General features: G+C 51.6%; 50 protein-coding genes, 1 tRNA gene and 2 pseudogenes (1 of these 53 cut by a window edge). 13 read left to right on the top strand and 40 right to left on the bottom strand.

What is annotated here, in order from left to right:
* From EDM54_RS19540 to EDM54_RS19525, 4 genes are all read right to left on the bottom strand, one after another.
* On the bottom strand, positions 1–1351 hold the 5' portion of the coding sequence (locus EDM54_RS19540) for a HelD family protein (protein WP_122958662.1). It extends 719 nt beyond the left edge of the window; the window shows 1351 of its 2070 coding nt (coding positions 1–1351); its start codon is at positions 1349–1351; its stop codon lies off the left edge, out of view.
* Positions 1352–1550: 199 nt separating this feature from the next.
* On the bottom strand, positions 1551–2135 hold the full coding sequence (locus EDM54_RS19535) for a TetR/AcrR family transcriptional regulator (RefSeq protein WP_003387927.1): 585 nt from the start codon (positions 2133–2135) through the stop codon (positions 1551–1553).
* Between the two features lie 7 nt (positions 2136–2142).
* Positions 2143–2901 (bottom strand): alpha/beta fold hydrolase, encoded by a 759-nt coding sequence (locus EDM54_RS19530; protein WP_003387929.1) that lies wholly within the window; start codon positions 2899–2901, stop codon positions 2143–2145.
* 396 nt (positions 2902–3297) lie between these two features.
* The gene (locus EDM54_RS19525) at positions 3298–3873 is read right to left on the bottom strand and encodes a LysE family transporter (RefSeq protein ID WP_122958661.1); all 576 of its coding nucleotides are present in this window, start codon (positions 3871–3873) and stop codon (positions 3298–3300) included.
* Positions 3874–4010: 137 nt separating this feature from the next.
* Here EDM54_RS19525 and EDM54_RS19520 point away from each other — a divergent pair.
* Positions 4011–4876 (top strand): annotated as a pseudogene (locus tag EDM54_RS19520) (LysR family transcriptional regulator).
* A 142-nt stretch (positions 4877–5018) separates the two neighbouring features.
* A complete protein-coding gene (locus tag EDM54_RS26785; protein WP_221175481.1) occupies positions 5019–5159 on the top strand; it encodes a putative holin-like toxin in 141 nt (46 codons plus the stop codon).
* A gap of 176 nt (positions 5160–5335) precedes the next feature.
* Here the strand turns inward: EDM54_RS26785 and EDM54_RS19515 are convergent.
* From EDM54_RS19515 to EDM54_RS19495, 5 genes and pseudogenes are all read right to left on the bottom strand, one after another.
* Positions 5336–7613 (bottom strand): annotated as a pseudogene (locus tag EDM54_RS19515) (ATP-binding cassette domain-containing protein).
* 155 nt (positions 7614–7768) lie between these two features.
* Complete coding sequence (locus tag EDM54_RS19510) at positions 7769–8110, bottom strand: ArsR/SmtB family transcription factor (RefSeq protein WP_122958667.1); 342 nt, start codon at positions 8108–8110, stop codon at positions 7769–7771.
* A gap of 263 nt (positions 8111–8373) precedes the next feature.
* The gene (locus tag EDM54_RS19505) at positions 8374–8928 is read right to left on the bottom strand and encodes a DUF1062 domain-containing protein (protein WP_003387934.1); all 555 of its coding nucleotides are present in this window, start codon (positions 8926–8928) and stop codon (positions 8374–8376) included.
* Between the two features lie 202 nt (positions 8929–9130).
* Positions 9131–9292 (bottom strand): Mor transcription activator family protein, encoded by a 162-nt coding sequence (locus tag EDM54_RS27070; RefSeq protein WP_228006877.1) that lies wholly within the window; start codon positions 9290–9292, stop codon positions 9131–9133.
* A 466-nt stretch (positions 9293–9758) separates the two neighbouring features.
* Complete coding sequence (locus tag EDM54_RS19495) at positions 9759–10712, bottom strand: helix-turn-helix transcriptional regulator (RefSeq protein WP_122958660.1); 954 nt, start codon at positions 10710–10712, stop codon at positions 9759–9761.
* A 93-nt stretch (positions 10713–10805) separates the two neighbouring features.
* Between EDM54_RS19495 and EDM54_RS19490 the strand changes: the two genes are divergently transcribed.
* Positions 10806–11783, top strand: coding sequence for a quinone oxidoreductase family protein (locus tag EDM54_RS19490; RefSeq protein ID WP_122958659.1), 978 nt, complete (start codon positions 10806–10808; stop codon positions 11781–11783).
* Positions 11784–11838: 55 nt separating this feature from the next.
* Here EDM54_RS19490 and EDM54_RS19485 read toward each other — a convergent pair.
* A tRNA-Ala gene (locus EDM54_RS19485) sits at positions 11839–11914 on the bottom strand.
* 400 nt (positions 11915–12314) lie between these two features.
* Here EDM54_RS19485 and efeO point away from each other — a divergent pair.
* Genes efeO through EDM54_RS19470 form a run of 3 tightly spaced genes read left to right on the top strand, consistent with a single transcriptional unit; the run spans position 12315 to position 16354 of the window.
* The gene (gene efeO / locus EDM54_RS19480; RefSeq protein ID WP_122958665.1) at positions 12315–13175 is read left to right on the top strand and encodes an iron uptake system protein EfeO; all 861 of its coding nucleotides are present in this window, start codon (positions 12315–12317) and stop codon (positions 13173–13175) included.
* 3 nt (positions 13176–13178) lie between these two features.
* Complete coding sequence (efeB, locus tag EDM54_RS19475; RefSeq protein ID WP_122958658.1) at positions 13179–14450, top strand: iron uptake transporter deferrochelatase/peroxidase subunit; 1272 nt, start codon at positions 13179–13181, stop codon at positions 14448–14450.
* An 8-nt stretch (positions 14451–14458) separates the two neighbouring features.
* Positions 14459–16354: an FTR1 family iron permease gene (locus EDM54_RS19470; RefSeq protein WP_371862586.1), complete on the top strand. Its 1896-nt coding sequence runs from the start codon at positions 14459–14461 to the stop codon at positions 16352–16354.
* Positions 16355–16560: 206 nt separating this feature from the next.
* Here the strand turns inward: EDM54_RS19470 and EDM54_RS19465 are convergent, their stop codons facing one another.
* Positions 16561–18399 (bottom strand): copper amine oxidase N-terminal domain-containing protein, encoded by a 1839-nt coding sequence (locus EDM54_RS19465; protein ID WP_122958657.1) that lies wholly within the window; start codon positions 18397–18399, stop codon positions 16561–16563.
* A 226-nt stretch (positions 18400–18625) separates the two neighbouring features.
* Positions 18626–21211, bottom strand: a complete 2586-nt coding sequence (locus tag EDM54_RS19460; protein WP_122958656.1) for an Ig-like domain-containing protein — start codon at positions 21209–21211, stop codon at positions 18626–18628.
* Between the two features lie 458 nt (positions 21212–21669).
* On the opposite strand from EDM54_RS19460, the gene EDM54_RS19455 reads away from it, so the two are divergent.
* On the top strand, positions 21670–22281 hold the full coding sequence (locus EDM54_RS19455; protein ID WP_051925436.1) for a YdcF family protein: 612 nt from the start codon (positions 21670–21672) through the stop codon (positions 22279–22281).
* Here the strand turns inward: EDM54_RS19455 and dnaI are convergent, their stop codons facing one another.
* The 3 genes from dnaI to nrdR all read right to left on the bottom strand — a co-directional run bounded on the left by dnaI (position 22282) and on the right by nrdR (position 25412).
* The gene (gene dnaI, locus EDM54_RS19450; RefSeq protein WP_003387953.1) at positions 22282–23223 is read right to left on the bottom strand and encodes a primosomal protein DnaI; all 942 of its coding nucleotides are present in this window, start codon (positions 23221–23223) and stop codon (positions 22282–22284) included. It lies immediately after the preceding gene.
* 8 nt (positions 23224–23231) lie between these two features.
* Entirely contained in the window at positions 23232–24710 is a 1479-nt protein-coding gene (locus EDM54_RS19445; protein ID WP_003387954.1) for a replication initiation and membrane attachment family protein, read from the bottom strand.
* A gap of 228 nt (positions 24711–24938) precedes the next feature.
* Positions 24939–25412 (bottom strand): transcriptional regulator NrdR, encoded by a 474-nt coding sequence (gene nrdR, locus EDM54_RS19440; RefSeq protein WP_024983186.1) that lies wholly within the window; start codon positions 25410–25412, stop codon positions 24939–24941.
* Positions 25413–25548: 136 nt separating this feature from the next.
* On the opposite strand from nrdR, the gene EDM54_RS19435 reads away from it, so the two are divergent.
* Positions 25549–26679, top strand: coding sequence for an HD-GYP domain-containing protein (locus EDM54_RS19435; protein WP_003387956.1), 1131 nt, complete (start codon positions 25549–25551; stop codon positions 26677–26679).
* Between the two features lie 206 nt (positions 26680–26885).
* Here EDM54_RS19435 and EDM54_RS19430 read toward each other — a convergent pair whose 3' ends face one another.
* The gene (locus EDM54_RS19430) at positions 26886–27932 is read right to left on the bottom strand and encodes a glyceraldehyde-3-phosphate dehydrogenase (protein WP_003387957.1); all 1047 of its coding nucleotides are present in this window, start codon (positions 27930–27932) and stop codon (positions 26886–26888) included.
* 354 nt (positions 27933–28286) lie between these two features.
* Between EDM54_RS19430 and EDM54_RS26560 the strand changes: the two genes are divergently transcribed.
* Both EDM54_RS26560 and EDM54_RS19425 read left to right on the top strand, forming a co-directional pair.
* Entirely contained in the window at positions 28287–28460 is a 174-nt protein-coding gene (locus tag EDM54_RS26560) for a hypothetical protein (RefSeq protein ID WP_170208340.1), read from the top strand.
* A gap of 221 nt (positions 28461–28681) precedes the next feature.
* Positions 28682–29122, top strand: coding sequence for a VOC family protein (locus EDM54_RS19425; protein WP_122958654.1), 441 nt, complete (start codon positions 28682–28684; stop codon positions 29120–29122).
* Positions 29123–29396: 274 nt separating this feature from the next.
* On the opposite strand, the gene argH is transcribed toward EDM54_RS19425, so the two are convergent.
* The 9 genes from argH to polA all read right to left on the bottom strand — a co-directional run bounded on the left by argH (position 29397) and on the right by polA (position 39684).
* A complete protein-coding gene (argH, locus tag EDM54_RS19420) occupies positions 29397–30815 on the bottom strand; it encodes an argininosuccinate lyase (protein ID WP_122958653.1) in 1419 nt (472 codons plus the stop codon).
* Between the two features lie 28 nt (positions 30816–30843).
* Positions 30844–31572 (bottom strand): amino acid ABC transporter ATP-binding protein, encoded by a 729-nt coding sequence (locus tag EDM54_RS19415; RefSeq protein ID WP_122958651.1) that lies wholly within the window; start codon positions 31570–31572, stop codon positions 30844–30846.
* A 29-nt stretch (positions 31573–31601) separates the two neighbouring features.
* Positions 31602–32261 carry an amino acid ABC transporter permease gene (locus EDM54_RS19410; protein WP_003387961.1) on the bottom strand — a complete coding sequence of 220 codons (660 nt, stop codon included), beginning with the start codon at positions 32259–32261 and terminating at the stop codon, positions 31602–31604.
* 96 nt (positions 32262–32357) lie between these two features.
* Complete coding sequence (locus EDM54_RS19405; protein ID WP_003387962.1) at positions 32358–33185, bottom strand: transporter substrate-binding domain-containing protein; 828 nt, start codon at positions 33183–33185, stop codon at positions 32358–32360.
* Positions 33186–33415: 230 nt separating this feature from the next.
* The gene (locus tag EDM54_RS19400; protein WP_003387963.1) at positions 33416–34711 is read right to left on the bottom strand and encodes a hypothetical protein; all 1296 of its coding nucleotides are present in this window, start codon (positions 34709–34711) and stop codon (positions 33416–33418) included.
* Positions 34712–34833: 122 nt separating this feature from the next.
* Positions 34834–35397, bottom strand: coding sequence for a lytic transglycosylase domain-containing protein (locus tag EDM54_RS19395; protein WP_039071172.1), 564 nt, complete (start codon positions 35395–35397; stop codon positions 34834–34836).
* Positions 35394–35996 carry a dephospho-CoA kinase gene (coaE, locus tag EDM54_RS19390; RefSeq protein WP_003387965.1) on the bottom strand — a complete coding sequence of 201 codons (603 nt, stop codon included), beginning with the start codon at positions 35994–35996 and terminating at the stop codon, positions 35394–35396. Before coaE ends, EDM54_RS19395 begins: the two co-directional genes overlap by 4 nt.
* A 4-nt stretch (positions 35997–36000) precedes the next feature.
* On the bottom strand, positions 36001–36870 hold the full coding sequence (mutM, locus tag EDM54_RS19385; RefSeq protein ID WP_003387967.1) for a DNA-formamidopyrimidine glycosylase: 870 nt from the start codon (positions 36868–36870) through the stop codon (positions 36001–36003).
* Between the two features lie 165 nt (positions 36871–37035).
* Positions 37036–39684 carry a DNA polymerase I gene (polA, locus tag EDM54_RS19380; RefSeq protein ID WP_003387968.1) on the bottom strand — a complete coding sequence of 883 codons (2649 nt, stop codon included), beginning with the start codon at positions 39682–39684 and terminating at the stop codon, positions 37036–37038.
* 141 nt (positions 39685–39825) lie between these two features.
* On the opposite strand from polA, the gene EDM54_RS19375 reads away from it, so the two are divergent.
* Positions 39826–40665 (top strand): divergent polysaccharide deacetylase family protein, encoded by an 840-nt coding sequence (locus EDM54_RS19375; RefSeq protein ID WP_039071174.1) that lies wholly within the window; start codon positions 39826–39828, stop codon positions 40663–40665.
* On the opposite strand, the gene EDM54_RS19370 is transcribed toward EDM54_RS19375, so the two are convergent.
* On the bottom strand, positions 40642–41388 hold the full coding sequence (locus EDM54_RS19370; RefSeq protein ID WP_122958650.1) for an N-acetylmuramoyl-L-alanine amidase family protein: 747 nt from the start codon (positions 41386–41388) through the stop codon (positions 40642–40644). The genes EDM54_RS19375 and EDM54_RS19370 overlap by 24 nt on opposite strands.
* A gap of 125 nt (positions 41389–41513) precedes the next feature.
* On the opposite strand from EDM54_RS19370, the gene EDM54_RS19365 reads away from it, so the two are divergent.
* Complete coding sequence (locus tag EDM54_RS19365) at positions 41514–42455, top strand: DMT family transporter (RefSeq protein WP_122958649.1); 942 nt, start codon at positions 41514–41516, stop codon at positions 42453–42455.
* Positions 42421–42558: a hypothetical protein gene (locus EDM54_RS26555; RefSeq protein ID WP_170208339.1), complete on the top strand. Its 138-nt coding sequence runs from the start codon at positions 42421–42423 to the stop codon at positions 42556–42558. Before EDM54_RS19365 ends, EDM54_RS26555 begins: the two co-directional genes overlap by 35 nt.
* Before the next feature lie 15 nt (positions 42559–42573).
* On the opposite strand, the gene EDM54_RS19360 is transcribed toward EDM54_RS26555, so the two are convergent.
* From EDM54_RS19360 to mdh, 14 genes are all read right to left on the bottom strand, one after another.
* On the bottom strand, positions 42574–43068 hold the full coding sequence (locus tag EDM54_RS19360; protein WP_122958647.1) for a metallophosphoesterase family protein: 495 nt from the start codon (positions 43066–43068) through the stop codon (positions 42574–42576).
* Between the two features lie 176 nt (positions 43069–43244).
* On the bottom strand, positions 43245–44315 hold the full coding sequence (locus EDM54_RS19355) for a branched-chain amino acid aminotransferase (RefSeq protein ID WP_122958646.1): 1071 nt from the start codon (positions 44313–44315) through the stop codon (positions 43245–43247).
* A gap of 194 nt (positions 44316–44509) precedes the next feature.
* Positions 44510–45712: a macrolide family glycosyltransferase gene (locus EDM54_RS19350; RefSeq protein ID WP_122958645.1), complete on the bottom strand. Its 1203-nt coding sequence runs from the start codon at positions 45710–45712 to the stop codon at positions 44510–44512.
* 75 nt (positions 45713–45787) lie between these two features.
* Positions 45788–46354, bottom strand: coding sequence for a PadR family transcriptional regulator (locus tag EDM54_RS19345; protein ID WP_003387975.1), 567 nt, complete (start codon positions 46352–46354; stop codon positions 45788–45790).
* A gap of 178 nt (positions 46355–46532) precedes the next feature.
* Positions 46533–48110, bottom strand: coding sequence for a DHA2 family efflux MFS transporter permease subunit (locus EDM54_RS19340; protein WP_003387976.1), 1578 nt, complete (start codon positions 48108–48110; stop codon positions 46533–46535).
* 14 nt (positions 48111–48124) lie between these two features.
* Positions 48125–49357 carry an efflux RND transporter periplasmic adaptor subunit gene (locus EDM54_RS19335; RefSeq protein WP_024983179.1) on the bottom strand — a complete coding sequence of 411 codons (1233 nt, stop codon included), beginning with the start codon at positions 49355–49357 and terminating at the stop codon, positions 48125–48127.
* A 4-nt stretch (positions 49358–49361) separates the two neighbouring features.
* Complete coding sequence (locus tag EDM54_RS19330; protein ID WP_024983178.1) at positions 49362–50021, bottom strand: efflux RND transporter periplasmic adaptor subunit; 660 nt, start codon at positions 50019–50021, stop codon at positions 49362–49364.
* 9 nt (positions 50022–50030) lie between these two features.
* A complete protein-coding gene (locus tag EDM54_RS19325; protein ID WP_003387981.1) occupies positions 50031–50456 on the bottom strand; it encodes a MarR family winged helix-turn-helix transcriptional regulator in 426 nt (141 codons plus the stop codon).
* Positions 50457–50633: 177 nt separating this feature from the next.
* Positions 50634–51590, bottom strand: coding sequence for a VanW family protein (locus EDM54_RS19320; protein ID WP_003387983.1), 957 nt, complete (start codon positions 51588–51590; stop codon positions 50634–50636).
* Between the two features lie 108 nt (positions 51591–51698).
* Complete coding sequence (locus EDM54_RS19315) at positions 51699–52787, bottom strand: hypothetical protein (RefSeq protein WP_122958643.1); 1089 nt, start codon at positions 52785–52787, stop codon at positions 51699–51701.
* A 173-nt stretch (positions 52788–52960) separates the two neighbouring features.
* Positions 52961–53617, bottom strand: a complete 657-nt coding sequence (gene phoU / locus EDM54_RS19310; protein WP_003387985.1) for a phosphate signaling complex protein PhoU — start codon at positions 53615–53617, stop codon at positions 52961–52963.
* A 102-nt stretch (positions 53618–53719) separates the two neighbouring features.
* Positions 53720–55483 carry a two-component system histidine kinase PnpS gene (pnpS, locus tag EDM54_RS19305; protein ID WP_024983175.1) on the bottom strand — a complete coding sequence of 588 codons (1764 nt, stop codon included), beginning with the start codon at positions 55481–55483 and terminating at the stop codon, positions 53720–53722.
* Between the two features lie 16 nt (positions 55484–55499).
* A complete protein-coding gene (locus EDM54_RS19300; RefSeq protein WP_003387987.1) occupies positions 55500–56195 on the bottom strand; it encodes a response regulator transcription factor in 696 nt (231 codons plus the stop codon).
* 504 nt (positions 56196–56699) lie between these two features.
* A complete protein-coding gene (mdh, locus tag EDM54_RS19295) occupies positions 56700–57638 on the bottom strand; it encodes a malate dehydrogenase (protein WP_003387988.1) in 939 nt (312 codons plus the stop codon).
* Positions 57639–57671 lie beyond the last annotated feature (33 nt).

The raw sequence follows: 57671 nt of genomic DNA, 5'->3' as shown, positions 1-57671 counted from the left end.
AGACCAGAGGAAAAACATCGGAAAACTCCAGCATCTTTGGCTTTTTCAGCTTGAACAATTCCGGTCTTCCCATGTATTCATAGAAATCCTTGTAGATTACAAGCAAATTCAGAGATGCAAACATTTTCTTGATTGCCGTTTTGACTTTTTTTGCTGTGGCTGCCGTTGCCTTGTCGCCATTTTCATCCCTTGCGTTTGCCGCAATGATCGACGCTGTTTTCTCCAGTCTTTGCTTGATTGGCAGGTTTGCGGCACCGCGATAAGCGCGCATGATGTCTTCTTTTGCGATATGCACGTTGTCGAATGCTATATCATCTGGGACAAAGGAAGCCTCGCTCATATGGGCCAGAAACTGATCCAGACGTTCTACCATCTCTATGCCGGATTTATATTGGATGCGTTCAATGAGAGACTGGTCGTTCGAGGCTGCAAGCTCCGCCACCTGCTGGCTGAAGCTCTCGAATTTGCATACGCCGTCAAGCTCTTTCTCCGCAATCTCTTCGATCCCGATCTCCATAATCTTCTCCTCCCCCAGCTCAGGGAGGATGTTGGAAATATAGTCGGAAAACACTTTATTCGGGGAGATAATCCATATATTCTGCGAAGTGATCGTCCCTTTGCTTCTGTACAGCAAAAAGGCGACCCGGTGAAGGGCGACCGAGGTTTTGCCTGATCCGGCAACGCCTTGAATGATTAGTTCATGGGAATGCTCATTGCGAATGATGACGTTTTGTTCCTTTTGAATGGTAGCGACAATATTTTTCATCTTCTCGTTGGATGTCTGACTGAGCTCTCTTTGCAGGACTTCGTCGTTGATGTTCAGCGAGCTTTCAATCATGTATTGCATGACGCCATCTTTGATCTTATATTGTCTTTTCAAACAGACCTCCCCTTCAACCTGTCCTGCCGGAGAGGGGTAAGAGGCTCTGCCTACCTCAAAATCATAGAACATGCTCGCGACAGGGGAACGCCAATCATAGATGAGGTTCTTTTGGCTGTCCTCTTCGCTGAAAGCATGGACCCCGATGTAGTGGGAATCGCTTCTGCTCTGGCCGTCAAGGACGAAATCCACTCTTCCGAAATACGGGGACTCTATTAGTTTCCGAAGCCTTCTTTCTTTGTCGACAGCCTTCTCTCCCTGGTCAATCGTGAGCATGATGTCGATCTTGTTTGCTGCTGTTTCCGCCGGGTCAAGCTCGGACCTGTTCTCCCAAAGGTATTTTTTGGATTCCATAATCTCATGATGTGCCTTGCTGATCTTTTGCTCAATCGTTTGCAGCGCTTTTTGCAGCTTGGACACGATGTTGGCCAAATGTTCTCTTTCTTCCATTTCCGTCTGATTCTCGATCATAGACGCCGCCCTCTTTTCTTAATAAGAATGTACTCATAAGTGTAGAGAACTTCGCAAAAAAATATAGACTTATACTTTTCTTTGTAGTATTATATTTTAATCGTGGGTCCAAAAAACGGCATACAAAAATGCCATAAATTTGCATATTAAAGATGACAAAAACCAAGTTCCTGAGAGCAGGACTTGGTTTTTTTGGTGATTAACCATGACAGAAATCCTTGATAATCTGCTTCTTTACTTCCTCAACCGGATAGCCGGGGTACACAGTCATCAGCAGCATAACACCGTGAAGCGCGGAGGAGAAGTATAAGGAACGGAGTGCTGGATTCGCTACTTCCATTCGCTCGAATATTGCACACTGGGTTTCGAATTGCCTGGCCATTTCCTGGTTTAACATTTGGCTGTATTTGGATAACACAGCATCCTCTTCAGGCTGCGTCTGCAGATGAAGGAGAAACCGGTACGCCTTCGGATTTTGTACAATGTGGCTTAACGCGCCTTCAACAATATGTGCCAACTGATCTTTTGGTGAAGGGAGCGCGGACGCCGTTTCGATGACATTCGCTATCTCGTCTGTCCGAATTCGAACGATTTCTGCCAAAAGGCCTTCTTTGCCCTGATAGTAGTTGTAAAGCAGCCCCTTGGAGATGCCTGCTCTTTTGGCAATATCCTCGACAGATGAAGCATGGTACCCCCGTTCAAGGAAGACCTCCATGGCTGCGGTACTTATACTGTTCTTGGTCTGTTGGCGAATTCGTTCGTTTTCTTCCCTGCTGCGTGGCATGGATCATTCACTCCTTCGATTTTAGAAAAGAATGAATATGCGTGGCAAGGTCCTCAGCGTGCGTCAATGTCAACATATGATCCGCTCCCTCCACCTTGGCGAAAGCGATCGAAGACACTCGCTCAAACTCCTTGGCCACACCGAGCATGTCGCTCCACTCTTCCGTTCCGTGTATAAACAGAGTAGGCTGGGCAATCAGCTCCAAACGCTCTATGGCAAGCGGCTGTGGCCAAATCACTTCAAAGCTCCGCCACTCCGAAAAGACGCGGGTCATGTATTGGGTATGCATTTCAATAAGCAAGTCACGGTAGTCGCTTGCCATTACAATTCGATAATTGGGACCATCCAATGAACACTTCACCATTTTACCGATATCAGGAGCTAGCGAATTAATCTCGGCCATCCAATCCGTAAACACTTTGGAGTAAGGATATCCCGTCAAAGACGGCGCGATGACAATCAGATGTTCCACTCTTTCCGGATAAGAGAGCGTGAAATTGGTGGCCAATTCGCCTCCTATGGAATGGCCGACAAGCGTAACCCGATCCAGCTTCAAATGGTCGAGCAGTCCTAGCAAATCAGCAACGAGGTCCATCGGTTCTTCAGGAGCTGGCGAACGACCGGTGCCTCGACCATCAAAGGTGACGACCCGATGGAAGTTGGCAAGCAGCGGGATGAGCTCCAACCATTCTCTTGAGTCGACACCCCCACTGTGAATCATGACAATCGCCGGTCCATTTCCATACGAATTATGGTTCAGATTCATGAAATAGCCCCCTTTCCTTTTTTGGATTGGAATTATCTCCATCTATAGTTTATTTTATGACTGAATGTCCAGTCAATAAAAACGCTAGCGATGCGACTGCCAGTTGCACACAAAAAACGCAACCCATATCAGGTCGCGTTGAGTTTCATGCTCCCACCGATTGACGCTATCATTGCTACGATTAACCAATAGAAATAGACCGCCCTCGCCAAGATAAACGGTCTATTTCTTCTATCGCAACTTCCGAAGCCGAGCGCTTTTGAAACGGTCTACTATGCCTGGAAGTCTTCTTACCGGACGGCTCCTTCCCTCGTTTTATTGTACATTTTCCCATTTATGCGTGACATGTTCGGGTCACAGTAATAAACGCTGGAGAAGGTAAAGCTCACTTCTTTCTTAGAAAATGGTTATCGCAGAATAGATGAGCAACAAGCACATGATCATATTTATGATCCTATCGTATTTTGCAAATATCTTTTTAAAAGCCGCACCACATAAGGCCCACAATAGCAATGCTGCGCAGCCAATCAGTATGGTGACGCACATAAAAAAGAGCTTGGCTTCATTTGAGTCGTGATAGGGAAGAATGAAAGTTGACATGGCAGTTAAGAAATACAAGATGCTTTTTACATTCAAAATCTGAAAAAGCAGGCCTGCAAAAAAAGAAGACCGGCTATTCGTGTCCGTACCCTCGGCTCCCTTGGAAAATGCCATTTGCCATGCCAGATACAACAGGTACGCCGCACCCGCTGCTTTCAAGTATGGTTCTGCCATGGGAATCCACTGATAAAGACTTGCCGTCAGCAGCGAGGTACCTATCCCAAGCATAATAAACCCTGAAACTATTCCCATGTTGAAGGGAGCAGATCCTTTGAAACCATATCTTCTTGCCGTGTTCATCACTAACAGGTTGCTTGGCCCCGGGGTAATGGATGTAATAATGATATAGAGAAGGAATGCGGTAAGATTCATTTCCTTGATCTCTCCTCTCGTTAATCAGTTGCAAAAGAATACGTGATTCATTGTAATACCTGCCTATTTATCGGTAAAATTGAAATCACGAATACCAAATATCATTTTTTTGAATACACAAGAGGAGGCCAACCCTTTTGGATATACGACATTTTCTTACGTTTCGAACCATTGTCGATGTCGGCAGCTACACGAATGCCGCCAAAAAATTGGGCTATACGCAATCAACCATTACTTCTCATATACAAGCGTTGGAAAGGGAGATCGGCGGCGAATTATTTACTTACATCAGAAGAGAGCTGCAACTGACCTCCCTGGGAAAAGAACTGATTCCCATGGCCGATGAATTGCTCGATACGTATCATCGCATAACCCAGATGAAAAACCATGACAAAGTAAGCGGAGAGCTAAAAATTGCTGCCCCGGAGTCATTAACGATTTCGCGTTTGGGGCCCATTCTGAGGGAATATACAACGAAATATCCGGATGTTACGATCATCGTAAGCAATGGCACCTGCGGGCAAAACCAAAAAGATTTGATGAGCGGACTCGTCGATATTGCTTTTATGGTTTGGCCCAAATTGGAAATCGATCATTGCATCCACCATCAATTGCACAAGGAAGAGATCGTTTTGATCGCCAGTCCAAAAAAAAGCGGCACTTTGATGAATATAAAGGGACTGACGAATACTTTATTGCGAATGAAGATGGATGCAGTTATCGCACCATGTTTGAGACGTATCTCGTGCAGAATCAAATCCCGACATTTCAAACGATGGAACTGTGGAGCCTGGAGGCCATCAAGCAATGTGTGATGAGCGGTTTGGGCTTTTCAGTATTACCCTATGTCACCGTAAAAAATGAAGTTGAAAACGGATTATTGAATATTCTTGAACACAACGAACAATTTGAGCCCATTTACTCGCATCTGCTCGTCAAGTCAAAAAAGTCGCTTTCTCCTGCGGTGCAAAAGTTTATTGAGCTGACGTTGGAAGCTGTGTAGGTACGGAGAATGGAAATGCTGAAACGCAATGGGTCTCTGCTTTTATAGCATTTTTGAAGCTGGTGGATCGTAAAAGTTCAATAGCCGATATTCTACTTAAAGAACATCGGCTTTTATTTTTTTATATACCGTACAACTTTTCATGTTTTACACGGCCAGTGTAACGTTTCTACCGGCTAGGGTTAAAGACGCTTTGACACGGATGATCGGTTTTGGTCCGCTTCTTATTGCACTGCTCTCACTGATTGTCGCGATCATTGCTGCGATTAGCCAAAAGAAATAGATCGCCCTCGCCAAGGTAAGCGGTCTATTTCTTGGTCACAGATCCGAAGCCGACTGCCTTTGAAGCAGTCTGCTGTGCCAGGGAGTCGTGTTACAGCATGGCTCCTTCTTCTTCTTACTAAACGTTTTCCAGTTTTTACAGGCAAGATTCGCGTCATGAAAATATACAGACTTGCTTTACGGCAGTGGATTAGATGCCTTCATCAAGTATTTTCCCGTGATCGACTGTTCTGCATGGATGATCTGCGAAGGGGTGCCCTCGAACACCACCTGCCCGCCCTTGCTGCCGCCGTCCGGTCCCATATCGATGATCCAATCCGCTTGGCTGATCACATCGAGATTGTGCTCGATGACGATCACCGTATTGCCGGCATCCACGAGACGGTTCATGATCCCCAGAATGTGACCGATATCTGACATGTGTAGTCCGGTCGTCGGCTCATCCATCACATAAATGCTGCCTTTCTTATGCAGCTCGCTTGCCAGCTTGATACGCTGGCATTCCCCTCCCGAAAGCGTGCTGAGCGGCTGACCGAGCGTAATATAGTTCAGCCCCACATCACTCATCGCCTGGAGCTTGCGAACAACCTCTTTTAGCTCAAAAAAATCCAATGCCTGCTCCACAGTCATCTCCAGCACTTCTGCAATTGACTTGCCGTTCAGCTTGTACGCGAGCACTTCTTCCTTGAATCGTCTACCTCCGCATACTTCGCATGGCAGCTTCACGCTGTCGAGGAATGCGAGGTCTGTATACACAACACCCAGCCCTTGGCAGTTCTCGCAAGCCCCCTTGGAGTTGAAGCTGAACAATCCTTGGCTCACCTTGTTCGCGGAAGCAAACGCCTTGCGCACATCATCCATAATGCCCGTATAGGTCGCGGGATTCGAGCGTGTTGACACTCCTACCGCCGATTGGTCGATGACAATCGCATCCGGATGCTGGCTGAGGAATACTTCGTTAATCAGCGTGCTCTTGCCCGAGCCGGCGACACCCGTAACGACTGTGAGCACCCCCGTTGGAATATCTACACTTACATTTCGCAGGTTGTGCAGTGTGGCATTCTTTATGGACAGCTTGCCGGACGGCTGCCTGCAATCGTGCTTCAGGAGGAGCGGCCGCTTCATATGGGTGCCCGTCAGCGTATCTGCTTCGAGCAGCCCCTGGAAGCTTCCTTCATACACGATGGTACCGCCGCGGCTCCCGGCATATGGTCCAACATCGACGATATGATCCGCCACCTTGATCACATCGGGATCATGCTCGACGACGATCACGGTATTCCCCTTGTCGCGCAGCTTCTGAAGCAACCCATTTAACCGGTGTACATCACGGGGGTGCAAGCCAACGCTGGGCTCATCGAAGATGTAAGTGACATCCACAAGACTGCCGCTCAGGTGCTTCACCATCTTGACGCGCTGCGACTCGCCGCCGGACAATGTATCCGTCTCCCGGTCCAGCGTCAAGTAGTCAAGTCCGATATCCACCAAATGCTGCAACCGCTCTGTCAGCGATTTTACGATCGGAGCGGCGACCTCGTCGTCAATCTCCCGTATGACGCCGATGAGCTGTCCGACCTCCATGGAGGACAGCTCCGCAATGTTCCGTCCATTGATCCTGCAACTGAGCGCGGCCTGACTGAGTCTCGCGGCCGTGGCAGCTGGAGCAGGTACCTTCGGTGATGTACGGTGCAACAGCTTTTTGTGTGCGCTCCGATTTCGTCTTTACATCCTGCTTGATGTACTTGTTGGTGAACTTCTCGATGACACCCTCCACTGTAATATTCATTGCCTTCCCGGCGAAATCCATCTCCACTTTCCTCGCCTTGGCGTACAGCAGCTGCTCCAGCTCCTCCTCCGAATAATCGCTCAGTTTCTTATCGAGATCGAAGGCCCCCGATTGCACGATCATATTCCACTCCCAGCCGTTCACCTTATAGTCAGGGAGCAGGATGGCCCCTTCATTCAACGACTTTGACATGTCCAGCGCCTTGCTCATGTCTACTCCCAGCCTGCGGCCGATTCCGTTGCACTCGGGACACATGCCCTGCGGATCGTTAAATGAAAACATGTGCGCTTGTCCAATATAGGGCTGACCCACTCGGGAGAAGAGAAGACGAAGAATGGGAGAAATGTCGGTAATCGTGCCCATTGTGGAATGGGAACCGCCGCCCAGCCGCTTCTGATCCACAATAACCGCCATGCTCAGGTTCTCGATCGCATCCGCATCTGGCTGCGGATAGCGCGGCAGGAAATTACGCACGAACATGCTGAAGTTCTCATTTAGCAAACGCGTGGATTCTGCGGCAATCGTATCGAAGACGATTGATGACTTGCCCGATCCGGATACCCCGGTGAAAATTGTGATCTTCCGCTTGGGAATGCGCAAGGATACGTTCTTGAGATTGTTTTCCCTTGCAGCCGAGATTACGATATATTCCTGATTGGATTCGCTCATGTTATCATCCTTCCGAAAGTGAATTTCTGCTTGCCTCCTCGCAGAACGGCCGCAAGCGCTTGAAGATCAGGGTTTGGCATTGGCGGTTGATACGCACTCGTTCCAGGTTGCCTGGTAGTTCCGAGAGCAATTCGCGGTAAAGCTATTGAGCCCTGTCATACGTTCTCCTTTCTTTTGTAGTCGTAGTCGAACATATTGTCTTCGAAATTGTCGAGTCGTTCTTCCCACAGGATGCTGAATGAATCGAACCATTCATCCAGCTCCTGAAACGGCCGGGCTTCAAGGCTATATATTCGCTGCTGGGCCTTGCTGCGGACGCGTACCAACCCAGCCTCGCTCAAAATACGCAAATGGCGAGACACTTGCGGTTGGCCGATGTTGAGAGCCTGAACGATTTCACTTACGGATCGCGGTCCTTGTTTTAAAAGTTCGACAATGTTAAAACGGTTCGGCTCGGCGATCGTAATTAATGTTAGTTGCATCGATGTCGTGTTCATGTTTTTAATATACACCATCGCGTATATACACACAAACGCATATAACGACTTTTTTAACCACCTCACTATCAGGGAACCAGCATTTCTTTCCAGCTTCAAAACTCCGAAGCTGTGAGTGCGATTTTTTACGTTCGATGTCGGAAACCGCCAGTGAACGTCTTCGACGGAACTCCGTCATTTAAAGATAAACAAAAAAACGGCATCTCTGCCGTGTAGAAGGAAAACGGCGGCTACATACCTGTTGTCAAAACCGCCGTTGACTTTCAGTTCTCAATTATCAAAACAACTTCTGTTTGTATTCTGCATTTTTTTAAGTCAAGCCCGCTAGCGCTTCGGATTGACTCGTTGGTTATCCTTTGCTCAAAAGCCTTTTGAGACAAATTCAAGATTTCCCGTAACAAAGCAGATACTTTCAGCCGAGATGGATAGGGGCTTTTTATGTGTAATTCGATAGGCATGGAAAAATCAATAGCGGGCCCTCGTATTTTGTACTTTGGAAGGCCAACTTCAGCTCCGTTTTTCTGTATCAGCTCCGTATCCATAGCATATTTCTCCACAAGCTCTCCGTTATTGCTATGGAACCCCTCCAATATTTCGGAGGCAATGCTTTTGGGATTGATACGGGAGTAAATAGTCATATTCCATGTAGAATCGCAATTTGAACATTTATAGATTAACCATATATCTAAATACTTGCGTTGAGCATTTACACGAAATAATCCGGAACAAACATACTCTGTTTTTTTGCCACATTTCTTGCAATACTTGATTGCAGGTGGTGGAGATAGATACTGTATATCCACGTTTACGATTTGCATAAAATGTTATCCTTCCTATTCAGAATGAAATAGGAAAGAGAAAAGGCGGATTGTCACAAATCCTTTTCATAAACGTCCCCCCAGTCTGGCATTTCGTCTACCTACATTGTATGATCCTGTCCTGCAAAGCCAAACCTCAAAGACTTTTCGTAAAAGAAAATGAGCCAATACAGTAGATAAACTGCATTGGCTCATTCTATGCTCAAGGAATGTTTCTTTGTTCCCGTATTATCCTTTGCATGCTTTTCAAAGACAAAAAATATTTATCAGCTAATTGTTGCAGACTATTCCCCGCCAAATACTCTTCATAAATCTGCCTATTTCGCTGCTGTAATTCTGTGCGGGTAGATGTACTTGACCCCATTCTTTTTTCTTGCCTGATTTTCTGGGGATATAGATAAACTCACCGTCTACATACTCTTGCACCATCTCAAGCAAGTCATTCGGGAGTATATGAATCGCCCTCTTATAGCTCATTTTGCTCTCCTAAAAGTTTTATTTTTAGGAATAGCATAGGCTATGTTCGCATCTGATTTCTACCCTTGTAGCTGTTCATTGCAATAGCCTTTGCTATGCAATGTTAACGATTGGATTAAGCATATATACAAGCCTCCTCCTGCCTAATTTTGTAAAATTATAACACCGCCCTGCTTTGTTATCAAGAACAAGAGCATTTTGGTGCAGCACCGAGCGTGGGCTCCAGATGGGACCTACCCGGGATCGAACCGACGACCACTTGACTGCCCAGTGTGGCGCACTCCCGTAGTGGTTTATTCAACTGCTCCAAAAAACTGATTGGGTACGATCCGCGACTGCAACGGGAGCAACCGTTACCTATCAGAATAGTGCTTGAGCAGCTCTTGTGACAGGAAATAAATACGGTCAATCATTTCACGCGGCTCGATAACCTTTGCCGCAGTACCTAACTGGAGAAAATACCTGGATACAAATTCGACTTCACTTTTATCAATCATAGTGTCAATGTATCCTTGATCTTCATTCATCATCACAATATCAGGCTCCAACCAGGGCTGGCTCCGGCATTGTCTCAGTCCTTCCCTCGTCAACTCCACGTATAATCGGAGCGGATTCATTGGCGATTTGGCAGTGTGTCTGTCCAACCATTCGTGAAGAGTAACTTGCGGGTCTTGATGCCTTTCCATAACCTTCAAGGATAAAATCCGATCAGTCCGAAACAATTTTACCTCGTTATTGGCAAGATCAATGGCGGGCATATACCAGAATCCATTGTACGTATAGATACCGATTGGGGAGACTTCGCGGATCGTATTCTTTTCTTTTGACGCGTATTCGATTTGCAGGTTCTGCTTCTCTACAGAAGCTTCGATAATTTCCTTTAGAAATTGTGACGGAACGCTTCTTTTTATATTCCAAAAGGACAACACACCCTCCAGCCGATCTATTTTTCTCTTTATATCATGCGGAAGGCTTGAATACAGCTTTGCGGAAACAGATTTGATCTCAATGTCAAAGGGCAGTGATTGATAGAATTGTAGTGATTGAAATGCAAAGAAAATGGAGAAGGCTTCATTCTCGTCAAAGATAATGGGTGGCAGCAGCCTGCTGTTCAACACTCGATAACCGCCGTTTCGACCAGGCTCGGTATAGAGGGGGACGCCCATTTCACTCAACTCTGACAAATACCTATGTGCTGTTCGCACCGAAATATCGAATTCATAGGCAACGTCCTGAGCAGTAAAGGAGCGCTTCGCATTGACATACATCATCAGGTTGAATAAGAGCTTTGCCTTGGATATAAACATTCACTCCTCACCATAAAACATGTCAGTTATTGTCATGGTATTCTTGTACACTTTCAATTGCAACAAAAACACAGGTCAAATGAGGAGGTTGCTATGATTAATAAGATGGATACGATGAAAGCTGCGGTGCTTAATCGGTTTGGTGGTCCTGAAGAACTCGTTCTGCAAAAGATTGATTTGCCCGAGATCGGACCCGAGGACGTGCTGATTCGCGTTGAATACGCAGGTGTGGGAGAATGGGATACATTTGAACGTCAAGGAGGGTATGCGTCAATGCTGGGCATAGAACCCCGTTTTCCTTATGTATTAGGTTCAGAAGGGGCTGGAACTGTGGCTGCAACAGGCGAAAAGGTTTTGGCATTCAACATTGGCGATAAAGTGTACGCCCCCGGCTTTCTTAATCCCCGAGGCGGATTCTATGCAGAGTATGCATCTGTTCATGTCAAATACGTGTCTCCGATTCCAAATGGTATGACCGTTCAGGAAGCAGCGGTGGTCTCCGGAGTGGGGATTACTGCGCTGCGTGGACTTGAAGATGTATTGGAGCTTAAACAAGGAGAGTCTATCATGATTTTTGGCGCCAGCGGAGGAGTAGGCCACTTGGCGGTACAGCTTGCGAAGTGCAAAGGGGCACGAGTATTTGCCGTTGCTTCAGGTAAAGACGGCGTTGAGATGATACAGAATCTCGGCATCGATGCGGTGATGAACGGCCGTACAGAGGATATTGCTTTGGCATCTAGTACGTTCGCTCCTGAAGGTTTCGATGCTGCCTTGTTTTGCGCAGGCGGGGAGGCCGCCAATGCAGCGATGAAATGTATTCGCAGGGGGGGACGCGTCGCATATCCCAATGGCATACGCCCCGCGCTGCAGGCACGTGACGGAATAAGCGTATCTGGATATAACGGCGAACCGGATACCGACATTATTAGGCGATTGCATCATTACCTTGAAAATGATCAAATAACCGTTCATACCAGCCGCACGTTTTTGCTGGAAGAAGCACGCGATGCACATATCGCGATCACGAATCATTACCTGGGGAAATTATGTCTGAAAGTAAGCTCAGAATGATGGTGGCATGAAATCAAAAAACGCAGCCGGGATTGGCTGCGTTACTTGCTATATATGGTGGAGCATAGCGGGATCGAACCGCTGACCTCTACACTGCCAGTGTAGCGCTCTCCCAGCTGAGCTAATGCCCCATATTTTCCTGAACTTCTCTCGCTTACAAATAGGAGTATAGCACATCCAAATTTATGATGCAACTAAAAATTTCGCTTTCCAAACCTAAAAAGTTTAACCCCCGCCTTTCAATTATATCCTCCATCCCCCTCGGAAACACTCCCCCGTTTTCACTCCCTGCCCTCAACAAAAAACAGTTGACGATTTCCCCTCTCCCCTATTACTATAAACAACAGCATTGATAATGATAAACATTATCAATTACTTATATCCAACTTTTATCTCTTCCTTATTCATTCGTTCAACCCATACTTACTGACCAAAAATCAAAACACAAAACGCTCAACCAGAAAGGGGAAAACTCCCGTGTCCATCAAGTCCAATCCTACCAAATTCCTCGCAGTTCTCAGCCTGTCGGCGATGCTTGCCGCTTGCGGCCAAGCCGGAACCGCCGAAAAAACGGACACAGCGGCCGGTCAATCGCAGTCCGACGCAGTAGCCGGCACTAGTCAAGCCGGTGAAACCACTCAAACTAGCCAGTCCGCCGCTTCAAACGAAGCCGACCAGGCAGCGATCGAGCAATACCACAAATTCGTCATCAGCCAGACGGATCAATTTGTAAAAGAAACCGACGCTTTCGTCAAAGCGGTCAAGGCGGGCGATCTGGAAACGGCCAAAAAGCTGTATGCGCCTACCCGCATGTACTTTGAAAGAATCGAGCCAATCGCCGAATCGCTCGGAGATTTCGACCCGTGGATCGACGCTCGCGAAGGCGATGTACCGGATAGCGAATGGCGCGGCTTCCACCGTTTGGAGAAAGCGCTATGGGTAGACAAGTCAACCAAAGGCATGGGCAAAGTGGCTGACCAGCTGCTCCAGGACGTAAAACAACTCCGCGTGAAAGTAGAGCACGTCGAGATCGACACCCAGATGCTCGTGACCGGCGCTGTCGAGCTGCTGAACGAGGTCTCCTCCAGCAAGGTTACCGGCGAGGAAGAGCGCTACTCCCATACCGACCTTTACGATTTCGCAGCCAACGTCGAAGGCGCCAAGGAAATTTACCTGGTCCTGAAGCCGACACTGGAGAAAAAAGATGCAGCCCTGGCGAAAGAAATCGACACCCGCTTTGCTGAGCTTGACCAGTCGCTTGCACCGTACCGCAAAGGAACCGATTTTGTTCTCTACACAGAACTGAAACCGGAAGAAACAAAAAAACTGAGCCAAACGATTGACGCTTTAGCCGAGCCGTTGTCCAAAATCGGCACGGTGTTGGAGGGGTAACGGATGGATTCCAATCAGGACCGGAAAACATACACCCGACGCGACTTGCTGAAGCTGGCCGGAGCAGGAGGCGTCGGGCTGCTGCTCGGCGCCGGCGGCGTGGGCAGTCTGATGATGAACAGCAAGACAGCGGCATCTGGGTCCCCCGATACTCATCCATCTGCTTCCGAAGACATCGTTCCGTTTTACGGGAAGCATCAGTCTGGCATTGTGACGCCCATGCAGGATTTTATTTGCATGGGTGCTTTTGATCTGACGACGACCGATGTCCAAGCGGTGCGGGAGCTGTTCAAAAGCTGGACAGAGGCCTGTGCGCGAATGACTGCAGGGCAGGGCGTCGGGGATGAAAGCACGAATGCATTCCTTCCCCCTAAAGATACGGGCGAGGCCATTGGGCTATTGCCGACACGGCTCACCTTTACATTCGGGGTGGGCGCTTCCTTCTTTGACCAGAGGTTTGGCCTGGCTGGAAAACGGCCGGAGGCACTGATCGACATGCCCCGCTTCAAAGGGGACGCGCTGGTCGACGATTGGTCGGATGGCGATGTGGTCGTGCAGGTATGCGCCAACGATCCGCAGGTCGCCTTTCACGGAATACGCAACCTGGCCCGGATCGCCCGGGGGAAAGCTGTCCTGCGCTGGCTCCAGCAAGGCTTCCAGCGTACAGGAGCGGCTGATCCGAAAGGCTCCACTCCCCGCAATTTGCTCGGCTTTAAAGACGGGACGAACAACCCCGATGTACAAAATGCGAGCGTTGCCGATGAGGTCGTCTGGGTTTCCTCCACTGACGGTCCGGCCTGGATGACAGGCGGCAGCTACATGGTCGTCCGCCGGATTCGCATGCGTATCGAAGTGTGGGACCGCACCTCGCTTGGCGAACAGGAGCTGACCTTTGGCCGCCACCGCGATTCCGGTGCGCCAATCGGGGAGAAGGACGAATTCGCCAAGCTCGATTTCAGCAAAAAAGATGCCAAAGGAAGGCCGCTCATCGACCCGGCCTCGCACGTGGCGCTTGCCCATATGGAGGGCAAGGTGCAAATCCTGCGTCGAGGCTACTCCTACTCGAACGGCATTGACCTTAAGACCGGCCAGCTCGATGCAGGCCTGCTGTTTATTTGCTACAACCGCGATCCGCGCAAGCAATTTGTCCCGATGCAGCAAAAGCTCGCTGCCCAGGACCGGTTGAATGAGTATATCGTTCACGTCGGCAGCGGACTGTACGCATGCCTGCCCGGTGTCGGGCAGGGCGGGTATATCGGAGATACATTACTGTGAGGTTGGAGGTGGGCATTTTGAAACGCACAATATCGATTCTGCTGCTATGCTTCCTGCTGGTGTTGCCGGCCTCCTCATTCGCCGCTCCCGAATCGGGCGCCGCCAAGCAGTCAGACCAGCTGATCTCCCTCGTCAGCGATGCGTTGATCTCAGCAGGAGACAAAAATCTGGATCAAGTGAAGGACGCGATCTCCAAGCTGAAGACGCTCTGGGCGGAAACAGCTGCAAAGGAAGCTGAGGGAGCTTCCTCGCCTGGTACGAGCAGTAATTCTACGCCAGGCACAAGTACGGATTCCCCGGACGCCCCCGCCCCGATTGCGGGCGAGGCCAAGAGCAACGGTCCAGAGGCGAAGGCTGTCACGGAGGCCATTGCCGCTGTCGAGCAAGAGCTCTCGCAAGCAAATCCCGATACGGATGCCGTTTATGCGAGCGTGTCTGCCTTGGCAAAAGCGATCGATACGTACGTCTCTTCCCTCGACGGCGAGAGCAAGCAGGAAAAGGCGCATGAAAGCATCAAGAAAATCCTGCCGCTCATTCAAAACAGTCTGACCGCAATCCAGTCGGAGAAATGGGAAGAGGCCAAAAGCAGCTACCAATCGTTCGTCAATGGATGGTACAAAGCAGAGAGCCTGATCCGCCAAGAGGACGGCAAGTTTTACGGAAAGATCGAAGTAAAAATCACCGGCGTGCGGATTGCGCTGAATACAGAGCCGCCGGACAAGGCAAAGGCCGTGCAAAAGGTGCAAGAATTGATCTTTGTCCTGGACGACTATCTGGCCGGCAAATCTGCTGCAGCAAGCGGCGATACGGGGGCTATGGGCGAGATTCACAGTATCTCCGACCTGATTCAGCTGCTCAACGCTGTGCAAACGGACGTGCAAAACGGCCGGGCGACAGACGCAGCGGACAAAATGGACCAGTTCATTGTAGCCTGGCCAACGGTCGAGGGAGTCGTTTTGACGAAGTCGCAGGATGCGTACAACCGGATTGAAAGCAGGATGGTTTCCATCCCCAGCCTGCTGCTCTCCCAGCCTCCGAAGCTGGAGCAGGCGGATGCATTGTTAAATGAGCTCCGTGATGAGCTTGCGCCGTACAGCCAGTCCGTTTCCTACTCGGCTTGGGATGCCGGAGTGATCCTGTTCCGCGAAGGCTTGGAAGCTATCCTGGTCATCGCTGCCCTGCTGACGTTTTTGAACCGCACGGGCAATGCCGACAAGCGAAAATGGATCTGGTCCGGCGCCGGTGCAGGCGTGGTTGTGTCTGGAGTGTTTGCGCTCGTCCTGACTGTATTTTTGTCCCACCTGTCCACAGGCAACTCCCGCGAGCTGATCGAAGGGGTTACCGGTCTGATCGCCGTTGTCTTCATGGTGACGATCGGGGCGTGGCTGCACAGCAAGTCCAATCTGCGCGCCTGGAACCAGTTCGTGGAAAAATCGATTGGGGCATCGGTGGCAAAAGGAGCGCTCTGGTCATTGGCTTTGACGTCTTTTCTGGCTGTAATGCGGGAAGGCGCAGAAACGATCATTTTCTACATCGGGATGGCGCCTTCTATTCAAATGTCTGACCTTCTGTTCGGCATCGGGGTCGCACTCGTTTTACTGGCCGTGATCGGGTACGCGCTGATCAAAATGAGCTCTCGCATTCCGATTCGCTCGTTCTTTTTGGTCGCGAGCCTATTGCTCTACTATTTGGCGTTTAAATTTATCGGCGTGAGCATACATGCCCTGCAGATTTCAGGGAAGCTTTCGGCGCATATGTCTGATCTGTTGATCGACGCCCCTTCATTTGGTTTGTACAGTAGCTGGGAGGGCACCATTCCGCAACTGATCGTTCTGCTTGTCATTGTGTGGAATATAATCCGGGTCGAGCGGAAAAACCTGAAAGCCAGGGCTGCTGTCTCTTAACGCTGAGCATTCCCATTCAATAGAAAATCCCTCTGGCAATACGGCGACTGCTCTTTCGTTTGCAGTCCGCCAAAGCTAGAGGGATTTTTTATTGACTAACACAAATCTTTTTATTGACTAGTTACTACACTTATCAAGGAAGAAATATCACGTTAAGCTCTGCCGTCTTTTCGGGCAGCGGACAAAAACGGTTTCCCCCGCTTCGCCTATTCGTTGCTGATCACGACCGAGTTGGAGTAAGCATCCCAGCCTACCTTCGCTCCCAGCGCTTCGCTGACAAAACGGATCGGCACCATCGTCGTGTCTCCGTTAAAGAGCTGGGCCGGGACGTCCAGATTGATCTTTTTTCCGTTCTTATACGCGACCTTGGACCCGATCGTCAGTTGAATCGTGTTGTTGTCTTTCGTAGCCGTTACGGTTTGGGTCGCTTCGTCCCATTCTACCTTTGCCCCTAGCGCTTCAAAGATGGCACGCAAAGGAACCAGCGTACGACCGTCGATTTCGACCGGAGGCATTTGGAACACTTGCAGCGCCCCGTCGATGAAAATGACGATATCCCTCGTTTGGTTGACGGTGACAAAAGCCGGCAAAGAGGTTGCCCAGGAACCGCTGGCCGTATCCTCCACCTCGATCACAATCGTGTATCCACCTGTCGGCAGGTTCAGCCCTTGCAGGGAGAAGACCGGATTCTTCGGATTCAGCGAAATGCGCTTCACCGACTTGCCGTACTCATCATAGACGACGACATACCACTCATAACTGCTGTACGAGCTTTTCCACTCCAGGGTGATGCTGATCGTTCCATCGCTGTTTACTTTGATGCCGCCCGGAAAGGAGGCGCCGCTCGGAATCGTAAACGTCGAGCTGCTTTTCGTTGAGATCGTCCACGAAATGCTGGAGGAGTACGATTTTTTGCCGCCGTTCACCATTTCCAGAACGAGCGCGTATTCGCCTGCCGGAAGGGACAGGCCTTTGCCGGAGATGGTTGGATTTTTCAGGTTGATCGGAATGCGTTTGACGACCTTGTCGTCCTCATTCAAGACGAGGAGCGTAAATCTCGCCTTTGCGTACTCACTGGTAAGGTCCAGACGGATCTGAATGGTGCCGTCGTTTGACAGGCGGATTTGTCCAGGGAAGTTGAGGCTCGGTACAAATCCTCCGTTGCCCGCAGTTCCTGTGCCTATTCCTACACCTGCTCCCGGTCCTGTACCGACATTACCCGCGCCGCTTCCTGCCGTTCCCGCTGTCGGTATGACAAGCACAGCCGATTCGGAGCGAAGAACGTCACCGCCGTCTGTGACTTCCAGATATATCGTGTATTCACCGCTCGTCAGCTTCAGGCTGCCAAGTGAAATCTGCGGGTTCTTTGGATTGATGCTGATGCGCTTTACTTCCTCGCCATTCTCATCGATGATCACCATCACCCATTTGGCTCGCGTGGAGACAGCGGATGACTTGATCGTAATCTGGATGGTGCCATCCTTGTCGACCTTGATTCCTCCAGGAAAGACTTTCTCCGCTCCCGCATCAGGCAGCACGATTTGCTTTTCCTTGGAGTACTCTTCTCTCGTCACGTCCGGTACGAAAAACGCGGTATCGCGTCCCCGTACGATTACCGTGTACTCGCCCGGGGCGAGATCCAAAGCCTTCGCCGGAATGGTGAATGTCAGTGTTTTGATATTGATTTCAATGCTTTGTCCAGATGGATGGAGAACTCTTTCCTTGCCGTTCTTTGCTTTGGTCGTCACGCCCGAAGCCAGCTTCTCTTTGCCTCCATTCCAAATCTGAATCTCCCTGCGATTCTTTCCTTTTTCATCGGTAAACAAGAGCGACACGTCTGCCTCGTATCGCGTATCGACCACCACCGTACCCGTAATGCTTCCTGTCTGATCTGCGATTACCTCCTGAAAAACAGGGGGAAACGAGTACGTAGAGACAAGCTTCGCCGTATCGTAATCTGCTGCGTAGGCGGGACCTATCCCTGCTGAAAGAATGAGAGAAAATACGGTAAATACGATACTGCCTGCTTTGAAACCCCTTTTCATGCTGTCAGTCTCCTTTTGTCTGATTAAAAGAATGATGGCCGTTCTCCTGAGTGTTCAGGAGATATATTTGTTGCACATTCTTTTATCGGCAATAACCGATGCGAAATTTAGGTATTTGTACCTGATCTTTAAGTCCGAACAAACGAAAGAACCCTGCACATTCGCAGAGTTCCCGTTGCTGATAGACACGCTATTTCTGTTGCACTTTTTCTTTCTGTTGCATTCGCTATTTCACGATCACGACCACCGGTGTACGCTTGCCGCCATACGTGACCGTAATCGTCGCCTTTCCTGTACCCGTCGCCTTGATGATGCCGTCCTTCACGTCGGCCGTCAACAGGCGGGAGGTTGTCCAGAGAGCCGGTATGGTTACGTCTTCTTCCGTGCCATCCGTATAGGTAGCGATCGCCTTCACCTTTCTGGTTTCTCCTTTTTGCATTTCGATCTGAACCACGTCGGTTTTCAGATACTTCAACATATCCACTTCGACAGGAATGGTAACGGTCTTTCCGTTGTAGCGGGCAGTGACGGTCGTCTTGCCGTAGCCGACGCCCGTAATTAATCCTTTGGACACATCGGCGACTTTGTAGCCGGACACCCTCCATTCGGCATCTGCACTGACGTCCGAAGTCCTGCCGTCGGAGAACTTGGCGGTCAGCGCGACTTGCACGCTTTTACCGGATTTCAGTGAAACAAATCGCTTGTTTGCCTCCAGGGCCGTCACGATTCCGACTTCGACCGGCACGGTGACGCTTTTGCCTCCGTAAGTGGCTGTAATCGTGGCGCGTCCGCTGCCATAACCGATGACATGCCCTTTGTCGACATCCGCCACCTTTGGATTGCTCGATTTCCATACGGCGTCATCCGTAACCTTGCGGGATGTGCCGGAAGCGTCTGTTGCTGTCAAAACGATGTCAGCCGACTCGTTGACCGTCAAAATCAGCATGCGAGGCTCCATGCTCAGTGTTTGTGCCTGATCGACCTCGACGGGAATAGAGATCGTCTTGCCGTCAAAGACAGCCGTAACTGTTGTTTTTCCTGAAGCCATCGCCGTTACTTTGCCAAGCACGACTTCAGCAATTTCCGGATTGGCACTTTTCCATACAGCCTGGGCGGTGACATCCTTTTCTTCGCCATCCGTGTAGGTAGCGGTCAGCTTGATCGTCTCGCTTTGTCCATTCTTCATGACCAGCTTCTTCTGGCTCGGGACGATGCTTTGGATGACACCTACGTTCACCGGCAGACTGACAGAGCGGTTCGCATAGGTGACCGTAATCGTAGCCGCACCAGTGCCGACGCCAATTACCGTACCTTGGCGCACAGTCGCTACATTATCCGCGCTGCTCTTCCATTCCGCCTTTTTGGTTACATCTTCGTTGGCTCCGCCCGGATAAATGACGGTCGCCTTTACGTCTGCAGAACCGCCGATTTGGAGATTCAGCGAGGTTTCATCCAGTGTCAGCTTTTGCGGCAGGTCTACATCGACCGGGATGGTCACTTGCTTTCCGCCGTATTTGGCTGTAATGGTGGCTGATCCGGCTTTATAGGCAGAAACAACGCCGTCCTTGACGAACGCGATGTCACTGTTGGAAGAAGACCACTCTGCCTTGTCGGTAATGATTTCCGGTTTCCCGGAGACAAAGGTTGCTTCCAGCGTAATTTTCTCAGAGCTTCCAGAGCGCATTGGCAAGTATGCAGGCTTCGGATCGAGATAGCGGGGCACCTCTACATCCACCCGGATTTGCACGCTTTTTTCTGCGTATTTGGCAGTAATGACCGCTTCGCCTGATGCGTGGGCAATGATTTTTCCTTTGCTGACAGAAGCGACCTCAGGCTTGTCGGAGCTCCATTCCGCTGTTTCTGTTACCGTATCCTTGTTGCCATCTGCGTAGAGAGCCGTGAGCTCAAGCGTTTCCTCGTCGCCAACGTGCATGAACAGATCCTGCTTGTTCACTGTCAGCGTACGAGTCGAGTCAACATCTACCTTGATAGTAGCTGTTTTTGTACCGTACTTGGCCGTAACGACCGCTGTACCCGGCCCGTATGCGGTGATTTTCCCCTTGATCGCATCCGCTACCGCTTCGTTGTCGCTGGACCATTCTGCGACACCGGCGACGTCTTCTTCGACCGAGCCATCCGGGTACAAGGCGGTCAATTTAATCGTTTCAAATTTGCCATTCAGCAAGGAAATTTGCGTTTTTTCCGGCTCCAAACGACGGACAATTTCCACGCTGACCGGGATGGCGACGGTCAGGCGTCCGAACTTGGCTGTTACCGTAGCCGTACCCGAGCCATGACCTTTGATCAGTCCGTTGGTCACAGTGGCTACCGATGTATTGTCGATCGCCCAGTCCGCTTTTTCTGTTACCTCTTCCGTTTTGCCATCACTATAGGAAGCGGTCAATTTCAACTGTTGGGATTTATCCTTCCTGATATCGACCGACTGCTTGTCCACTGTCAAGGCTTTCAGCTTTTGGGTGACCGTGACTGTAGCCACCGCTTGTTTTCCCATGTAAGAACCTGTAATGACAGATGTCCCTACCGCTTTGGCTGTAACCGTTCCTGCGTAGACAGTGGCTACGCCTGTGTTTTCACTATTCCATTCCGTCTTTATCGTGACATCCTCTGTCTTCCCTGAGACATATACCGCAGTTACTGACAGCGAGATCGTGTCTCCGGTCTCCATCGCTAATTCGTTTTTGGACAGGACCAGACGTGAGATTTCATCCGCTGCCAATGCTGTTCCCACGGTTCCGCCTCCACATATGAGCAGCAGAGCGAGAAACCCAAGTAACAGTTTTCTCCAGTTCATGACTTTCCTCCCCCGTTGGTATTTTGAAGTCCCTTTTATGGTTATCGGCACCAGGGAATAATTTTACATGAGCCTTGCGTTTTAATTGTGTCCAAAATGTGTCTGAATAGTGTCAAGGCAACCGCCTTTGGAAAAACTCCCCGGAAAAACATGCGCTCCCGTAACGCTTTTCAAGCTAGAATCGTCATTAATACTTGAAAAGCTGCTCGACCAAATCCATGACGTGTCTTGTGGTCCGACTGCAGCCATACAGCTCCGAGCGTGTGCCGAAGTACCGAACGTGTACCGCGTCCGCAGGAGGCACCCTTTTCCGCAAAAAAAGCAGCCGTCGGGGCGGGCTGGGCATTTATCATTGGTTCGGACGATTCTTTTGGTCCAGCCGATTCTACATAATTGATACAGGAGCTTGAGGAAAAATGAATGTACAAACAGGAAATAACGATGGAAGGTCAGTTCGAATGAATCCATCCCGCATAAAGCCCAGCAAGAGCCGAAAGCAGCGAATATTTCGAATCCTCGCTGCCTGTATCGTGATCTTGGGCTGCTGGTCCGGATATCTTTTGTGGAAAATCGAGCGCACGATTCAGGAGGCTGTGCCGCGTAAGGCGGATGTGGCGATCGTTCTCGGTGCTGGCGTCTGGGGTGACCGTCCGAGTCCGGGACTGCGGGAGCGGCTGGACCAGGCGCTGGAGCTTTATCGGGAGGGGTATGTACCATACCTCTTGGTTACGGGGGGGCTTGGCGAAGGGAAAACGTCCACGGAAGCAGCCGTCATGCGAAACTATCTGGTTGAACAGGGGGTGCCCGAGGATCGGATCTTCATGGAGCATCAAGCCCGGGACACCTACGAAAACCTGCTTTTCAGCAAGGAAATCATGCAGCAGCACGGGCTGTCGCAAGCTCTCGTGGTCAGTCACGATTACCACCTGGCGCGAGCGGTCGACATGGCCGAGTCGATGGAAATAGACGCTTCGCCCGTCGGAGTGAAATCCCACGTCCTGTACGGCCCTTACCATAAAGCAAGAGAGGTGCTGGCTCTCACCAAATGGCACCTCTCTCATCCGTTTTGACTATTTTCCTTCGATCCGCTGGTTTTTTCGCATAATCGGATATACATCGACATAATGGCGGATTCGCTCCATGACGCGAGCCGCCTTTGTTCGTTCGATCCGGTTGCCGTTGGAGATGGACATGTGCTCCTCCAGCTCTTCCAGCGAGTAGTTGGAAGTAAACAAGGTAGGCAGGTGATTGTTGACGCGATGGTTCAAGATGACGCCGATAATCTCGTCTCTCACCCATGGCGTCAGGTTTTCCGCCCCGATGTCATCGAGGATGAGCACGGGCACTTCCTTCAAGACCTCCAGCTTCGCCGAATGGGAATGGTCAGCCAGCGAGTCTTTCATCTCCCGGATGAAATCCGGCACATAGACCATCAGAGAAGGCACGTTCCGTTCGGAAAGCTCGCGGGCAATCGCCCCCATCAGGTAGCTTTTTCCGACTCCAAACGGTCCGTGCAGGTACAAGCCTTTCAGCTTTTCCCCTGTTCCTGCCCGCTCGCTGAATAATATCCCCGCTGCGACAGCGGCCCGATTCTCCGCATCCAGCTCCAGTTTTTCAAAGCTGGCCTGCATCGTCTCTTCGGAAATATAGTAGCTGCGCATCAGCCGGCGGCGGCGCTGGTCTTCCTCGTACACTTGCTGCTTTTCACATGGCGTAATCGGACTGACGATGGAACCTTGAGTCACTTCGAGTTTGCTCCTGTGTCCCTTGACCAGGTTCGGGCATTTCTCCAGCCCTGGACAGCGCTCGCACCAGTATTGCTCCTTTACGGCTGTATAGACGCTGGAGAGCGCTTTGAGATAGTCATCGCGGCCAAGCTCGGGATGCGCCTGCTGAAACGCCTGGAGGTACCCGGATGAACGGAACATTTTGTCCAGCTGCTGGTCAGGCGTCAGTAGCTGCCGAGGCGTCCGTTTGGCCAGCTCTTGCATAAATTCTCCGATTGATTCCATCTGCCTTTTTACACTCCTCTCTGCCGCTTCCTGAGGGATTCAAGCATCTTTTTCAGTTCCGGATCATCCTCGATCGTCTTGACCCGCTCCGGCTTTGCTTGTGGCGTCTCCTGATCGCTTTGTTCCCGCTGCTGCTCCTGGGAAAGCTGCCATTCTACCGAGGCAGGCAGCTTGTCCTGCAAAACGGCGCGGCCATTTCGGCGGACCGGTGTATCCTTGCCCGTTTTTGTTTGTCTTGTTTTCTCCGCATGCTGAGCCTTTTGGTCGGCACGCTCCAGTATCTGGCGGACGGCTTCGTCCACTGTCGTAATCCGCTTTGCCTTCCAGCTGTCGCGGATCGTCTCCATGTAAGCCTTTGGCAGTTCCATCTGCATGCTGCTGAGCGTATGGAGCAGCAGCGCATTGACCACCTCGACCGTCATCCCGTCGTTGAACAGCAGGCTCTCCGCCCGCTCCAGAAATACTTTGCTCACGCGGCCTCCGACGACCTTTTCAAGCAGCGTCAGCGGAGAGAGCTGGCGGCAGACCCGGACGAACATTTCGCTGCCTGGCTGAGGAAGCTGGCCCGGCCCCCATTCCTCTTCACCGGGAACCGCGCTCGGCGCTATCCGCACGAGCTTGTCGTCGGTATAGCGTTGAATCAGCCGTTTGCGGAGCACCTCGCTGTCCAGCGAGCCGTCCGGCTTGTACAGCGTCCAGTCTCTGAGCTCCTGGCCCAGTCCCCAACTGTCCAGCTGGTAGAAATGTTGCAGCCTGTACAGAACCTCGACGCCTTCTTTGGAAAACACCTTGTCGGACTTGGCGTTGTCCGGAAGGTAGTGACGCAGCGAAGACAGGCTGAGCGGATGGTCCACGGCAGGCTCAAACCCGGCCTGCATCGGTGCGGGAGGATAGCTCTTTTCCATCTCCGAGAGGAACTGCTCCCGCTCCGAGCCCCGATGCACTTCCAGCTCGGAAGCTTTCAATGATTGAAACACTTCGTGAAAATCCTTGGTCACATCTTCGGTGATCGTATATTCCTGATCCAAAGCCGCTCCCAAGTGATCCGCATATTTTTGTCTGAGCTGCTGGTAACGAATATTTTCAATCTTGTTTAACAACATGAGCGACAATACGTAATCCGCAAAAAATTCATTCGGTGTCAGCGGAGGCTTCACCATGTACTCGTAAAAGTAGTCTCGCTGCAGGTTTTCCCTGCGCCGGACTGTGACGAGGCCGAGTGCTTCCAGCCGCTCACGGGCCAAGAGCAGTCGATCCAGTGTAAGTCCGCTCATCAGCATCAGATTGCGGTGTGTGCTTTCAGCTGCGGCCCCGCTTACCTCCTGCACCTCGTGAACGAGCAGTTGATAGAGGGAAAACGAATCTGAACCGATGATCGGCAAATATAGCTGCGTGACGTAGCCCAGCTCGGCGAAGCTGAGAGGTCTCATCATTCGGACCACGCAACGATCTTTGGGCATCAGTTCGTTCCAAACGAGACGGCGCATGTATCTTGTTCCTTCCTGTCCATTCTGGTTCTCCTATTATAGCATGTCTGACTGGTGATAGATACGAGAGTGACTGGAAGCCGGGAGCCAAAGCGGCTGCAAAGCATGCCGTCTCGGTCCGTCGAATATGGGCTGCCTTTCGTCTGTACGCCAAAAAAGGCGGAGGCTGAAGCGCCTGTCGCCTGAGACTAAGTACCCAGAAAAATTTATGGTGACCGCAGTGGCTTTTTATGATTCCGTGTTGCCGCGAGCCTGGGACAGCAGCTCCTCCAGTTCTTTCATGAAAACATTGATGTCTTTGAACTGGCGGTAGACCGAGGCGAAGCGGACATATGCCACTTCATCCACATGGTACAAACGCTCCATGACCTTCTCCCCGACATCCTTGCTTGGTATTTCGGCTTGACCGCAGCTGCGGAGCTCTCTTTCAATCTCATTTACCACATTTTCCAAGACTTCGAGCGTGACAGGCCGTTTCTCGCATGCCCGGACCAACCCGCGCAGTACCTTCTCCCGGCTAAACTCTTCTCGTGTTCCATCCTTTTTAATGATCAGCAGCGGCGTTTCCTCGACCACTTCAAACGTGGTGAAACGGCGCTCGCATTCTTCACATTCGCGTCGACGTCGGATTGACTTGTTATTGTTAAAAGGGCGGGAATCTAGGACTCTAGTCCCGTTATACTCGCAAAACGGACATCGCATCCGAAATCAACTCCAATACTGTCAATACTTTTAATAGTGTCCCTCAATTTGACAGCCAAAGTCAAGTCAATCCTTCTACCTATTTCATGCACCTGACTATTGGAGTACAATAATGGTACAAGCTGGAGGGATTCGTATGAGATTAGTTTCAATCAGACATGTGCAACCCGGGATGAAAGTGGGACGCACGATCTTTACGGAAGACGGCAAGGTTTTGCTCGGCGTTGGAATGACGCTTACCGATCGCCTGATCCAGGGATTGCAGCGATCCGGTATTGACTCTCTGTACATAGACGATCCGCGCACGGCCGATATTGTGGTGGAGGATGTCATTCGTCCGGAGACCCGTCAGGTTGCTGTCGAAACCATTGAGAAAACCGTCAAACAGATCACCAATTCCAATAAATTGGCCCGCAAAATTTCGCTCAAGGAAATGGGGCTGCACTTTCAACAAGCATTCGGCTCCATCTTGGACGACCTGATGCAAAACAGACAAATCGTCATGCATCTGGCCAATATATCTACTCACTCCCCATCTCTGTACCATCATTCCGTCAATGTCGCGGTGCTGTCTACCGCCGTGGGAATGTCGCTTGGCTACAATCGCAACCAGTTGATGGAGCTCGGGATTGGGGCAATGCTGCACGATATTGGCAAGGTGGAATTGCCCGCCGAGATGCTGAAAAAGACCGAGCGCTGGAATCAGGAAGAAATGGAAGCTGCCAAACAGCACTGCATTCTGGGATTCAATATATTGCGCAAACAGCACGATATTTCACTTCTCTCTGCGCACGTCTGCCTGCAGCACCACGAACGGCTGGACGGCAGCGGATATCCACAGGGCCTAAAGGGTAAGAATATTCACGAATATGCACAAATTGTTGGCATTTGCGATATTTACGACTCGCTTACTTCTCCGCGTCCATGGCGCAAGCGCTACATGCCGCAGGATGCTCTCGAATATCTCCTCGGCTCAGGCGGCCATTTGTTTGAACATCGGCTGATCAATGCCTTCCGCAGCCACATCGCGATTTTTCCGATCGGAAGCAGCGTGGTGCTCAACACGGGCGAGGTAGGCGTCGTCTGCCGCGTCGATCCGGAGTACTGCCATCGTCCGACCGTCCGAATCCTGAAGGACGGGCGCGGTAATGACGTGCGGGCAAGCTATGATCTGGATCTGAAGACGAATATCAAGCTGTTTATCGTCGGATTTGAGGACGATCAGCTCTTCTCCCTCGGAGGATTGTCGGAGAGCAAGACGACGTAATTCCATTACTTGGGAATTCCCTCTGCCAGGAGTTGTGATTTCGAAGACAGGACGCAGAAATTGTATCTGCGTCTTTTTTGTGCGTGGCTTTTGTAACGGGAGCGTAAGTATGGTACACAAAAAACCCCCAAGCAGTTGGGGGTTTTCGCAATTTATTGTTTCATTCCGCTCATTGATTCTGTGTTTCCATTCTCTAAGCTTCTGCATTACTTCGCTGCGACTGCTGCCTTCGCCTCTTGGCGAGCCTGATTGTGGTCTTCGGAGACGTGGCGAACCAAATCGACTACACGGCAGGAGTAGCCCCACTCATTGTCATACCAGGCGATTACTTTGACTTGGTTGGTGCCCATTACGAGAGTGGAAAGACCGTCGATAATAGAGGAATGGTCATTGCCGTTGAAGTCGCTGGACACGAGCGGCTCATCGCAAAATTCGATGTACCCCTTCATGCTGCCGTCCGCCGCTTCACGCAACACGCGGTTTACTTCCTCTACAGTAACTTGCTTTTTGGTATTGATCACCAGATCGACCACGGAAACGTTTGGCGTCGGTACGCGCAATGCAAAACCGTTCAGCTTGCCGTTCAATTCTGGCAATACTTTTCCTACGGCACGAGCTGCACCAGTCGTTGTAGGAATGATCGATTCGCCAGCTGCACGAGCCCTGCGCAGGTCTTTATGCGGATTGTCGATGTTTACCTGGTCGTTGGTGATGGAGTGAACAGTCGTCATCAGGCCCTGCTCGATGCCAAATGCCTCATGCAGCACCTTGGCAACCGGTGCCAGACAGTTGGTCGTGCAGGATGCGTTGGAGACGATGTGGTGCTTCTCATGATCGTAAATATCGTGGTTGACCCCCATAACGATGGTTGCGTCTTCTTCTTTGGCGGGAGCTGTGATCACTACTTTTTTCGCACCGCTCGCAAGATGCTTGCCTGCCCCTTCGCGGTCCTTGAACTTTCCGGTTGCTTCCACCACGATTTCCACGCCGAGCTCTCCCCAAGGCAGCTTGAGCGGATCGCGGTCAGAAAGGACAACGGTCGGTTTTCCGTCTACGATGATTTTGTTGTCTTGTACTTCCACTTTATGGTTAAACCGTCCATGAATGGTGTCGTATTTCAACAGGTGTGCGAGTGTTTCGGGCGGATAGCTTGCGTTGATAGCGACGATTTCGATGTTGGGGTCCTGAACGGCGCGGCGAAATACCATGCGCCCAATTCGGCCGAAACCATTAATACCTATTTTGATAGTCATATTTAGAAACCCCTTCCCTTATTGAGTTACACTTATCCGTTACTCTTATTATAATAAGTATGACACAATTATCAATGTGTTTTACTGAAAAATAAATATTTGGACGATTTGCCTGATGCGATTGTCCTGAATTTCCGCTGATTTGTCCTGACGTTCCCTGGTTTCGGGCCTCTCTTCGGCCTGATTTTTGCCTGCTTTTGGCTATTTGGAGAGGCCTATAAAAACTCATTGAGGGGCTTGAGTGGAAGAGATGAAAAAGGGAGAAAACGGCACAAGGTTCGGTGGGACACTGCATGGAAGCTACTCTGTCCGGCCCGCGTCCAAAAGCAGTATATTCAGGAGGCAACTCAGAGGTTGGACGCTAAAAACGTGTTTCGCTTTTGGAAGCAGGCCTGGGTCGTGTCCCAAAGACCTTCGCTGTTTTCTCCCTTTTTCATCTCTACAGCTTTTTTCTTTGGCCGTCTTTTTTTGAGAGCGAATCATGGTGGTTTGCTGTTTGCTCAAATAACTGGATTTGGCTGGCGGTGATTCGCCAACGGCAGCTATGTTTGGGGACGCTTATCGGTTGATTCCACGATTGCAGAAGATAAAGTCAAAAAAAAAAGAATCTACTATTGTTTATTGGAAGATCAGGTGTTGGATAGGAAATGATATGTGATAATTACTTTCATAGATACTTCAACATATTCATTTGGATGTGCTCGCAAGTGTGATTGAAGCAAGTCAAAATAATTGGAGGCGTTCCAAACATGGTACAGTCAATCGTACACATCGCTCTCGTTGTGAAAGATTATGATGAGGCAATCGAGTTTTATACGAAAAAGCTGAATTTCACATTAGTAGAGGACATCTACCAACCAGAGCAAGATAAGCGGTGGGTCGTAGTATCTCCCCCCGGTTCGGCTGGCACGACGTTGTTGCTTGCAAGGGCATCCAAGCCTGAACAAGAGCCCTTTGTCGGAAATCAGACAGGCGGCAGAGTTTTTCTCTTCTTGCATACAGATGATTTTTGGAGAGATTATCATGAAATGGTTTCCAGAGGTATCGAATTTGTGAGAGAACCCAAAGAGCAACCATATGGAATGGTTGCGGTATTTAAGGATCTGTACGGGAACCTGTGGGATTTGCTGGAACTAAATGATGATCACCCCATTTCTCAAAGAATGAAGCGGGGAGAAGGTTTGTCCTAAACAGAAGCAGTTTATAACGTGAACTATAGTAGGCGGCAATCGTGAGTTTGCCGGATAGCATTGCTCTGCAGGAGATTTCCTGACAGTGAATACTGTCAGCAAGCAAGAAAGCCGCTTGGCCAGCAATCCTGACCGCTTGAGCTCTCGTATTTTATTCAGTCGAGTGCTTAAAATTAAAAGTTAAAAGTTATCGCTTATAAAAAAACACGGGCCCCTGTGTAGGCGACCCGTGTTTTGCATTGTTCTTTTTCATTGTTTCAAAATTCTTCGCCGCTTAGTCCAGCGGCTCGACTTTCATGGCCTCGTCCACCCAGTCCTTTAGCCCGGAGATGGCTTTGTCGGCACGCTCGATGGCCGCTTGCACGCGCTTGCTGCCGGTGCCGCCGAAGACGTCACGGGCGTCGACCACTGTCCTCACGTCGATGGCTGCATACACGTCCTGCTCAAAATGCGGGCTGTGCTCCTGGTACTCCTCCAGTGTGAGGTCGGCGAGGAATTTGCCCTGGGTGATGCAATACAAGACCAGCTTTCCGATCACCTCGTGCGCCTGGCGGAACGGCATGCCTTTTCGCACCAGGTAGTCTGCGAGGTCTGTCGCGTTGGAGAAATCCTCCTTGACTGCCTGCGCGAGCCGCTCCCGGCGGACTTCCATCGTGCGGACCATCCCCGCGAACAGGGCCAGTGCTCCTTTTACCGTCTCTACGGTGTCAAACATGCCTTCCTTGTCTTCCTGCAGATCCTTGTTGTAGGTGAGCGGCAATCCTTTGAGCACGGTCAAAAGGCCGAACAGATTGCCGTACACTCTGCCGGTTTTTCCGCGCAAGAGCTCGGCCACATCGGGATTTTTCTTCTGCGGCATGATCGAGGAGCCTGTGCAGTACGCGTCGTCCAGCTCGACGAAGCCGAATTCGGTGGACGACCAGAGCACCATCTCTTCGCAGAAGCGGGACAGGTGCATCATCAAAATGGAGGAAGCTCCGAGGAATTCCAGGACGAAATCCCTGTCGCTCACGGCATCCATCGAGTTGTCGTACATGCGTGCAAAGCCCAGTTCTTTGGCGACGAGCTCCCGGTCGATCGGAAACGTCGTGCCGGCCAATGCCCCGGCTCCCAGCGGCAGGATGTCAATCCGTTTGAGCGCATCCTGCAGCCTTTCCGCATCGCGGGCAAACATGCCAAAATACGCGAGCAGGTGATGGGCCAGGAGCACTGGCTGGGCCCGCTGCAGATGAGTGTAGCCGGGAATAATCACGTCCTGATGCTCCCTCGCTGAATCCGTCAAGGCTTGCAGCAGCTCTGTCACCAGCGCGATGATCTGTTTCGTTTCACGGCGCAGATAGAGGTGAATATCTGTCGCCACCTGGTCGTTCCTGGATCGGCCGGTATGCAGCTTGCCGCCCACGGGACCAATCCGTTCGATCAGTTTTTTTTCAATGTTCATGTGGACGTCTTCGTTTTCGACGGAGAACACAAACCGTCCTTCCCGGACATCCTGGAGAATGCCCCGCAGCCCTTCAGAGATCGTGTCAGCGTCCTCCTGCGGTATAATGCCGCAAGCGCCCAGCATCTTGACATGGGCCAGCGAGCCACGGATATCATCTGCCGCCATCTTTTGGTCAAAGCCGATCGAAGCGGTAAATTCCTCGACCAGCTTGTCCGTCGGCTTGGTAAAACGTCCGCCCCATAGTTTCATCCTGCTTCTCTCCTTTTGGTTCAATCGATCAGTGGTTGAGCACCTTCGCCAGGAAGTCTTGCGCCCGGTCCGTTTTCGGGTTGCTGAAAAATTCCTTTGGCTCCGCCACTTCAACAATCTTTCCTTCCGCCATAAAGACGATTTGATTGCATATTTCCTTGGCAAAGCCCATCTCGTGGGTCACGACGGCCATCGTCATACCCGTCGCTGCCAGCTTGCGGATGGCATCCAGCACTTCCTTGACCATTTCCGGATCGAGCGCCGATGTGGGCTCGTCGAACAGCATGACCTTCGGGTCCATCGCCAGCGCTCTGGCAATCGCCACGCGCTGCTGCTGTCCACCGGATAACTGACCCGGATAGGAGGCGAATTTGTCCCCCAGCCCGAGAGAAGCCAGCAGTTCTTTTCCTTTTTCTTCCGCTTCCTTTTTATTGGCGTTTTTCACATTGACCGGAGCGATCGTGACATTCTCGAGAGCTGTCAAATGCGGATACAGGTTGAACGACTGAAAGACGAATCCGATGTTGGCCCGAAGCTTGTTGATATCCGTTTTTTTGTCATGGACAGAGACGCCGTCGATCAAAATTTCCCCTTCCTGGATATCCTCCAGGGCATTGATCGTGCGGATCAGCGTACTTTTCCCCGCTCCGCTCGGTCCGATCAGGGCAAACACCTGCGACTGCGGAATCTCCAGATCAATATCGTGCAGGACCTTTACCTGCCCGTAGCTTTTGGAGACGTTCCGGATGGAAATCATGAAGCAGTCCTCCTTCTCCTTGTCAAAAGTTATTCCAGCACGCGGTACTTCCGCTCAAAGTAACGAATGATCTGCGAAAGGCTGAATGTAATGACGAAGTACACCGCGGCGATAAACGTCCATACCTCCAGTACGCGGAATGTCGTCGCAACCAGATTGTGTCCGACCAGACTGAGATCGACGACGGCGATGACAGAGGCAAGCGACGAATCTTTGATCAGGATGATGAATTGGGAAGCGAGCGGCGGCAGCACCTTTCGCAAGGCCTGCGGCAAAATGATCAGCTTCATCGCCTGAAAGTAATTCATCCCCGAAGACCGGGCCGCTTCCATCTGCCCGCGCGGCACAGACTGAATTCCAGCCCGTACAATTTCCGCCACGAAGGCGCCGGAGAACACCGCAAGACCGATAACCGCCGACCAAAACGATCCAAGCTTCATAAATTTGCCGAGAACAAAGAAAATCCACAGAAGCAGCACCAACAGCGGAATCCCCCGGATGACCTCTACATAGCTTGCCGCCAAAAACGAGAGGACACGATTGCGGGAGATCCGGCACAAACCGGCTATGATCCCGATCGGTATGCTGATCGCAAGCGACAGCGCGGAGATTTTCAAGGTAACCAATAATCCTTCCATGAAAATGTCGAAATTATCGGTGATGACGCTCCAGTCCATCTGGTAATTCACATGCTCACCCTCCCACTTGCAACATTTTTTCTTGATAAGACAGAGGCGGGAAGAACCAGACGATCGGCTCTTCCCGGCGAGGACAAACCCGTGCTCCTATTTCTTCTGCTCCACATTGCTTCTCCAATCGCTAGAGTTAAACCATTTATCGATGGATGCCTTGTCTTCCGGGCTGTTTTTGTAGGCAGCCAGGAATGTATTCAGCCATTGCAAGGTGGCAAAATCATTCAGTTGAACGGCAATCCCCAGATTTTCCGCAGAGATCAGGTCATAGATGCCTTTGACGCTGTAGTCTTTTTGCGCTTCGTATTCGCGAACCACCACTTCTTCTGTCACGACCCCGTCTGCTTGTCCCTGATTCAGCGCCAGCGCAGCGGAAGCGACGTTTTCAAAGTCCATGACCTGGGCTTGCTTGAAAATTTGCTTAGCCAAAAGGGCTCCTGTCGTGCCTTGCGATACGGCGATTTTTTTGCCTGGCTGATCGAGGTCCTGCCAGGATTTTGTCACGTTGTCCGCTTTCGGTACCATGATGATTTGTCCGGTGGAATAGTAAGGGTCCGAGAAGCTGACAGACAGCGCGCGGTCGCCGCGGATCGTCATGGCGGCAATGGCCATATCGATGTCACCTGTCTGCAGGGCCGGAATCAACCCGCTGAATTTCATTTGCTTGAATTCTACCTCTACGCCCAGCGCCTTCCCGATGGCATTCCCCATGTCGATGTCATAGCCGACAAAGTTCCCATCCTTGTCTTTCATTTCAAACGGCAGATAGGCGACACCGGTACCGATGACCAGCTTCTTTTTCTCTTTCACCCGGTCAAGGGTGGAAGGGACCTGCTGACCCGGTGCAGCAGTTTCCCCAGAACACCCGGCGGCAAGTACGACCAAAAGCAGAGACAACAGAACGATAAGTACTTTTTTCATAGAAACATTCCTTTCCGGCATCAAGCGATCAATTTTAGGGTTATTTAAGGGTAAATACCCTGATATAAGTATTATAAGGAATACTTTGAGTATTTCAACACTTTTTTCACCTCGATTAAAAAAACATAATACTGAATAAATATAAATCATGTACGAATTTTTTTCCATATGACGAAAAAAAATAACCGCCCTTTTTATTTGGGCGGTACAAGAGACAGGTGCTTGTTCATTTATTTCAATCGATAGATTTTGCTCGGCCTTCCGCGTGTGGATACTGATTCTTCGCCTATGCATTCCGCGAGGTCCACTTCGCATAAATATGCGACAATTCTCCGTGCATTCCGCTCGTCCAGATGGAGGTGCAGTGCGAGATCCTTGGTCGTAAACTCGCTCCACCCCATTCTCCGGATCAATGCCTCGATCTTGTTGTACGTTCTGACGCTGATATTTCCCTTCTTCAGCTTTTCCAGAAACTCTTGGTCCTGCATGCGGTATGAATACGCAAGCTCCGATTCCAGGCCAGCCGCTTCGATCACGGTGCCATCCTCCTGGACGATGACAATTCCCCGCTCGGCTTTTTCCTTTGACTGCCCAATCGCGCGGCGAGCGTTGACTTCCGCTGTAAACACCGTCTCCCCAAATCCGACGCCGACCGCTACCATCGACTCCGAGACGAGCGACAACTGCCTGATCGTCTCACGCAAAATGTCAATCTCCCGTTCAATCGCTCCCCGGGAGCTGAACACAACGTAGCGTCCATTCCCTTTTTCCAAAAGCGAACCGTTGAGCTTTTCGCACAAATGCAGCAGCGCTTCCTTCAGGCGCAGCTCCAGATGCTGCAGGTGATAGGGGCTTTTCGCTTTCTCCGCGACCCTGTCAAAATGCTCGATCTCGATGATTTCGACCCCGATCTGCGTATCCTTGAAATACAGGGTCCGCACTTTTTCGGCCACGATCCGAAACGTTTGCAAAATCTCCAGTCGTGTCGGGGTAAACCAGTAAACCGGCACTCCCGCCGCTTTCAGACCTCTGTAAATCCCTTCGAAACAGGTGATGGCCCCGTCCGTTTTGCCTTCTCTCCACATCTGCAAATGAAAGTCGAGCAGCTCCTCCGGATTGGTATCTACGTCGTAAATTTTCAGGTAAACGTCGCGATGCTCCATCTCCAGCTGCTGCAGCGCATAATCCAGCTGCGTCTTTTCCAGCTCGTCAATGCTGACCCGCTCCAGAAATCTTCCCTGTTCTTTTGCCATCATCAAAAAACATTTGTAGAGACTCGCTTCCGTATGCTGGACATGCACCATATTTTCCGCACTGCCAAGCTCCTGTCTGGCGATCATATACGACAGCTTCCCCGAGAACAGCCATACATCCACCTGATGATCGTTGGCCTTCACCAGCTCGCGCGTTTCTTGAAACCTCTCGTAGGGATAGGGATAAAAACGCATGTCCTTCTCAAATGCCTTGCCCATATCAATCATCCGTTCCACAGATGGCTGCGGCCCGACGACTCCGATCCTGTGCATACGATACCTACTTTCCCAGTTTCGTAAAAGTACACTAAGTATAATCGATCGCGCTCGATTTCGCTAAACCTCCGTTTGAGACAAAAAGCAAAAGCCGCTTCTCCTTTTGACAAGAGAGCGGCTTATTGCAATTGATCCGTATAGATGCTCCGATATCGATCATGGTAGTAAAGGACTCGCTGGACGTACTGGCGTGTTTCCCCGAACGGAATGTCTTCGATCGTCTCACGCTTGCCGTCCCACTGTTCCCGCATGAGCCAGCTGCTCACCTTGCCCGGTCCGGCATTGTAGGCTGCGATCACTTTCACGACGTCTCCCTCATACCGCTTCTCCAAAAAAGAGAGATACCACGTGCCCATGTTGATATTTGTCACCGGGTCGTACAAATACTTTTCATCCGCTGGCCCCAGACCGGCTTGTTCCGCGATCCACTCCGCCGTATCAGGCATCACCTGCATCAGTCCGATGGCGCCCTTCCTCGATACTCTGTCCGTCTCAAAACCGCTTTCGGAGCGGATCACTGCCAAGATCAGGTACGGGTCTACCTGATAGCGGCTGGACGCCTCCAGGATCTCCTTTTGGTATTTGATCGGGTACATCCATTTCCAGACAATCGGTGAATTGATCAGGAAGAAAACAGCCATCAAAAAAAACAGAAAGACTGCCGCTCGCTTGCTCCTTTTCATGGAGCCGTTTCCGCCTTTAACCGGCCCAGCAGCTGGATTACTTGTTTCTCGGTCTCTTCCCGTGAACCGGTATTGTCGATGACAAAGTCAGCATCAGCCCGTTTTTGCTCAATCGGCAATTGCGCACGCAAACGCTTTTGCGCCTGTTCTTCCTCAAATTCGTCGCGTTCCATCATCCGGGCCAATTGCAGATGGGCGGGGGCGTAGACGACGACAATCTTGTCCACCATATGCTGCAGCTTGCTTTCAAAAAGCAGCGGAATGTCCATAAACACAATCTTGGCGCCGTTTTTCTCCGCTGCCTCCGCCTCCTCGCGCATGACGCGGCGGACTTCAGGGTGAACGATCGCATTCAGCTTTTGACGCTCCGCTTCATCCGAGAAAACAATTTCCCCCAGCTTTTTTCGATCGATCTGTCCCCCTGGGAGCAAAATCTCTTTTCCGAAGTGGCGAACAATGGCTTCATAAGCCGGTTTGCCCAGCTCAACCACTTCACGGGCAATTTGATCCGCATCGATGACAGGTATTCCTTGCTCCCGAAGCATAGCCGTAACCGTGCTTTTTCCAGTGGCTATGCCTCCTGTCAGTCCAAGAATCATCCGCTCACCCTCCTTTTGGCTGCTGAGCCCCTTTTTTTCGCGTGACCGCCGTCTTTTGACAAGCGGGACAAATATGCGTCCCCCTTCCGCCAACGACAAAGCGGATGATTTCCGTACCGCAGTTTACGCATGGCTCTCCCTTGCGTCCGTAAACCAGTAGCGATTGCTGGAACATGCCCATCTCGCCTTGTCCGTTTACGTAAGACTTGACCGAACTGCCTCCTTGCTCGACAGCTTCGGAGAGCGTGGCTACAATCGCCTCGTGCAGCTTCGCTACCTGCTGGGCGGTCAGCTTTCCGGCGGGACGCTCGGGATGTATCCGCGCCCGAAAGAGGGACTCGTCCACATAAATATTCCCCAAACCGACGATACATTCCTGGTTCAGCAGAAGCGGCTTGATTTTTGTTGTCCGCCCCTTGAGCAGACTGCGCAGCACCTCTGGCGTAAACTCCTCTGCCAATGGCTCGACACCGAGCTTGGCAAGCGGACCTTCTACGGTCTCCTTGCCGAGCGGAAAGAGATCCATCGTCCCGAACTGCCGGACGTCGCGATACCGCAGCTCTGTTCCATCGGTAAAATGGAAGATCACATGTGTATGTTTTTCGACGGGCTCATCCGAGCGGTAAAGACCGTAGCGCCCCTCCATCCGCAGGTGAGAGATCAGCACGTCCCGATCCAGTATGAACTGGATAAATTTGGCGCGACGCTTGATCTCATGGATCGTCTGCCCGACGAGCATCGCTTTGAACTCTTCCATATCGTCCGGTCTGCGGATGATTCGCGGCAGCAGTACGCTGACGCTCCCGATTGTTTTTCCCAAGACGAGTTGGCGCAGCGTACGCACCACCGTCTCCACCTCTGGCAATTCCGGCATGGCTCTCCCTCCTCCTGTTGTCTGTTTGTCATGCCTGCGCAAAGCAAAAGCACAGCTTGTCTCTTATGCAGTGAACCCGGCTTGCCGTGTCAGCAGTGGCCTCGGCTTGCCGGCTTGCAGTTGCCCTGGGCACTTCCGCCTCGTTCCTTGTTCGTTCCTTGCTCGTTACTTGGCTTCGTACCAGCTTCGCCCGTAGTTGACATCCACCTTCAGCGGAACCTCCAGCTTCAGGGCGTTTTCCATCACATCGGGGACGAGCTGCTGCATGATGTCCAATTCCTCTGTCGGCACTTCAAAAATCAGTTCGTCATGCACCTGAAGCAGCATGCGGCTCTTCAGGCCTTTTTCCTGCAAGCTCTCCTGCATGCGGATCATCGCCAGCTTGATAATGTCAGCCGCCGTACCCTGGATCGGCGTGTTCATCGCTGTCCGCTCTGCAAAGGAACGCAGGTTGAAGTTGCTGCTCTTGATGTCCGGGAGATACCGTCTGCGATTCAGCAGCGTCGTGACGAACCCGTCTTCCTTGGCCTGCTTGACGATGTCTTCCATGTATCGCTTGACCCCGGAGAAAACGGCGAAGTAACGCTCGATAAACTCTCCGGCTTCTTTGCGGGTAATATTCAAATTCTGAGACAAGCCGTAGTCGCTGATGCCGTAAACAATACCGAAGTTGACGGCCTTTGCTTGGCGCCGCATGAGAGAAGTGACCTCGTCCTCGGAAACGTCAAACACATCCATCGCCGTCCGCGTGTGAATGTCCATTCCTTTTTGGAAAGCGTCGATCAGATTCTCATCCCCCGAGATGTGAGCCAGCACCCGCAGCTCGATCTGGGAGTAGTCCGCCGCCAGCATGAACCATCCTTCCTCGGACGGGATAAACGCCTCCCGTATTTTCCGTCCTTCCTCCAGACGGATCGGGATGTTCTGCAGGTTGGGGTCCGTACTGGACAAGCGGCCAGTCGCTGTCGTCGCCTGGTTGAAAATGGTGTGAACCTTGCCCGTGCCTGGATGGATTTCCTTTGTCAGCCCTTCGATATACGTCGAGCGCAGCTTGCCGAGCTGACGGAAGTGAAGGATCGACTCAATGATCGGATGGTAAGGGGCCAGTTTTTCCAAAACGTCGGCGCTGGTGGACGGCCCCGTCTTTGTTTTTTTCAACACCGGAAGGGCCAGCTTGTCGAACAGGATTTCCCCCAGCTGCTTCGGCGAGTTGATATTAAAAGACGTGCCGGCCAATTCATAGATTTGTCCGGTCAGCTTCTCCAGCTGGGCGTCCAGTTCTTCACCCATTTGCTGCAGCCGCTGCTCGTTTACCTTGACCCCCTGTTTTTCCATCGTGGCCAAAACGAGGCTGAGCGGTCCTTCCATCTGGTCAAGCAATTCATCCAGCTTGCTTGCGCCCATCTCTTCTTTGATCTTCGGTACGCTCTGGTACATGGCGGCAGCCTTCAATGCCACGTGTTCGCTCAGTACATCCGTTTCCGGGACGAGCCGCTTTGCTCCTTTGCCGTAGACCTCTTCGTCCGGCATTACCCGCACATCCGCATAGTGAACGGCAATATCCGACACCTGCGGACTGCTCTCTGCCGCATTGAGCAGGTAGGAAGCCAAATAAATGTCAAAGCCGATGCCGGCCATGTCCAGTCCGTGCCATGCCAATCCGACCGTGTCGCGCTTCCCGTCAAATACCCACTTTTCCTTCGTTTCATCTGCCAGCCACTGGCGGAAAGCGGACCATTCCTTGGCTACATCAAAAGGAATGTAGAGCGAAACGCCTTTTGCAGCAAGACCGAAGCCCAAAATCGGCGCTCGGTGGTAATTTTCTCCGTCCATCTCCACGCAGACCGCCATCGGCGAGGTCAGCTTGTCCTCAAAGCGTTCCGCATCCCCGCTGTAGACCACATCGAAGGCAAACGGAGCGGCATCCCGCTGCTCGCCCTCAACCGCATTGCTTGTTCCTTTTACTTTGGGCAAAAGGGATTTGAACTCCATTTTTTTAAAGAATTCAATAACCGAATCGGCTGTATAGCCGGCGTAGGCGGTCTCTTCCACATCCACTTCCACCGGAGCGTCGCGCATGATCGTTGCCAACGCCTTGCTCAGCTTGGCCTTGTCGACGTTTTCCCGCAGGTTTTCTTGCAGCTTTTTGCCCGACACCTTATCAATATTCTCCAGCACCGATTCGACCGAACCGTATTCGTGCAGCAGCTTCAGCGCTGTTTTTTCACCCACCCCGGGCACGCCCGGTATGTTGTCCGAGCTGTCCCCCATCAGTCCCTTCAGATCGATGATCTGCAGCGGCTTCAGGCCGTATTTCTCGGAGATTTCCTGTGGTGTGTACATCTCGATCTCGCTCACGCCTTTGCGCGTCAAGGCGACCGAGACGTTGTCGGAAACAAGCTGCAGCATGTCCTTGTCCCCGGTGATAACCGTCGTTTTCCAATTGTTTTCGTCCGCTCGGAGCGTCAGGGTGCCGATGATGTCATCCGCTTCATACCCTTCCAGCTCAAACCGCTGGATCGAAAATGCGTCCAGCAGCTCGCGTATCAGCGGGAACTGCTCCGACAATTCCGGAGGCGTTTTGCTCCGGCCACCCTTGTACTCGGCAAACTCGCTGTGGCGAAACACCACCTTGCCCGCATCAAACGCAACCAGCACATGGGTCGGCTTCATTTCGTCCAGCACCTTGAGCAGCATGGTGGTAAAGCCCAGTACCGCATTTGTGTGCAATCCCGCTGATGTGGACAAAAGCGGCAAAGCGTAAAACGCCCGGTTGGCGATACTGTTCCCGTCTATCAACACCAAATGGCTCATTTTGTCCGCACCCTCTCACTTTTTTCGCTATCCTTCATCTTACCATAGGGGTCGGATAACGGCAAAGCTCAGGTGTTGCCAAGCAAGTCGGGTAATCGGCGGCTGGCTGACACACACTAAGAGGAAAAAGAAAGGCTGGCGATGCACATGACACTCGATAAACGGGGAAGCCTGCAAAAAGCACTCGCGTTCACGATTGCAAGCATGATCGTGTCCATCAGTATGTTGGCGGGAACGACAAGTGCTCAGGATGTCATTGAACGTCCCCCGCTCAAGCCGGTTTCTGGGCCAAAAGCCAATCAGGTCGCGTTTGTCATCGATGACTTTGGCAACAACATGGAGGGAACAGAAGAGATCCTGGCTTTGCCCGTGCCTTTGACGGTGGCTGTCATGCCCTTTCTGCCGAGCACCAAGCGGGACGCGGAGCTTGCCCATGAAAAGGGGCATGATGTGTTTGTCCATTTGCCCATGGAGCCGATGAAAGGAAAGGCGTCCTGGATGGGGCCAGGAGGGATTACCACGAAAATGAGCAACGAGGAGATTCGCAAGCGTGTGGAAAATGCGATTGACGACGTTCCTCATGCAATCGGCATGAATAATCACATGGGCTCCAAGGCGACCGCAGACGAGCGCGTGATGCGAATTGTCCTGCAGGTTTGCAAGGAACGCGGCCTCATTTACCTGGACAGCAAAACCACGGCACGCAGCGTGGCGCAAAAGATCGCAAAGGAGCTGGGCGTTCCTTATCTGGAAAACGGAATATTTCTGGATGACGTCTACACCTTGTCGCACATCACCCGGCAGATGGAGCGGCTGTGCAAACGGATCGACAGCAAAGCCGGACCTGTGCATATTGCGATCGGCCACGTAGGGCCTCCGGGAAAAAAGACGGCCTCCGTCCTGTCCGAGTACATACCGCGGATACAGAAGGAGGCGTCGTTTGTAACGATTTCCATGTTAATTTCGAACGGGATGCCATAAACGTTCCCACCAGGTGCGCTTTTGCTCTCCCATTGATGCACGGCTGCCATCTCCGGCGAGCTCGCCCGTCAGGAGTAGGTATTCGCCAACAGCGTCGCTGATCACCCGGGCCAGCTTTTCCTGCTGCTCGGGATTGGTCAGCATGGTGCGGTCAGCGTAATTGCTAATGAACCCCATCTCCACAATGACAGTCGGACAATAGTCGTGGCGAAGCAGATAGTACGTCCTTCCCTTTACGGGTCGGCTGTTTGTCTTCGCCATCTGATTCATCGCATCCTGAAGCAGGGAGGCGAGCCAGTAGCTTTGTTCATTTTGCTGGTAAATGACCACCGGTCCCCGTCTTCTGCCGTCGGAAGACCAATTGACATGCAGACTGATCATCAGCTGTGGCCTGATCTCTTTGGCCAACTGTCGTCGTTGGGCCAAATCGCGGATATGTCTGGAGGGATTGTTCAACCATTGATTTTCATCGCTCAAGGCAACGTCCCGATCCCGATTGAGGACTGCTCTGTACCCCTTTTCGGTCAAAATCCGATATAAGCGTTTGCCCACCTCCAGATTAATCTCTTTTTCGAAAATCGTGCCGTGAGATGTTCCCGAATCCACACCTCCGTGCCCCACATCGATCAAGACCTGGACATTGGTTAGCGGCACTGCGGCAGCGGGCTCCGGCAGCAAAAGAAGGAAAGCGCTCAGCATCAAAAACAGCCATCGTTTTCTCATAGTGTTAGAATTGCCTCTCACCCGGCCATTCTATCCTTGATCTGGCATCGTACAACGATTGTGAATTTTCCGCAAGGCAGGTACAATAAGATTCATGCGAGCGATTATGACAAGAGGTGCTTCCCATGAACAAGCCGTTAGACAAGCCTTTATTTCCTCCGTATTTGGCCTTATTTTTCGGAGTTTTAGCGATATCGACATCTGCCATTTTCGTCAAGCTGTCTGACGCGCCTTCGCCGATCATTGCGACCTACCGACTCGTTTTCTCGGTCGTCTTGACCCTTCCGCTGCTGTTCTGGAATCGGGGAGCCATAGCGGAAATTGTGCGAATGCCGCGAAAGCAGTGGTTGCTTTGCGCACTGTCCGGCGCATTTTTGGCCAGCCATTTTTTGCTCTGGTTCGAATCGCTCAACTATACATCCGTAGCCAGCTCGACTGTCCTGGTAACCTTGCAGCCGCTGTTCGCCTTTATCGGCGGGTACTTCTTCTTTGGGGAAAAGCTGCGCCCGCTCGCGCTGACAGGCGGCCTGCTCGCCATCGCCGGCAGCTTCGTCATCGGCTGGGGCGACTTTCGCGTCGGGGGCATGGCCCTGTGGGGAGACATCCTCGCTTTGGCCGGAGCCGCTACTGTTACCGGCTACTGGCTGATCGCCCAGTATATTCGCCAATACCTTTCTTCCTTCAGCTATACATTGGTCGTCTACTCGATCACGAGCGTCATCCTGGTGGCGTACGATCTGGCATTCGGGTATTCGCTCACGGGCTATTCTGCAGCGAATTGGGGGTGGTTCTTCTGCCTGGCGCTGTTCCCTACCTTGCTTGGCCACTCGATCCTGAACTGGATCATCAAGTGGCTGAACACGACGACGATCTCCATGGGCATTCTCGGCGAGCCGATCGGAACTGCCATTCTCGCTTATTTTATCCTCGGAGAGGTCGTCACCATGCCGCAGTATGTCGGCGGTCTGATCATTCTGGCCGGTATCTACCTGTTTATCCGCAACAATCAAACATCCAAAGGAGTGGAATCCGGTGAACCAACCTCCCCGCCGAAAAAGCTTGCGTGAGTACGTCAAAGGGTTAAGCGTCTGGGCCAAGATCGGCTGGACGATCTTTCTCGGCTACATCGTCGGCCGTATCGTGTACTGGATCATCAAGGTGTTTTCCTGATCGCTTGACCGCTGCCTACTTTTGTTCGTAAGCTTCATGCCTGGCCGTTATTTCAGCCCCGATTTCCACGATGCCATACGTATAGAGCGGCTGTTTTCGCTTGTCTGTCGGAGAACCGGGGTTGAACAGCAGGATGCCGTTCCTCTCTTCCCATAGCGGAATGTGGGAGTGGCCGAAAATAATCAGATCGACCGTTTGACCGGAGAATGTATCGACGGCCCTTTGCGGGGTCGTCTTTCCTTTTCCGTCCCCGTGGACGACGCCGATCCGCTTTCCTTTTGCTTCCACGATTTCTACCCGGTTCAGCCGGGCTTTGACTTGATCATCGTCTGTATTGCCCCATACTCGGACGACGTGGGCGATCTCGCTTAGCTCCTCGTAAACCTGGAGGGTATTCCAGTCGCCGGCATGGATAATGAGCTCCACTCCGCGCAGTCCTTCGATTAGCGGCTTTGGGAGCGTGTGTCCCCGTTTGGGGAGGTGAGTATCTGATACGACACCGATTTTCATCTGCTTTCTCCTCCACTGCCACTCAACTGGCAGCGTTCAGTAAGACTATTCTTCTTTCTAGCCCCAGGATTTCCATTCCATACATGAAAAAAGAAGGCACAAAAGTCCAGTAAATGGAGCTTCCGTGCCATCGGCTTTTCACTAGATTCCATTGATCAAATCCGTGTTTCTTCTTTTTATAAAACCTTCACTGTCCAACCGAACTTGTCCTCAACCTCGCCGTACTGAATGCCTGTCAGCGTGTCGCACAGCTTCATCGTCAGCTCGCCGACTTCCTGACCGTTGATGAACATTTGATGCTGGTTCCAGTTCAATTCTCCGATCGGGGAAATAACAGCGGCGGTACCGGTTCCGAACGCTTCTTCCAGCTCGCCGTTGGCGTGTGCCTGCTGCAGCTCCTCCATGGAGATGCGCTTTTCATGAACGGGAAGTCCCCAATCCCGGAGCAGCTGGAGTACGGAATTTCTCGTTACGCCGTCGAGAATGCTGCCGTTTAATGCGGGCGTCCAGATTTCCCCTTTGACTTTGAAGAAGACGTTCATCGCGCCGACTTCTTCAATGTACTTGCCTTCGACGCCGTCCAGCCACAGTACTTGCTCGTAGCCCAGAACCTTGGCTTCAGACTGCGCCTTCAAGCTGGCCGCGTAGTTGCCTGCTGTTTTGGCGTTCCCGGTCCCGCCTCTGACAGCCCGCACGTACTTGCTTTCTACGTGGATTTTAACAGGCTTCATGCCTCCAGCGTAGTAAGCCCCTACCGGCGAGAGGATGATGACGAGCTTGTAGGAATGAGAAGGACGGACACCCAAATACGGCTCTGTGGCAATCATGAACGGACGGATGTATAGAGAAGTGCCCGGCGCGGACGGAACCCAGTCCTGGTCAATCTTGATCAGTTCCCGCAATGCCTCCAGGACGAAAGCTTCATCGATCTGCGGCATGTCGATGCGCTCGTTGGACACATTCATTCTGTGCATGTTTTTGTCCGGACGGAACAGAAGGATGTTGTTTTCCCGGGTCCGATACGCTTTTAACCCTTCGAAAACGGACTGGCCGTAGTGAAACACCATGGCTGCCGGATCAAGCGTGAGCGGTGCATACGGCACGATACGCGGATCATGCCAGCCCTTCCCTTCGCTATAGTCCATTACAAACATGTGATCGGTGAAAATCTGGCCAAAGCCCAGCTTGTTGAAATCGGGCTTTTCCTTTTTTTCAGTGGCTAATGAAACCTCAAGCTGTAGGGCCATAGGTCATGCATCTCCCTTTTTATGAAGTACAAGTCAAAATCTTTTATCATGATAATTAAAACACAATTTTCTGCTTTCGGCACCTTTCTTTCCACAAGGCAAACCTTGGGAAGCACAGGCGACAGGAAAATGCCCTAACCCTATTTCCGGCCACAGCAAGGGGTAGTACCAGCGTAGCCTATACAAATCTTTCATTAATGATGTAATCCTGCTCTTCGTTTGTACGCGAAGATTTCCTCGACGGCTCGACGATACCCACCCGCAGCTCGGAACGAATCGCCAATTTCTGCACATACCTTTCGCATGGACGCATCCTTAAACACCCGTTCCGCCGCCTCTCTGAGATCTCCTGCGGTTAAGCCTTCTGGATTTAGGTGGATGCCTGCCCCGAGTTCAGCTACCCTTCGAGCCAAATAAGGCTGGTCAGCACTTTGTGGAAGGACAATCAGCGGCACACCGTAATAAAGGCCTTCACTCGTGCTGTTCATGCCGCCATGCGTGACAAACAATTTGGCGCGTTGCAGTACTTCGAGCTGCGGCACGTAGCTCTGAACAATAAAATTTGCCGGAATGTCTCCCAAATCCAATAGATCGGTTTGTCTGCCAACAGACAGGATCACGGTGTACTTCGTTTCGGCGAAGGCCGCAAAACAAAGTTTGTAAAAATCCACGGCTCGATTGATTACGGTGCCAAGTGAAATATAAATCAGGTGTTCTGTATTTATCGGGGAGAAGTCAAATTGATCGTGTGGGCGGGGCACGATAGACGGTCCAACAAAGTTGTATGTCTCGTCGAATTGTTCTTTATCCGGTTGAAAAAGCTTCGACGTATAAATGATAGTCATTGGCGCGGGATTGCAGAAAATCTCATAGGCAGCACCAACTTGCACATTGTATTTCGCTTGCACATGACTCCGCAGCTCTTGATACTCCTGTTGCGAACGTCTAATATCGTTCCCTGGAAATTTGCGTGAGAGGTTATCTTGCAGACGGTCAAAGCTATCTTGCTGCATTGCAAAACTGCTACATGAGCTGATTGCCGGCAGGTCGAGTATTTGTGCAAGCAAACGCCCACAGCCGAACATCGAGTCATGAATGAGGTAATCAAAATGGTCTCCTTTTGTTTGAGTAAGGAGACTGGGAATGACGATGTCGGCGGTGCGCAATAGCCCGCCCACTCGGGCCCAAGGATTTCGTCCCCCGGCAAGGAACGCTTCTACAAATTTGTTTCCATCGAACGTGATCACCTCTGCGCCCGTTGGCTCTACGCGATCACGATATTGTTCCGCTGTAAAGTAAACCACTTCTTCGCCTCGACGGATAAGTTCTTGAACAACGCCGAGGGTTGGATTGATATGTCCTTCCGAACCTCCGTTGATGAACAAAACGCGTGCCATAGTCATCACCTTTCATCATGAAGTACACAGCTCCAGGCGCAACCTATTTGCGTCGTCGCCACCACTATACATTCACTAACGCTCAATCCCCTCCATACGAAGGTTATTGATTAATTGTAGAACCCACTCTTCGTCAAAACGGAGTTTGTCCAACCTATGCCGGAACCAGATCAAATTGTAGTGTCGTTCCGCATCGGGCATCATTTCGTCTTTGCTCACATTCTCCACCCGTTCTTCTTCATGGCGGATCTCAAACCGCAGGTAATCCTTGTACTGGTGCAAAATCAAGAACTGCAGTTCTCTGCTGATCATGTCAAAATTTGAAAACTTGGTATAAAAATGCAGCTCATAATCCGGCGAGTATGGAATCGGTTCTTCCATTAGCTGAAAAAAGCGGCGTCTGCCATCCTCCGTTATTCTGTACATTTTTTTCTTCTTTCCTCTTCCCTGCCGGACACCTTCCTGCTGTTCATCGGGGACCTGCTCGATCAGCCCATCTGCAACCAGGCTATGAATAAGCGGATACAGCACCCCCCAGCTGATTTTTCTCGTAGGTCCGATAATCCCGTTCAAAATCGTGTGCAGCAAATACCCATGCATCGGAGATCCCGTCAATTCGCCTAGTATGAACAATTCGGTCAAGCTTATGGCCTCCTTAATCGATTGATCTGCCTCCATTATATCTAAAAGATATAATATCACAATATATTTTTTTGTTATAAAAGACGCCCAAGAGGTGCAGAAGAACAAAAAAAGAGGCGTCCCCAAAACGAAAAAACGCTTTGAGAACAACCTCTCGCTTCTTGAAATATGCCAGCCATTACGCTGCCGCTTTTTGCTTTTCTTCCGCGGCGCCTTGTTTCTTCGGCTTTTTGTGCAGGAAGTAAATCAGCGGGATCGAGCAGAAAATGGGGATGGATGAAATCAGCATCGCGTCGGCAATGCCGCGCACGGTTGCTTCCTTTATGATCATCCCCATCAGCACGGAGCTGGCTCCGCCTTGCGCTGTTGCCGCATCTACGCCCGCCTGGGTAAACATGCCGGTCAAGCCTCTGATAAAGTCAGCAGCTGCCGTAGATGTGATGGTAATGCTTTCGGAAATCGTCGCAGAGTGGAAGTTCGTCCGAGTCGTCATGACCATCGTCAAGAGCGCGATCCCGAACGAGCTCATCACCTGCCGGATCACGTTGGACAAGGACGAGGCTTTCCCTACGATCATCCGGGGGACGGCGTTCATCCCTACGGTTGACAGCGTCATCATGCACAATCCGATTCCCAGACCGCGAATCGTCAGGATCGTATTGAGCCAATGGTGCGGCGTATCCGCCTCCAGATTGTGCAGCTCAAATGTCGTGATCCCCATGACTGTCAAACCTACCAGGGCAATCGGACCGATTCCGTATTTGTCAAACAGCTTCCCGCTGATCGGCATCATGATGGCCATCGCGATTGATTGGGGCATGAGCAGCAAGCCTGAATCCATCGCCGACATGCCCTGGATGTTTTGCAGGAAGATCGGCATCATGAAGATCCCGCCCATCATCCCCATCATGACGAAGCTTGAAGTGATCACGCTGAGCGTAAACACCGGTATTTTAAACAGACTCAGATCAAGCAGTGGCTGCTCCTTGCCAAGCTCCACCCATACGAACAGAGCCAGACTGGAAAAAGCGATGAAAAACAGGCTGACAATGAAGAAGGAGCTCCATCCTTCCGACTGGCCTTTGCTGAGCGCCAGAAGCAGGGTCCCAAAAGCGATGATCGACAGAATCGCTCCCGGGTAATCAAACTTCAGATCAGGCTTCTTCTCCGTTTCCTTCAACAGGGCGCTGCTCATGATAATCGCGAAAATGCCCACAGGGACGCTGACCAGGAACAGAAAATGCCAGTTGAGGTATTGGATCAAATATCCGCCGAGCGTCGGCCCTACAGCAGGGGCCACCATCGAAGCGATCCCGAACAAACCGAGCGCCATCCCGATTTTTTCCCGGGGGACGATCATGTAAATCATCGACATCCCGATCGGCATGATCAACCCCCCGCTCAGACCTTGAATGATGCGGAAGGCGATCATACTCGTGTCGCTCCAGGCCATCGCGCACAAGACGGAGGATGCCGTAAACGCGATCAGCGAGATCAGGAAGACCCGTTTGTATCCGAATTTGTCGCCGAGGGAACCGCTCATGGGAATGACAACGGCGTTGGCAAGCATGTATCCCGTCAATACCCATTGGATCGTATCAGTGGTTGAACCGAATACGTTTACCAGCGTTGGCAAGGCGACGTTGATCAGACTGTTGTTCAAGATAGCAACGAAAGTCCCCATGAGGATGGCCAGAAGTGTAATCCACATTCCGCCACTCCCGCCGTCCTTTTGCTGTGTCGCTGCTTCCGCCATTTTTATCACCTCCGCTAGTTGACGATTACTTTGCTGCCTTCGGCCAATGAATCAGTCGGTGTCAGCACCAGACGGTCGTTTTGGTTCACACCTTGCGTGACACTCGTCCATTCGCCCGATGTTTCTCCTACAGAGACTTCCACCTGATGAACGACATCCTGGTCTACTTTGAAAACGTAATGTTTATTGTCTTTCGTTACGATAGAAGAAGCGGGCACTTTCCAAGAGTTGGATGCTTCTGCCTGATTCGGCAGGTACACCTCGGCAAGCATGCCGGCGCGCAGCTCGCCGTCTTTATTGTCTACCGTTACTTTGATTGGGAAAGAGCTGCTGTTGGCGTCAGAGATCGGGCTGACGAACTCTACGGTTCCCTTCAGCACCTTTCCGCCAAGACTGTTAACCTTCACATCGACCGGGGCGCCTACCTTGATCTGGTTAATCTGCTCTTGCGGAACGCTCGCTTCCACTTTTACCCGGTCCATGTTGACCAGTACGAGGAGCGGCGCGCCCGGCTGTGCCATTTCACCCGGATCGATGTTTTTCTTGGCGACGATACCGGAAATCGGCGATTGGATCATCGTGTTTTGATAAGTGTTTTTCGCCAGCTCCAGGCTGGATTGCAGGCGGCTCACCTCAGCCTGCAGGGCTGCTATTGTATTGGAGGTAGGTCCCTCCTTGGCCAAATCGTATTGGGCCTGTGCCTGGTCGAGGGCTGTCCTTGCCTTTTCCAGATCGAGTGTAGTCTTTTCGTACTCGGCTTGGGAAATCGCGCCCGAGTCAAACAACGCCTTCATCCGGTTGGCTGTATTTTCAGCCACCTGCAGCGTAGCTTTTGCCTGCTCCACACCGCTTGCCAGGCGTTGCAGCTCTTGTGTCCGCGCTCCTGCCTGGGTGTCATGCAGCCGCGCTTGTGCGCTCGCGATCGCGGCTTCGGCTTGCTTCATTTGCTCCAGGTAATCTGTCGCCTCCAGCGTTACGAGGATATCGCCTTTTTTTACGACAGAGCCTTCCTTTACATTGACCTGTGCTACTTTTCCGGACAGCTTGGAGACGACTTGAATTTCATCAGCTGCTGCTATTTTACCGTTGGAGATCGCACTGGTTCCGGCCATGTCCGCTTTCCATACCTTTACAACCGGAGCGCTTTCTGATGGTCCGGCTGAAGACGGCTCACTGCATCCAGCCGCAATCAGCGAAACGGCTGCCAATACGGTACCCAGCGTCTTCCATTGTCTCGCTTTATTCATGTTTTTACATCTCCTTCACGTGCACTTTGATTTCTGCGTTCAGTCCGGCGGCCAGATGAAGCCCAGCGGTATCGTCGATCGCGATTTTGATCGGAATGCGCTGGGTGACTTTGGTAAAGTTGCCGCTTGTGCTAACAGCAGGCATCAACGAAAAAGTGGAGTTTGTCGCTTGGCCGATCTCGATCAAGTGTCCAAGCAGCTTGGTTTTCGGATAGGCATCCAGCACAATGTCCACTTTTTGTCCCAGTTTCAGCCGGTTGAGCTCTGTTTCCTCCACATTGGCAGAAACGTACAGCTTGGATTCGTCAACGACCATGGCGATGGATTGACCCGGGGAAACAACCTCCCCTTCCTTTGCCAGCGTTTTGATCACCGTACCTGTAATGGGTGCGCGAAGAAGAGCATTTTCCAGAAGATTGGTCGTCAGATTGGTCGTATCCTGTTGCCCTACGATTTGATCGGCAACGACCGTATCGCCATCCGCAATGGAAAGCTTCTGGAGCTTTCCGGCAATACGCGGCATAACGCGGTAAATGTCTCCGCTGATTCGTGCGTCTTCGGTAGTAACGTAATGACTGCCTTGATACCAGTAGTAATAGCCGATGCCTCCTCCCGCTGCCACCACCAGGAGCAAGATGACATACAAAATGATTTTTCGCTTCATGGTTTCTCCTCAGCTTTCTTTCTCTAGTTTGGTGATCAGAGTCTCCAAGGCGCGAACGATTTGCCCCAGCTCTGCATCAGAAAAGTCGCTAAACAGTGTACTGTAGTACGCTTCAGAAAAGATCGGCAGTTTTTCGAATTGCTCCCTCACTTTATCCGTCGAGCGAATCCAGACAACGCGGCGATCTTTTTCATCTCTTAGACGTTCTACCAGCTGCTCTCTCTCCAACCGATCAATGATGCCTGAAACCGTACTGTAAGACAGATCGACAGCCTTGCTGATCTGGCCGATGGTGAGCATTTCATCTTTAAGATGCCGCAAAACCATCAACTGCGGATAGGTCAATCCGACTTTCTCCAATTCTCTGGCAGCAATCATGTTGATCGTCTTGTTCAGGCGTTTTAAAAGGTCGCGGATGACCACTGGCTTGTTCATGGCTTCCCCCTTCTGATCAAGTTATTTCGCACACGAAATTTTATCACACGAAATACTATACGTGTTTTCGTTTATGATTACAACCTTTTTTTGAATTGCCTTTGAATAAAACTGTCTTCTGTTGAACATTTTTTTCTTTAAAAACGAGGAAGACAGCCCCCTGGAGCAGGTGCTGTCTTAAACTGGAAGCTGCGAACTGACAACTGTTGTACCCTTATGCGAAACAGGACCGGCTGGCTCTTCTTCCGGAAGCTGAAACTGTACGCTTGGCACATTTCTCGGTTCGTATTCAATCTCCGGGAATGAGTGAATCGTCACCATCATGCTTCCATTCGCGGAATAAGCACGGATCAGGATCGGATATGCGTATTTGTTCTGGAAGACGAAATCGGGGCCATACCAGCTTACGGTAGCATCCCTGCCTGGAGGAACATACGGCACGTTGCGGCTGTGCGAATACCTTTTCACGATATGTAGGCCAGCTTTGTCAACTGCATTGAACAGAGTCGAAGAAACCTGGCAAATCCCGCCGCCAATCCCCTCCGACAGTTCTCCTCTGACGATAATCGGCGCTTCGAGATAGCCTCTGCTTTTCGTTCGCTTGCCCACCACTTTATTGAAAGAAAACGTTTCTCCCGGCAGAACGACATAGTTGTTAATCGCTTTCGTAGCCAGCTGTATGTTATGAGAGCGATTGTGGTTTCGGGGATTAAAATACGTCGTGTATTGACCGATCCTGCGCTTGCGCACCTGCTCCAGCAAAGCGCGGTCCACACGCGGAAGCACATCGCGCACGACAGGGGTGATCTGGGCCGGGCCGTTTCCGTAAAAGTAGGCATACACCTGGCCCCAAAAGGCCTTTTCATCCAGAGCTTGTCCTCTCTGTTCAGCGATAATCTGCCCTCGCTCATTGATAGCGGCATCTACCGGTGCCCGATAGACTTGAGCCGCAACACTTTTTCGCACCTCATCCAGCCTCGCCTCGTCTATCAAAGGGACGCCCGAAAGCGGCAATGTGTAATCGGCGCGATCCAGATAGGCAATCGGGGTTCCCTGCCAGACGATCCGGAGGAAATCGGTTGCGTCCAAGGGATGCACAAGAAGCATCAGTGCCATGACAAAAGAAAAACCCATCCGGCTGCTCACCTCCTTGGCATAGTATGAGCAGTCAAACGGGTTTCATGCGAATGGTCCGTTCTCCAGTCGGCCTCTCTGGCCGACTAGCTGTCAGTTTCAAGCAGGCTATCTGTCAGACCCCAGTTGGCTGGAGATCGCTGCCTCAAGCTCTGCGAGTTTTCTTTCGTCTGTCGCTTCCTGATAGATCAGAGACAAGCGGATCCGGCATTCCTCTGCCGCCTTCAAGCAGGCAGTGCCTCTTTTCGTCGCCTCCTTGTAACGCTTCTGGAAGGTGGCGATTTGACTTTGATACCGCTCATCCGTCCCTGGCTGGATTGCCCTCTCGTACATGTCGATGACCTCATCGGTTTCCCGCTCCGGAAAGTATTCATGCGGGGCTGTACTGTCAAAGATGGCGAGACCCCGTTCCGGCAGGACCACCATATCCAGGCTGTTCGGGTCCAGGCCGCAGTGGTATACCTCCGCATCAAATCCCCGTCTCTGCGCTTCTGCGACCAGGCGCTTCAAGATCGTGGATTTGCCCGATCCCGGCCTTCCTTTTATCAAATACCGCTTCGATACTTCCGCTGTCAGGTTGGGGACGAAATCCTTCGGACCCGCAGAAGTGGCTGCTCCCAAATACATCCGTCGGACTCGGGCTCTCTTCGCCGCTGTATCCTCACCGAAAAACAGGCGGATCACTTCGTCGCCCACCTGATTCGCCTTTTCCCGGTCGAGGTGGGCGATAAAGATACCCTCCCATTCATCGTGAATCCGCAGCGCTTCCGCAAACGCTTGGTGCGCCTCCAGCGTGCTTGCCTCGATCCGCTCGAGCAAAGAAACGATTTCTTCGCGATGAGACGCAAGCTTTTGTTTATCCACAGCATCTTGCAAATTGACATAGGTCTCGATCAAGCCGGGTCCCTCGGGCTTGAACTGGCGCGGGTATCCGCCGTCAACTACTGCTGCACTCCACTCCGGTATCACTACGCCATCAAAGGCTCCATTCACAAAAGGAGAGTGAATCCATTCGACCCGCTGGCCAAGTCGAATCGCCTGTTCTCCGATTTTTTCGATTAACCTGCTGGCGAGTCCCTCTGCATCGCCAGTAAGAACAATGCGCCGATCGATCCCGGTCAGTATCGCGTTCAAAAAAGACCGATACCCTCTCGCTGTATTTCCGCCTGCATAAATATGACGCTCGTTGACGCTCATGGCAATCCCTCCTGTAGAACTAAAAGCAAAATCAGCTTCCCGATATCGTATGCAGCAGCCGCCCATTAGGCGATTGTACAATACGGACGTGCCGGCGTTCAGTAACAGCTTGCAGGCAAGCAAAAAGGCCGCTCTGCGATGCAGTCAGCGGCCTTCTTCCCGAGTCTTCTATTCTAATTGTTCAGATCGGTCATTTTTCCGGTGCTCATGTATATAATCCACTCGCAGATGTTGGTCACATGATCCGCGATCCGTTCCAGATACTGTGCCACCAGCAACAGATGCGTGCCCTGCGAGATCGACTGTCCGTTCTTGGTCATCACGTCGATGAGATCCCGGAAAATCGTCGAAAACAATTTGTCGACAATGTCGTCGCGGGCCGCAATCTCTTCTGCCGCCTGCTTGTCAATCCCGATATAGGCATTCAGGCTGTCCCGCACCATCGCCTTGACATGATCCGCCATCAACGGAATATCGATCAGCGGCTTCACATACGGCTCGGCCATCAACCTCCGCGTAGTCTTCGCAATCGAGACCGCGTGATCGCCCATCCGCTCCAAATCGGTCACCAGCTTGAGCATCGTCCCCAGCCGCCGGAGGTCTCCGCCGACCGGCTGTTGCAAAGCGATCATCTGAAAGCAGCCGACCTCGATCTCGTGCTCCAGCTCGTTGATCAGGTGGTCGCTGGCGATGACTTGCTCGGCCAGTTGAACGTCACGCTCGACCAGGCTTTTGATCGATTTATGAATAGCTTCCTCTACTAGCGTCCCCATCGACATCAGCTTGCGATGCAAGCCGTCAAGCTGTTCTTCGAAAGCATGTCGCGTCATACCCTGTTTCCCCCTCATTTGTCTGTCACGACCATGGTACAAGGGGAATGTATACCGGGAGTAAAGGGAGTGTTATCTTTGTGTAAATGTTTCAAAAGCTCTCTACCATTCGATCGGCAGTGTCACTGTAAAGGTGCTGCCCTTTCCTTCCACGCTCTTCACCGTGATTTGCCCGTGGAGGCTTTCTACCAGATGCTTGACGATGGCAAGGCCCAATCCCGTGCCGCCCGAGTCGCGGCTGCGCGCTTTATCGACCCGATAAAACCTTTCAAAGATCCGCGGCAAATCCTGTTCCGGGATGCCGATGCCCGTGTCTGTCACCTGGATTTGCACGTGCCTGCTGTCCTGACGAAGCTCAAGCGTAATAGCCCCGCCCTCCGGCGTGTAGACGACAGCGTTGGTCACGAGATTTAAAATAATCTGCTGCAGACAGTCCTTGTCGGTCGTGAGCGTGATTCGCGGCTCTGCTTTGGGCAATGTGATCGAGATTTGCTTGCGCTGCGCCTGGTCTTGCAGGAGCGCAACGGTCGAGCTGATCAGGTCCTGAACATTGACCTGCACCAAATTCAAGGAAATTCGCTTCTGCTCGATTTTGGAGAGGTCGAGAATGTCCCGGATCATCCGATACAGTCTCTCGCTCTCATCAGAGATGATCTGCAGGAAATTGCGGCACGTCTCTTCGTCCTGCATCGCTCCGTCCAGCAGTGTTTCCGTAAAGCCCTTGATGGATGTGATCGGCGTCCGCAGCTCATGCGAGACGTTCGCCACGAAATCGCTCCGCATCTTTTCCAGACGGCGTACCTCGGTAAAGTCGTGCAGGACGACAACGACTCCTTTGGCTTCCCCTTTAAAGTTGATGTAGGGAGCAAAATTGACCTCAAGGATGCGCTCCTGCGGATAGTAAATATGCACTTCCTGCCGGAACTTTTCTCCGCGGTCCAGACAGCGGTCGATATACTGGCTTAGTCCGAAGCTTTTCCCCGCTTCGATGTGGAGCTTCCCGATCAAGTCGTTGGCCGAGGTTCCCAACAGCCGCTCTACCGCCGGGTTCACCAGCATAATCCGGCGCTGTTCCGAAATAAAAATGACACCGCTTGTCATATTGGTCAGCACACCCGAGAGTCTCTGCTGATTTTCCGAGATTTCGTACATCTGCTGCTCAAGGCTGGACGCCATGAAATTGATCGCGGTTGCCAACTGCCCGATCTCATCTTTTGCCTTGATCCTGACGCGGCTCTCGTACTCGCGCTGCGTGATGTTTCTCGCTACCCGCGTAATTTCTTCGATCGGCCTCGTGATGTTGTAAGAAATGCGGGAAACGACGATCGAGCCGAGCACCAGGGTAACGAGCAATCCCGTCACCAGGCTGTACCACAGATTGTGTACCGTGTCGGTAATATCCTGCATCGACATCGCCGAGCGGACCGCACCGATAATTTGATCTTCGACAACGATCGGAACCGCGACATACATCATTTCGTAGCCCAGCGTCTCGCTGTAATGTCTGTCTATACCCGTCTCCCCGCGAAGCGCGGCCGAAAACTCGGGACGGTCGGCGTGGTTCTCCATTCGCTCCTGTTCATACGTATTGTCAAACAGCACGCGGCCTGTACGGTCTATCAAGGTAAGCCGCACCTCTTCTCCCGGAGCCACCTGTTCCACCCTCTTGGCCAGTGTAATTTCGTCACTGAGCACTTCCGGGCGGACCGCCTGCGCTACCAGCTTGGATTCGCGGGTCAGAAGCTCGCTCAACGTCTCCAGGTAGGAACGCTCCAAAACCTTGGCAAAATACATGCCCATCAATAATAAGACAAGAGAAATCAGTCCGAGAATCGTGAGGGTGAGTTTGATCCGAAATCGCGTCAAGGAATCAGTCCCCCTGTCATCCTTCCAGCTTGTAGCCTAGGCCGCGAACGGTTTTGATATAACGGGGACTTTTCGTGTCTTCCTCCAGCTTTTCGCGCAAATGGCTGACATGCACGTCGACGATCCGCGAGTCGCCGATGAAGTCGTAATTCCAGACGGCATTCAGCAATTGGTCCCGAGTCAGGACTCTGCCGTGATGGCTGGCGAGATAATGGAGCAGTTCAAATTCCTTTGGCGTCAGCTCCACCTTCTCACTGCCTCGAAACACTTCGTATTTTTCCGGATAAATCCTGATTTCCCCAAATTGCAATACTACCTCGTCCGGGGCGGCCGCTGCCTCGGAAGATGTCTGGGTACGGCGAAGAATCGCTTTTACCCGGGCGATCACTTCTCTGGGGCTGAAAGGCTTCGTCAAGTAATCATCCGCCCCCAGCTCGAGACCAAGGATTTTGTCCAGTTCATCGTCTTTGGCTGTCAGCATCAGGATCGGCGTGTTGTTGCGCTCCTGGCGCAATGTTTTGCAGACGTCCATGCCTTCCATCTTGGGCAGCATCCAGTCGAGAATAATAAAATCAGGCTGCTCCGTGCGAGCCATATCCAGGGCCTGCTTTCCGTCACAGGCAGTTATTACTTGAAAACCGGCTTTTTCCAGGTTGAATTGCAGCAATTTGACGATAGACGCCTCGTCGTCTACCACTAAAATCTTTGTCATTATGTTTCCCCCCTACGCTGCCGTCCTCGGCTCTTCTCTAGTGTTCTCACGTTCCAGTCTGCCAAATCCAGCTTAGGTAAGACAAGTAATTTTTTTGTAAAGATGTTGTTGGGGCTGTGGTGGAGGAGATGAAACAGGAGAAAACTGCTGCAGGTTCGGTGGGACACTTGCTGGGGGCGGGGGGGTGTCCGGCGCCAAAGCAAAAGCGGAACCGCGTCCAAAAGCAGCAGGTTCATTGATGTCTCTCAGAGTTGGACGCTGAAAGCGTGTTCCGCTTTTGCTTTGGTGCCTGGGTAGTGTCCCAAAGACCTTTGCCGTTTTCTCCTGTTTCATCTCTACAGCCATAGTGGTTGGAGGGGGTGTTTTTAGCAGATACAGGAAGCATAAGGGTGAAAGCGATTCGAAGATGAGCAGGCATGAATCATTGTTAACTTTTTTCAGGAAAAATCAAAAGACGCCCCCTTGGGAGCGTCTTTCACTAGTAATAGCTATTGCGGGACTTTGTTATTGCAAAACCTTCATGACATTGCGCACGGAGTCGGCGGATTTGTCGAGGGCGGCTTTTTCTTCCGCCGTCAGTTCCAGCTCGATGACTTTCTCGATGCCTTTTCCGCCGAGCAGGGTTGGCACGCCGAGGTAGATGTCATTGTAGCCGTACTCGCCTTCCAGATAAGCGATGGAAGGCAGAATGCGTTTTTTGTCCTTCAGAATGGCTTCTGCCATTTGAACGAGAGAAGCAGCCGGCGCATAGTAAGCGGAGCCGTTGCCCAGCAGGTTGACGATCTCTCCGCCGCCTTTGCGGGTACGCTCGACGATCGCGTCCAGGCGATCCTTTGGAATCAGCGTTTCCAGCGGTATACCGCCCGCATAGGAGTAGCGTACCAACGGGACCATGTCGTCGCCGTGGCCACCCAATACAAAGCCGGTAACGTCTTCTACGGACACGTTCAGTTCCATCGCTACAAAGGTGCGGAAACGGGCTGTATCCAGCACGCCGGATTGGCCGATTACGCGCTCTTTCGGGAAACCGGACGTTTTGAAGAACGTGTAGGTCATCGCATCTACCGGGTTGGACAGAACCAACACGATGGAGTTCGGAGCGTGCGTTTTCACTTGCTCTGCAACGGAGCGCATGATGCCTGCGTTGGTGTTGACCAGATCGTCGCGGGACATGCCTGGCTTGCGGGCAATCCCAGCCGTGATGATGACAAGGTCAGCATCCTTGATTTCCGCATAGTCCGCTGTGCCCGTGATGCTGGAGTCAAAACCGAGGACCGGAGAAGATTCCATCATATCGAGCGCTTTCCCTTTTGTCGGGTTTTCCAGTTGCGGAATGTCTACCAGCACGACATCTCCCAGTTCTTTTTGAGCCAGAATGAATGCTGTCGTTGCACCAGTGAAGCCGCTGCCGATCACTGCGATTTTTTTGCGTTGGAATGCCATATAAGGTCGCCTCCATAGCATTGCTTTTTGTTG

Source organism: Brevibacillus borstelensis (assembly GCF_003710865.1).
In the GTDB taxonomy this organism is placed as follows: Bacteria; Bacillota; Bacilli; order Brevibacillales; family Brevibacillaceae; genus Brevibacillus; species Brevibacillus borstelensis.
The sequence above is the reverse complement of the archived record's forward strand: the minus strand, read 5'-3'. Positions and strand labels throughout refer to the sequence as shown.

Excerpts from the sequence above, each read along its gene's own strand:
- EDM54_RS26785 (WP_221175481.1), top strand. The coding sequence starts at position 5,019 with ATGTTTTACACGGCCAGTGTAACGTTTCTACCGGCTAGGGTTAAAGAC.
- EDM54_RS19335 (WP_024983179.1), bottom strand. The coding sequence starts at position 49,357 with ATGAATAAAGCGAGACAATGGAAGACGCTGGGTACCGTATTGGCAGCC.
- EDM54_RS19435 (WP_003387956.1), top strand. The coding sequence starts at position 25,549 with ATGAGATTAGTTTCAATCAGACATGTGCAACCCGGGATGAAAGTGGGA.
- EDM54_RS19330 (WP_024983178.1), bottom strand. The coding sequence starts at position 50,021 with ATGAAGCGAAAAATCATTTTGTATGTCATCTTGCTCCTGGTGGTGGCA.
- argH (WP_122958653.1), bottom strand. The coding sequence starts at position 30,815 with ATGAAACTATGGGGCGGACGTTTTACCAAGCCGACGGACAAGCTGGTC.
- EDM54_RS19465 (WP_122958657.1), bottom strand. The coding sequence starts at position 18,399 with ATGAAAAGGGGTTTCAAAGCAGGCAGTATCGTATTTACCGTATTTTCT.
- EDM54_RS19415 (WP_122958651.1), bottom strand. The coding sequence starts at position 31,572 with ATGATTTCCATCCGGAACGTCTCCAAAAGCTACGGGCAGGTAAAGGTC.
- EDM54_RS19535 (WP_003387927.1), bottom strand. The coding sequence starts at position 2,135 with ATGCCACGCAGCAGGGAAGAAAACGAACGAATTCGCCAACAGACCAAG.
- EDM54_RS19300 (WP_003387987.1), bottom strand. The coding sequence starts at position 56,195 with ATGACAAAGATTTTAGTGGTAGACGACGAGGCGTCTATCGTCAAATTG.
- EDM54_RS19495 (WP_122958660.1), bottom strand. The coding sequence starts at position 10,712 with ATGTTTATATCCAAGGCAAAGCTCTTATTCAACCTGATGATGTATGTC.
- EDM54_RS19505 (WP_003387934.1), bottom strand. The coding sequence starts at position 8,928 with ATGCAAATCGTAAACGTGGATATACAGTATCTATCTCCACCACCTGCA.
- EDM54_RS19395 (WP_039071172.1), bottom strand. The coding sequence starts at position 35,397 with ATGAAAAGGAGCAAGCGAGCGGCAGTCTTTCTGTTTTTTTTGATGGCT.
- EDM54_RS19405 (WP_003387962.1), bottom strand. The coding sequence starts at position 33,185 with ATGAAAAAAGTACTTATCGTTCTGTTGTCTCTGCTTTTGGTCGTACTT.
- EDM54_RS19325 (WP_003387981.1), bottom strand. The coding sequence starts at position 50,456 with ATGAACAAGCCAGTGGTCATCCGCGACCTTTTAAAACGCCTGAACAAG.
- coaE (WP_003387965.1), bottom strand. The coding sequence starts at position 35,996 with ATGATTCTTGGACTGACAGGAGGCATAGCCACTGGAAAAAGCACGGTT.
- polA (WP_003387968.1), bottom strand. The coding sequence starts at position 39,684 with ATGAGCCATTTGGTGTTGATAGACGGGAACAGTATCGCCAACCGGGCG.
- EDM54_RS19525 (WP_122958661.1), bottom strand. The coding sequence starts at position 3,873 with ATGAATCTTACCGCATTCCTTCTCTATATCATTATTACATCCATTACC.
- EDM54_RS19490 (WP_122958659.1), top strand. The coding sequence starts at position 10,806 with ATGATTAATAAGATGGATACGATGAAAGCTGCGGTGCTTAATCGGTTT.
- EDM54_RS19530 (WP_003387929.1), bottom strand. The coding sequence starts at position 2,901 with ATGAATCTGAACCATAATTCGTATGGAAATGGACCGGCGATTGTCATG.
- EDM54_RS27070 (WP_228006877.1), bottom strand. The coding sequence starts at position 9,292 with ATGGGGTCAAGTACATCTACCCGCACAGAATTACAGCAGCGAAATAGG.
- EDM54_RS19460 (WP_122958656.1), bottom strand. The coding sequence starts at position 21,211 with ATGAACTGGAGAAAACTGTTACTTGGGTTTCTCGCTCTGCTGCTCATA.
- mutM (WP_003387967.1), bottom strand. The coding sequence starts at position 36,870 with ATGCCGGAATTGCCAGAGGTGGAGACGGTGGTGCGTACGCTGCGCCAA.
- EDM54_RS19350 (WP_122958645.1), bottom strand. The coding sequence starts at position 45,712 with ATGGCACGCGTTTTGTTCATCAACGGAGGTTCGGAAGGACATATCAAT.
- EDM54_RS19360 (WP_122958647.1), bottom strand. The coding sequence starts at position 43,068 with ATGAAAATCGGTGTCGTATCAGATACTCACCTCCCCAAACGGGGACAC.
- phoU (WP_003387985.1), bottom strand. The coding sequence starts at position 53,617 with ATGACGCGACATGCTTTCGAAGAACAGCTTGACGGCTTGCATCGCAAG.
- EDM54_RS19370 (WP_122958650.1), bottom strand. The coding sequence starts at position 41,388 with ATGAGAAAACGATGGCTGTTTTTGATGCTGAGCGCTTTCCTTCTTTTG.
- mdh (WP_003387988.1), bottom strand. The coding sequence starts at position 57,638 with ATGGCATTCCAACGCAAAAAAATCGCAGTGATCGGCAGCGGCTTCACT.
- EDM54_RS19400 (WP_003387963.1), bottom strand. The coding sequence starts at position 34,711 with ATGCACAGGATCGGAGTCGTCGGGCCGCAGCCATCTGTGGAACGGATG.
- EDM54_RS19340 (WP_003387976.1), bottom strand. The coding sequence starts at position 48,110 with ATGGCGGAAGCAGCGACACAGCAAAAGGACGGCGGGAGTGGCGGAATG.
- EDM54_RS19375 (WP_039071174.1), top strand. The coding sequence starts at position 39,826 with ATGCACATGACACTCGATAAACGGGGAAGCCTGCAAAAAGCACTCGCG.
- EDM54_RS19430 (WP_003387957.1), bottom strand. The coding sequence starts at position 27,932 with ATGACTATCAAAATAGGTATTAATGGTTTCGGCCGAATTGGGCGCATG.
- EDM54_RS19315 (WP_122958643.1), bottom strand. The coding sequence starts at position 52,787 with ATGAGCGTCAACGAGCGTCATATTTATGCAGGCGGAAATACAGCGAGA.
- EDM54_RS19320 (WP_003387983.1), bottom strand. The coding sequence starts at position 51,590 with ATGGGTTTTTCTTTTGTCATGGCACTGATGCTTCTTGTGCATCCCTTG.
- dnaI (WP_003387953.1), bottom strand. The coding sequence starts at position 23,223 with ATGGAATCAATCGGAGAATTTATGCAAGAGCTGGCCAAACGGACGCCT.
- EDM54_RS19355 (WP_122958646.1), bottom strand. The coding sequence starts at position 44,315 with ATGGCCCTACAGCTTGAGGTTTCATTAGCCACTGAAAAAAAGGAAAAG.
- efeO (WP_122958665.1), top strand. The coding sequence starts at position 12,315 with ATGCTTGCCGCTTGCGGCCAAGCCGGAACCGCCGAAAAAACGGACACA.
- efeB (WP_122958658.1), top strand. The coding sequence starts at position 13,179 with ATGGATTCCAATCAGGACCGGAAAACATACACCCGACGCGACTTGCTG.
- EDM54_RS19445 (WP_003387954.1), bottom strand. The coding sequence starts at position 24,710 with ATGCGCCGTCTCGTTTGGAACGAACTGATGCCCAAAGATCGTTGCGTG.
- nrdR (WP_024983186.1), bottom strand. The coding sequence starts at position 25,412 with ATGCGATGTCCGTTTTGCGAGTATAACGGGACTAGAGTCCTAGATTCC.
- EDM54_RS19425 (WP_122958654.1), top strand. The coding sequence starts at position 28,682 with ATGGTACAGTCAATCGTACACATCGCTCTCGTTGTGAAAGATTATGAT.
- EDM54_RS19455 (WP_051925436.1), top strand. The coding sequence starts at position 21,670 with ATGAATCCATCCCGCATAAAGCCCAGCAAGAGCCGAAAGCAGCGAATA.
- EDM54_RS19365 (WP_122958649.1), top strand. The coding sequence starts at position 41,514 with ATGAACAAGCCGTTAGACAAGCCTTTATTTCCTCCGTATTTGGCCTTA.
- EDM54_RS19510 (WP_122958667.1), bottom strand. The coding sequence starts at position 8,110 with ATGAACACGACATCGATGCAACTAACATTAATTACGATCGCCGAGCCG.